34 protein-coding genes are annotated in these 41396 nt (G+C 73.5%); 23 read left to right on the top strand and 11 right to left on the bottom strand.

Features of this window, described 5'->3' with window-relative positions:
- Positions 1–461 (bottom strand): glycosyltransferase family 2 protein (locus LCD35_RS23180; RefSeq protein WP_225044843.1); only part of this gene is annotated, 461 nt, incomplete at its 3' end.
- A gap of 135 nt (positions 462–596) precedes the next feature.
- Between LCD35_RS23180 and LCD35_RS23175 the strand changes: the two genes are divergently transcribed.
- From LCD35_RS23175 to LCD35_RS23165, 3 genes are read left to right on the top strand one after another with little or no spacing between them, the layout of a single operon-like run.
- The gene (locus LCD35_RS23175) at positions 597–1697 is read left to right on the top strand and encodes a glycosyltransferase family 1 protein (RefSeq protein WP_225044842.1); all 1101 of its coding nucleotides are present in this window, start codon (positions 597–599) and stop codon (positions 1695–1697) included.
- A gap of 49 nt (positions 1698–1746) precedes the next feature.
- Positions 1747–2898, top strand: coding sequence for a glycosyltransferase family 1 protein (locus tag LCD35_RS23170; RefSeq protein ID WP_224959291.1), 1152 nt, complete (start codon positions 1747–1749; stop codon positions 2896–2898).
- Between the two features lie 53 nt (positions 2899–2951).
- On the top strand, positions 2952–3827 hold the full coding sequence (locus LCD35_RS23165; RefSeq protein ID WP_224959290.1) for a glycosyltransferase family 2 protein: 876 nt from the start codon (positions 2952–2954) through the stop codon (positions 3825–3827).
- Positions 3828–3871: 44 nt separating this feature from the next.
- On the opposite strand, the gene LCD35_RS23160 is transcribed toward LCD35_RS23165, so the two are convergent.
- Entirely contained in the window at positions 3872–4441 is a 570-nt protein-coding gene (locus LCD35_RS23160; protein ID WP_224959289.1) for a hypothetical protein, read from the bottom strand.
- Positions 4442–5184: 743 nt separating this feature from the next.
- On the opposite strand from LCD35_RS23160, the gene LCD35_RS23155 reads away from it, so the two are divergent.
- Together LCD35_RS23155 and LCD35_RS23150 are read left to right on the top strand one after the other, a co-directional pair.
- Positions 5185–6291 (top strand): sugar phosphate nucleotidyltransferase, encoded by a 1107-nt coding sequence (locus LCD35_RS23155; RefSeq protein ID WP_225044841.1) that lies wholly within the window; start codon positions 5185–5187, stop codon positions 6289–6291.
- Between the two features lie 4 nt (positions 6292–6295).
- Entirely contained in the window at positions 6296–7198 is a 903-nt protein-coding gene (locus LCD35_RS23150; protein ID WP_225044840.1) for a DNA-3-methyladenine glycosylase, read from the top strand.
- Here the strand turns inward: LCD35_RS23150 and LCD35_RS23145 are convergent.
- The 4 genes from LCD35_RS23145 to LCD35_RS23130 all read right to left on the bottom strand — a co-directional run bounded on the left by LCD35_RS23145 (position 7183) and on the right by LCD35_RS23130 (position 10961).
- Complete coding sequence (locus LCD35_RS23145; protein ID WP_225044839.1) at positions 7183–7740, bottom strand: NUDIX hydrolase; 558 nt, start codon at positions 7738–7740, stop codon at positions 7183–7185. The genes LCD35_RS23150 and LCD35_RS23145 overlap by 16 nt on opposite strands.
- A gap of 53 nt (positions 7741–7793) precedes the next feature.
- Complete coding sequence (locus tag LCD35_RS23140; RefSeq protein ID WP_224967525.1) at positions 7794–9137, bottom strand: coenzyme F420-0:L-glutamate ligase; 1344 nt, start codon at positions 9135–9137, stop codon at positions 7794–7796.
- Positions 9134–10141, bottom strand: a complete 1008-nt coding sequence (gene cofD, locus LCD35_RS23135) for a 2-phospho-L-lactate transferase (RefSeq protein ID WP_224967523.1) — start codon at positions 10139–10141, stop codon at positions 9134–9136. The genes LCD35_RS23140 and cofD overlap by 4 nt, the downstream gene beginning before the upstream one ends.
- 76 nt (positions 10142–10217) lie before the next feature.
- Entirely contained in the window at positions 10218–10961 is a 744-nt protein-coding gene (locus LCD35_RS23130; RefSeq protein ID WP_224959281.1) for a site-2 protease family protein, read from the bottom strand.
- A 565-nt stretch (positions 10962–11526) separates the two neighbouring features.
- Between LCD35_RS23130 and LCD35_RS23125 the strand changes: the two genes are divergently transcribed.
- Both LCD35_RS23125 and LCD35_RS23120 read left to right on the top strand, forming a co-directional pair.
- Positions 11527–11859, top strand: a complete 333-nt coding sequence (locus tag LCD35_RS23125) for a WhiB family transcriptional regulator (RefSeq protein ID WP_224959299.1) — start codon at positions 11527–11529, stop codon at positions 11857–11859.
- A gap of 206 nt (positions 11860–12065) precedes the next feature.
- Positions 12066–15824: a glycosyltransferase family 2 protein gene (locus LCD35_RS23120; protein WP_225044838.1), complete on the top strand. Its 3759-nt coding sequence runs from the start codon at positions 12066–12068 to the stop codon at positions 15822–15824.
- A 29-nt stretch (positions 15825–15853) separates the two neighbouring features.
- Here the strand turns inward: LCD35_RS23120 and LCD35_RS23115 are convergent, their stop codons facing one another.
- Positions 15854–16327, bottom strand: a complete 474-nt coding sequence (locus tag LCD35_RS23115; RefSeq protein WP_184482313.1) for a metallopeptidase family protein — start codon at positions 16325–16327, stop codon at positions 15854–15856.
- A 244-nt stretch (positions 16328–16571) separates the two neighbouring features.
- On the opposite strand from LCD35_RS23115, the gene LCD35_RS23110 reads away from it, so the two are divergent.
- The 9 genes from LCD35_RS23110 (at position 16572) to LCD35_RS23070 (ending at position 24929) form a co-directional block, all read left to right on the top strand.
- On the top strand, positions 16572–16931 hold the full coding sequence (locus LCD35_RS23110; RefSeq protein ID WP_224959277.1) for a DUF3499 domain-containing protein: 360 nt from the start codon (positions 16572–16574) through the stop codon (positions 16929–16931).
- A gap of 115 nt (positions 16932–17046) precedes the next feature.
- Entirely contained in the window at positions 17047–18396 is a 1350-nt protein-coding gene (locus LCD35_RS23105) for a phosphomannomutase/phosphoglucomutase (protein ID WP_224959275.1), read from the top strand.
- A 52-nt stretch (positions 18397–18448) separates the two neighbouring features.
- Positions 18449–18664: a Trm112 family protein gene (locus tag LCD35_RS23100; RefSeq protein ID WP_224959273.1), complete on the top strand. Its 216-nt coding sequence runs from the start codon at positions 18449–18451 to the stop codon at positions 18662–18664.
- Between the two features lie 6 nt (positions 18665–18670).
- Positions 18671–19744: a hypothetical protein gene (locus tag LCD35_RS23095; protein ID WP_224977586.1), complete on the top strand. Its 1074-nt coding sequence runs from the start codon at positions 18671–18673 to the stop codon at positions 19742–19744.
- A gap of 151 nt (positions 19745–19895) precedes the next feature.
- Positions 19896–21134 (top strand): mannose-6-phosphate isomerase, class I, encoded by a 1239-nt coding sequence (gene manA, locus LCD35_RS23090; protein WP_224959270.1) that lies wholly within the window; start codon positions 19896–19898, stop codon positions 21132–21134.
- 91 nt (positions 21135–21225) lie between these two features.
- Positions 21226–22206 carry a cation diffusion facilitator family transporter gene (locus tag LCD35_RS23085; RefSeq protein WP_224959269.1) on the top strand — a complete coding sequence of 327 codons (981 nt, stop codon included), beginning with the start codon at positions 21226–21228 and terminating at the stop codon, positions 22204–22206.
- Positions 22207–22487: 281 nt separating this feature from the next.
- Entirely contained in the window at positions 22488–23999 is a 1512-nt protein-coding gene (locus LCD35_RS23080) for an amino acid permease (RefSeq protein WP_224959268.1), read from the top strand.
- A 121-nt stretch (positions 24000–24120) separates the two neighbouring features.
- Positions 24121–24615 carry a hypothetical protein gene (locus tag LCD35_RS23075; RefSeq protein WP_224959267.1) on the top strand — a complete coding sequence of 165 codons (495 nt, stop codon included), beginning with the start codon at positions 24121–24123 and terminating at the stop codon, positions 24613–24615.
- Entirely contained in the window at positions 24612–24929 is a 318-nt protein-coding gene (locus LCD35_RS23070; RefSeq protein WP_224959266.1) for a transcriptional regulator, read from the top strand. The genes LCD35_RS23075 and LCD35_RS23070 overlap by 4 nt, the downstream gene beginning before the upstream one ends.
- Before the next feature lie 272 nt (positions 24930–25201).
- Here the strand turns inward: LCD35_RS23070 and LCD35_RS23065 are convergent, their stop codons facing one another.
- From LCD35_RS23065 to LCD35_RS23055, 3 genes are all read right to left on the bottom strand, one after another.
- A complete protein-coding gene (locus tag LCD35_RS23065) occupies positions 25202–27865 on the bottom strand; it encodes a hypothetical protein (protein WP_224959265.1) in 2664 nt (887 codons plus the stop codon).
- Between the two features lie 305 nt (positions 27866–28170).
- Entirely contained in the window at positions 28171–28983 is an 813-nt protein-coding gene (locus LCD35_RS23060) for a hypothetical protein (protein ID WP_224959263.1), read from the bottom strand.
- A 121-nt stretch (positions 28984–29104) separates the two neighbouring features.
- Complete coding sequence (locus LCD35_RS23055; protein ID WP_224959262.1) at positions 29105–29767, bottom strand: Crp/Fnr family transcriptional regulator; 663 nt, start codon at positions 29765–29767, stop codon at positions 29105–29107.
- 99 nt (positions 29768–29866) lie between these two features.
- Here LCD35_RS23055 and LCD35_RS23050 point away from each other — a divergent pair, with 99 nt between their 5' ends.
- The 7 genes from LCD35_RS23050 to secA all read left to right on the top strand — a co-directional run bounded on the left by LCD35_RS23050 (position 29867) and on the right by secA (position 40222).
- Positions 29867–30505 (top strand): dTMP kinase, encoded by a 639-nt coding sequence (locus LCD35_RS23050; protein WP_224959261.1) that lies wholly within the window; start codon positions 29867–29869, stop codon positions 30503–30505.
- Between the two features lie 152 nt (positions 30506–30657).
- Positions 30658–31335 (top strand): MtrAB system response regulator MtrA, encoded by a 678-nt coding sequence (mtrA, locus tag LCD35_RS23045; protein ID WP_224959260.1) that lies wholly within the window; start codon positions 30658–30660, stop codon positions 31333–31335.
- A gap of 16 nt (positions 31336–31351) precedes the next feature.
- Positions 31352–33190, top strand: a complete 1839-nt coding sequence (mtrB, locus tag LCD35_RS23040) for an MtrAB system histidine kinase MtrB (RefSeq protein WP_255615415.1) — start codon at positions 31352–31354, stop codon at positions 33188–33190.
- Positions 33187–34902: an LpqB family beta-propeller domain-containing protein gene (locus LCD35_RS23035; protein WP_224977587.1), complete on the top strand. Its 1716-nt coding sequence runs from the start codon at positions 33187–33189 to the stop codon at positions 34900–34902. Before mtrB ends, LCD35_RS23035 begins: the two co-directional genes overlap by 4 nt.
- A 236-nt stretch (positions 34903–35138) precedes the next feature.
- The gene (locus tag LCD35_RS23030) at positions 35139–35936 is read left to right on the top strand and encodes a ComF family protein (protein ID WP_224977588.1); all 798 of its coding nucleotides are present in this window, start codon (positions 35139–35141) and stop codon (positions 35934–35936) included.
- 456 nt (positions 35937–36392) lie between these two features.
- The gene (gene hpf / locus LCD35_RS23025) at positions 36393–37097 is read left to right on the top strand and encodes a ribosome hibernation-promoting factor, HPF/YfiA family (protein WP_224959257.1); all 705 of its coding nucleotides are present in this window, start codon (positions 36393–36395) and stop codon (positions 37095–37097) included.
- A gap of 215 nt (positions 37098–37312) precedes the next feature.
- Complete coding sequence (secA, locus tag LCD35_RS23020; protein ID WP_224967516.1) at positions 37313–40222, top strand: preprotein translocase subunit SecA; 2910 nt, start codon at positions 37313–37315, stop codon at positions 40220–40222.
- Between the two features lie 77 nt (positions 40223–40299).
- Here secA and LCD35_RS23015 read toward each other — a convergent pair whose 3' ends face one another.
- Positions 40300–40839, bottom strand: a complete 540-nt coding sequence (locus LCD35_RS23015) for an Rv3235 family protein (RefSeq protein ID WP_224959255.1) — start codon at positions 40837–40839, stop codon at positions 40300–40302.
- Between the last annotated feature and the right edge of the window lie 557 nt (positions 40840–41396).

Here is a 41396-nt window from a genome sequence, read left to right as displayed (position 1 = left end):
GTGCAGTCCGCCGGACCGCCCCCACCGACCGGAGGAACCCCACCGACCGAATCGACCCCGTGCCCATCACCGCTCAACCGCACTCCGGCGGACTGCACCGCCCCGTCCGGGGTGCGCAGCACGGAGGCCGCCGCCCACGCCCCGCGGTCCGCGTCGAGCGCGTCCTCCAGCGCGGCGAGCCAGCCCGGTTCGGGTGCGGCGTCGTCGTTGAGCCAGGCCACGAACGGGGTGCCGATCCGCGGCAGCGCCGCCGCGATGCCGCCCGCGTAGCCGAGGTTGCGCCGCAGCCGCAGCACCTCCGGCCGGGACGGGTGCCGGGCGATCAGCTCGGCGGTGCCGTCGTCGGAGGCGTTGTCCACCACCAGCGTCCGATGTGGACGGTTCAGTGCGGCGACCGCGTCCAGGCAGGCGGTCAGGTGCCGCCGCCCGCGCCAGGTCACGACCACGACCGTGCTCCGCACACCGCCTCCGTTCCGCGTCCGGCCCCGAACCCTAGGTGACGGCACCGCGCTTCCCGGCGGTACCGGTGAATTCGCAGCGTAGGGTTCTGCTCGGCGTGCAGGTGGCCGCCGCCCGCGAACCGGAGAGGTGATGAGGTGCCCGAGTTGGTCGTGATCGCCGAGCAGCTGGTCGCCCCGGTGCCGGGCGGAACGGGCCGCTACACCCGCGAACTGCTCGCCGCGCTCGCCGCCACCGCCCCCGCGGGCTGGGAGGTGCGCAGCGCGATCAGCCGCGGCGCCGATCCCGCCCGCGCCGCGGTGGACGGGGTGCGCCCCCCGGCGGTGCTGCCGCTGCCGCGCCGCGCCCTCACCGCGGCCTGGGAGCGCGGCCTGCCGCCGTGGCCGGGCGGCGACTCGGTGCACGCCATGACCCCGCTGGCCCCGGCTCGCAAGCGCGGCCGCGGCCTGGTGGTGACGGTGCACGACACCGTGCCCTGGACCCACCCGGAGACGCTCACCCCGCGCGGCGTCGCCTGGCACCGCCGCGCCATCGCCCGCGCCGCCCGCGACGCCGACGCGATCGTGGTGCCCACCGAGGCCGTCGCCGCCGACCTCGCCACCCGCGTCGCGCTGCGCGTCGACGTGCGGGTGATCGGCGAAGGGGTGCCCGGAGCGCTGCTGGCCGAGCCCGACCCGGACCGGGCGCGCACCGCCGCCGCGAGCCTCCCGTCCCGGTACCTGCTGACCGTCGGCACCTTCGAACCCCGCAAGGGCCACGCGCACCTGATCGAGGCGCTGGCCCGGCCGGAGGCACCTGACCTGCCGCTGCTGCTGGTCGGTGCGCCGGGCTGGGGCGGGGTCGACCCGGTGCGCTTGGCCGAACGGCACGGCCTGCCCGCCGGGCGGGTGCGGGTGCTGCGCGACATCGGCGACGCCGAGCTCGCCGTGCTGCTGCGGCGGGCGACGGCCCTGGTGGCGCCGAGCCTCGCCGAGGGCTTCGGTCTGCCGGTGCTGGAGGCGATGGCGCTGGGCACCCCCGTGGTGCACTCCGACGCTCCCGCCCTGCTGGAGGTCGCCGGGTCGGCCGGGCTCACCGCGCGCCGCGCCGACCCGCGCGCGCTGGCCCGCGCGCTGCGCATCGTCGTCGACGACCCGGACCAGCGCGCCCGGATGTCGGCGGCCGGTCCGCGCCGCGCCGAGCTGTTCGGCTGGCGGCGCGCGGCCGAGCAGGTGTGGCGGGCGCACCTCGAGGCGTGATTTGCGGAACCCCCCACGATCCGCACCGGCACCCCCGTACGCTGCACGCGTGCACAGAGGCGAGCCGCAGCTCCTCGTCGACGCCACCGCCGTCCCCGCGGACCGCGGTGGCGTCGGTCGCTACGTGGATTCCTTGTTGGCCGCGCTCGACCAGGACGGCGCGCAGCTGAGCGTCGCCTGCCAGCCGCGGGACGCCGCGCTGTACGGCAGGCTCGCCCCGAACAGCCGGATCATCCCCGCGGCGGAGGCCGTCGCGACCCGCACCGCCCGCCTCACCTGGGAGCAGACGACGCTGCCCCGGCTGGTGCGCAGGCTCGGCGCGCAGGTGCTGCACTCGCCGCACTACACGACGCCGCTGGCGAACCCGGCGGCGTCGGTGGTCACGCTGCACGACGCCACGTTCTTCACCGACCCGGCGCTGCACTCACCGGTGAAGGCCCGCTTCTTCCGCTCCTGGACGAAGGCCGCGCTGCGCCGCGCCACCCTGTGCGTGGTGCCGAGCGAAGCCACCGCCGACGAGCTCGCCCGCAGCGCCGGGGCCGACCGCTCGGCGATGCACGTGATGTACCACGGCGTCGACCCCGAGCACTTCCACCCGCCGTCGCCCCCGGAGATCGCGGCCGTGCGGGACCGGCTGGGCCTGCACGACCAGCCGTACGTGGCGTTCCTCGGCGCCCTCGAACCGCGCAAGAACGTGCCCGCGCTGATCAAGGGCTTCACGATGGCCGGCCGCGGCCGCTCCGACGACCCGGCGCTGGTGCTGGCCGGTCAGCCCGGCTGGGACACCAGGGTCGAGCGGGCGCTGGAGGCGGTGCCGCACCGCGTGCGGGTGATCCGCGCCGGCTACGTGCCGTTCGCCGAGTTACCCGGTTTCCTCGGTGGCGCGCACGTCGTCGCGTACCCGAGCATCGGCGAGGGCTTCGGGCTGCCCGTGCTGGAGGCGATGGCCTGCGGCGCGGCGGTGCTCACCACCGGACGGCTCAGCCTGCCCGAGGTCGGCGGAGACGCCGTCGCCTACTGCGGGGTGCGGCCCGCCGAGATCGCCACCGGGCTCACCGGGCTGCTCGACGACCCGGCCCGCCGCGCCGCGCTGTCGGCCGCCGCGCAGCGCCGCGCCAAGGAGTTCACCTGGGCCGCGTGCGCGGCGCAGCACCGCGAGGCCTACTCCCGTGCGCACCACCTGCACCGCCGCAGCCGCTGACGGGGCCTCACCGCCCCGCGGCCGCCGAGCACCGTTCGGCAGAATGTCCGGGCGTGACCGCCTCTTCCCGCAGCCATGGCGACGAGCTCGCCATCGTCATCGTGACCTACTCGCCCGGCGAGACCCTCGACCGCAACCTCGACTCGATCCGCGCTGCCACCGAACGCCCGGTGCGGGTGGTCCTGGCCGACAACGGGTCGACGGACGGGGAACCGGAACGCGCCGCCGAGACCCGCTCCGAGGTCGAATTCCTGCCGACCGGGGCGAACCTCGGCTACGGCGGGGGAGCGAACCGCGGGGTGGCGGCGCTCGGCGAGGAGTACGGCTGGGTGGTGATCAGCAACGCCGACGTCGAATGGGCGCCGGGTGCGCTGGACGAACTGCTGGCCGCGGCCGAGCGCTGGCCGCGCGGTGGTGCCTTCGGCCCGCTGATCAACGAGCCCGACGGCACCGTCTACCCGTCCGCGCGGCTGCTGCCCTCGCTGGGACGGGGAGCGGGGCACGCGGTGCTCGGCCGGATCTGGCCGGGCAACCCGTGGACCCGCGCCTACCGGCAGTCCGAGGCGGTCGTCGAAGAGCGCACCGCGGGCTGGCTGTCCGGCTCCTGCCTGCTGCTGCGCCGCGAGGCGTTCGACGGCATCGACGGCTTCGACCCGCGCTACTTCATGTACTTCGAAGACGTGGACCTGGGGGACCGGCTCGCCCGCAAGGGCTGGCTGAACGTGTTCGTGCCCAGCGCGCGGATCACGCACATCGGCGGGCACGCCACCTCCAGCGCACCGGCGAAGATGCTGGTGGAGCACCACCGCAGCGCCTACCGATACCTCGCGGACCGGCACCGGGGCGCGGTGTGGGCGCCGCTGCGGCTGGCGCTGCGGGCCGCGCTGGCGGTGCGGGCACGGCTGGAAGTGCGGGCGCGCGGGAAGTAGCCGGGCGGGGGGGGGGGAGCTCCGCGCCGCCCGTCGAGCCGCGGCTAGTACTGCTGGCGGGCCGCGCGGGAGCCGAGCGGGCCGAACTGGCCCTCGGTGCGCTGCGCTTGGTACGGGTTCGGCGGCAGCTGCTGGCCGAAGTCCTCCTCGGGCCAGCCGTACGGGTCGTTCCGGCCGCTCTGCTGCTGGCCCTGCTGCCCGCCCTGCTGTTGCTGCTGGCCGCTCTGCTGCTGGCCCTGCTGCTGTCCGCCCTGCTGCGGGGGCTGCTGCCCCGACTGCTGCCCGGACTGCGGCCTGCCCTGCTGGTCACCGCCCTGCTGCGGCCGGTTCTGCGGCTGCCCAGACTGCTGCCCCGACTGCTGCTGAGCGCCCTGCCGGGCCTGCCCCTGCTGCCCGGTCTGCTGCGGCCGCTGCTCGGCGCGCTGCTGCTGCGGCCGGGCCGCCTGCTGCTGGGATCCGTGCTGCTGCGGGGGCTGCTGCTGCGACGTGGGCTGCGGGATCGCCGTCGTCGCGTCCGCGTCGACCTGCGCGTGGTCGGCGGCGGCGATCACGGTGCGCGGGATCCGCACGGTCGTCGAGGCGTCCATCGGCGAGGTGGCGCTGTCCGGTGTCACGACGAACGCGCCCCGTGCCCGCGCACGAGCAAGTGTTTCGTCGGCTCGGTCCCGCGGGTCCATAGCGGTGCCTCTCCATGCTTTCGCCGTCGGGTTCTCGGCCGCGTCGCGACCGTCGCGCTACCGCGGTGCGCCGTCGAGGAGCTCGTCGCGCCGCGGTCCCTTCATGTTGTCGCCGTCCCGCGGCAAGGTATGCGTGCCCTGTCCGCGTCCCGGCACGGGGTTCGACTTCGGTCCGCGCCGTGGCGCGGGGTTCGGTCCTGTTCCGCTGCTTCGCACTGTATCCGCCGTTGCCGTTCCGGGGCGGGTATCGGCGGTGGTCGGGCGCCCGGTGTCGTCGCGGCGCGACGATCGTCGTGCCACCACCGGGAGCGCTTCCGCGACGCCGAGGTGGGGCGGAGCCGCGGTCGTTCGGTCGAGTTCGGGGGCGGCCGTCCGGACCCGGGACCTCGCCGCGCCGTCGCGGCGGCCGTCCCGCGCGTGCCACCGGGAGGATGGGGGGTGTGCTGCGGTGCCGGGGCGCCGTGCCCGCGGAACGGACCGGTAGTGACCGATTCCACTGAGCCGGAACCCGGTCTCCATTATGCCGCCGTCGTTGTCACAGTATTCCCCCCAACGGGTTTTCGTCAGGATCTACCGGACGCGCTCGGCACCGGCGCGGGGAAGCCCCCGCCGCCGATGACCGCGGCCGCGTGCCGGTACCGGATGCCGGGACGAGCCCGGCGCGAGGAAGGAGGTCCGGTATGACCGCCGGTCCCGATGGTTCGCCCGGCCCGCTGCACGACGCGGAGGCGGTGGTGCTCGTCGGCGGCAAGGGCATGCGCCTGCGCCCCCTGACGCTGTCCGCGCCGAAGCCGATGCTGCCCACCGCCGGAGTGCCGTTCCTGAGCCACCTGCTCGCGCGGATCCGGGCGGCCGGCATCCGGCACGTCGTGCTCGGCACCTCCTACAAGGCCGAGGTGTTCGCCGAGCACTTCGGCGACGGCTCCGAGTTCGGCCTGGAGCTGGAGTACGTCGTCGAGGACGAGCCGCTGGACACCGCGGGCGCCATCCGCAACGTGGCGCACCTGCTGCGGGAGAAGGACGTGCTGGTGTTCAACGGCGACATCCTCTCCGGCCTCGACCTGCGCTCCCTCGTCGAGACCCACCGCGCCGGCGCGGCCGAGGTGACGCTGCACCTGGTGAAGGTGGCGGACCCGCGCCAGTTCGGCTGCGTGCCCACCGACGGCGACGGCCGGGTCACCGCGTTCCTGGAGAAGACCGAGGATCCGCCGGTCGACCAGATCAACGCCGGTTGCTACGTGTTCCGCCGCCCCGTGATCGAGGACATCCCGGCCGGTCGCCGGGTGTCGGTGGAGCGCGAGACCTTCCCGGGGCTGCTGGCCGCCGGTGCTCGGTTGCAGGGGCACGTGGACTCCTCGTACTGGCTGGACATGGGTACGCCCGCCGCCTACGTCCGCGGGTCGGCGGACCTGGTGCGCGGCGAGCTGCCCTCCGCGGCGCTGCCCGGCACCCCGGGCGAGGCCTTGCTGCTGCCCGGCGCGGACGTCGCCGCGGGCGCCGTGGTCGACGGCGGCAGCACCATCGGCGCGGGCGCGGTCGTCGCGGAACGCGCCCGGATCACCGGCTCGATGGTGTTCGACGGCGCGCGGATCGGGGCCGAGACCGAGGTGGACGGTTGCGTGATCGGCGCCGGGGCCCGCATCGGTGCGGGCGTGGCGCTGCGCGGCGCGGTGATCGGCGACGGCGCGGTGATCGGCGACGAGTGCGAGCTGCTGGACGGCGCCCGGGTGTGGCCCGGTGTGGAGATCCCCGCCGGTGGCGTGCGGTTCTCGGCGGACCGGAGATGACCTGATGCGCACCACCTGGCAGCCGCCCGGCCCGCTGGACCTCCCGCAGGTGCTGGCCCCGCTGCGCCGCGGCAGCGGTGATCCCGCCAGCGCGGTCCAGGAGTCCGGTGCGTGGTGGCTGGCGTCGACCACCGCGCACGGCCCCGGGACGCTGCGGCTCGCCGCCGACCCGGCGGGCGCGGTCGTCGCCGAAGCGTGGGGCGACGGCGCGGAACCGCTGCTGGCCCAGGTGCCGGAGCTGCTCGGCGCGGCCGACGACGACGGCGGGTTCGTGCCCGTGCACGACGCGGTCCGGCGCGGCGCGCGGGCCGCCCGCGGCCTCCGGCTCTGCGCGACCGGGCGGGTGTGGGACGTGCTGGTCGCCGCGGTGCTGGAGCAGAAGGTCACCAACCGGGAGGCGTGGCGGTCCTGGCGCGAGCTGTGCCGCCGGTTCGGCACTCCCGCGCCCGGTCCGGCGCCGCGCGGGCTGTGCGCGCCGCCGAGCCCCCGGCAGCTGCGGGAGATCCGGGACTGGGAATGGCACCGGGCGGGCGTGGACGGTGCCCGGCGGCGCACCCTGATCGCCGCGGCCGGCGTGGCGCACCGCCTGGAGCGGGCCGTGGAGCTGGGCGGGGAGCCGGGCCGCGCGCTGCTCCAGCACGTCCCCGGCATCGGGCCGTGGACGGCGGCGGAGGTCGCGCAGCGCGCCTGGGGCGACCCGGACGCGGTCAGCGTCGGCGACTACCACCTGTCGACGATCGTCGGGATCGGGCTCGAAGGACGGCCGATGGACGACGCGGAGATGCTCGACGCGCTCGCCCCGTACGCGGGCCAGCGGCACCGGGCGGTGCGCTACCTCGGCGCGGCCGGGGTCCGGCGCCCCCGGTTCGGGCCGCGGCTACCGCCCCGCGACTACCGCGTGCTCTGAACCGGGTGCGGGCGGGCCGCGGCCAGCAGCGGGCCCAGGTCGGACTCCGCGGGCAGCGCGTCGATCGGCCACCAGCGCAGGTCCAGCGACTCGTCGCTGCGCACCGGCTCGGCGCCCGCGGGCGCGCGCACCAGGTACCGCACGTCGAAGTGCCGCGTCGGCACGCCCAGCGAGCAGGTGATCGGGTGCACGTCCAGGTGCACCGGTTCCGCGGACACCGCCAGCCCGTCGATCCCGGACTCCTCGGTGGCCTCCCGCAGCGCGGCGCCCGCCAGCGAGGTGTCCTCCGGTTCGCAATGCCCGCCGAGCTGCAGCCACTTCCCGACCCGCGGGTGCAAGGTGAGCAGCACGTGCTCCCCGGCCGCGTCCAGCAGCACCGCCGACGCCGTCACGTGCCCCGGCGCGCAGGCGCGCAGGCACGCGTCCTCGCGCGCGTCGAGCAGCGCCAGGAACGCGTGCCGCAGCGCCTCCTGCCCGCAGTCGGACGGCCGCCATCCGCGCAGCACCTGTTCCGCGTCCGCGTGCAACACCTCGGCCCCCACGACCGAACCTCCTCGCGCTCGCACCCGCTCACTCGGCGGGACCTGCGGTGATGTCAGAGTTCCAGCAGCCCGTCGTCCAGCTCGCGCGGCGGCCGCGGGCCGCCGACCGGCTCGGCCGGGTGCCCGACGGCCACCGCGCCCAGCGGTTCCCACGACTCCGGCAGCTCCAGCGCCGACCGCACCACGTCGGGGCAGAACATCGTCGAGGACACCCAGCAGGAGGCGAGCTCCTCCGCGGCCAGCGACACCAGCAGCCCCTGCACGGCGGCACCGCCCGCGACGGTGAACATCTCCCGCTCCGCGGCGGTGCGCCGCGCGTCCGGGTAGTCGTGCGCGCCGTCCCGGACCAGGAACGGCAGCACCAGTTCCGGTGCCGCGTACAGCAGGTCGCCGCGGCCCACCCGGCGCTGCGCGGAAGCCTCCTCGCGGCCGTCGCCGCGCAGGTCCGCCAGCCACGCCGTGCGCATCGCGTCCAGCAGCTTCGCCCGCAGCGGCCGGTCCCGCAGCCACACGAACCGCACCGGGCGGGTGTGGTGCGGGGCGGGTGCGGTCAGCGCGGCGGCCACGGCGCGGCGCACCGGTTCCTCGGCCACCGGTTCCGCGCTGAACGAGCGCACCGAGCGGCGCAGCAGCACCGCTTCCCGGCGGCCCTGCGCGATGGCCTCGTCGGTGCCGAGCCGGAACAGGTCGTGCTCCACCGGCCGCGCCAGGTCCCGCGCCGAGGAACCGTCGTCCTCGGTGCTCAGCCCGCGCAGCACCGCCACCGGCACGCCGCCGAGCTTGCCCTTCACCAGGTCCGCGGCGGCGGCGACCTCGTCGGCGATGGCGACCTCGGTGACGGCCAGCTCGTTGCCCTGCGCGTCGATGCTGCCCGCGTACCGGTGCAGCACCCGCAGCCCGGCCGCGCCGATCGCCGCGTCGGTCTGCCCGTTGCGCCAGGTCCGCCCCATCGTGTCGGTGATCACCACGCCGACCTGCACGCCCAGCCGGTCGGCCAGGCCGGCGCGCAGCCTGCGCGCCGAGGCGTCCGGGTCCTCCGGCAGCAGCGCGATCCGGTCCAGCGCCACGTTCGAGGCGTCCACCCCGGAGGCGGCCTGCACGATGCCCAGCTTGTTCCGCGTGATCAGCGTGTTCCGGAACCGCGCCAGCACCTCGGTCGCCTCGGAGCGCACCAGCTCGCGGCGCAGCCGCTCCCGCTCCTCCGGGTCGCGCGGGGTGCGCACCACCCGGCCCTCGACCTTCGAGACGACCTTGCTGGTGACCACCACGACGTCCCCGTCGGACAACCACGGCGCGCTCGCCGCGATGGAGGCCGCCACGTCGTCGCCGGGCCCGAACTCGGGCAGCCCGGTCACCGCGAACAGCTGGAGCCCGGCGGTCGCCGCGTGATCCCTCATGACCCCTCCGGAACCGAGAGCCCGGCCGCGTCGAACGCGGCCCGCGCCATCTCCGCCGTCGCGTCCACGTCGGACATCAGCAGCGGCACGTCGCGCACCGCCACGCCGGGCACGTCGGCGGTGTCGCCGGTGTGCACCAGCCACGCGTCGAGCACGCCGTCGGCGGACTCCGCGCGGGAACCGTAGAGCCTGCCGACCGCCTCGGCGGAGGTCTCCACGCCGATCGCGGTCAGGCAGGCGTCGGCCATGCCGCGCAGCGGGCGGCCGCCGATGATCGGGGACACGCCCACCACGGGCGCCGCCGTCGAGCGCAGCGCCTCCCGGAAACCGGGCACCGCGAGCAGCGTCCCCACGCTCACCACCGGGTTCGACGGCGCGACCAGCACCACGTCGGCCCCGGAGATCGCCTCGGCGACCCCCGGTGCGAGCGAAGCCTCCTCGGCGCCGACCGGCACGATGGCGCCCGCGGCGGGTTCGGCGCGATGGCGCACCCACCACTCCTGGAAGTGCACCGCGGTCGGCTCGCCGGTGGCCGGGTCCTCGATCGCCACGTGCGTTTCGACCCGGTCGTCGCTGACCGGCAGCAGCCGCACCCCGGGCCGCCAGCGGTCGCACAGCGCCTCGGTCACCGCGGACAGCGGGTAGCCGGCGCGCAGCATCCGGGACCGCACCAGGTGGGTGGCGATGTCCCGGTCGCCCAGCCCGAACCAGCTCGGTTCGGCGCCGTAGGCGGCCAGCTCCTCCTTCACCGACCACGTCTCGCCGACGCGGCCCCACCCCTTCTCGGTGTCGATGCCGTCGCCGAGGGTGTACATGCAGGTGTCCAGGTCCGGGCAGACCCGCAGCCCGTGCATCCACACGTCGTCGCCGATGTTGACCACGGCGGTCACCTCGTGCGGGGACCCGCCGTCGCCTTCGCCGAGCGCGGGCATGCCCAGCGCCGCCTTGACCCCCAGCAGGAACCGCGCCCCGCCGACTCCACCGACCAGTGCTACGACCTTCACCCCGCGATCCTCGCACGCGGGCGGGGGCGTCCGAGGCCGGACCGGTGTCCGCTGCGTCACCGGCGGGGCCCGCGGATCAGAACTCCCAGAAGCGGAACGACTCCTGGCCCAGCAGTGCCAGCACCGGTTCGCCACCGACGAGGCCGAAGACGAGGTAGGCCAGCGAGAAGAACGCCCGGCCCACGAACGGCACCGCGAACAGCAGCAGGAACAGCACCAGCGGCGCCCACGGCCGCGCCTTCTCGCCGAGCTCCCGCGCCCGGTACGACAGCCACGGCTCGATCGCGCCGTACCCGTCCAGGCCCGGGATCGGCAGGATGTTCAGCACGAACGCGATCACCTGCAGGAACGCCAGGTAGGACAGCCCGGTGGACAGCCCCTGCGGCATCGGCACCAGCTGCACCGCGGCCGTGATCAGCATCCCGAGCACCAGGTTCGTCAGCGGGCCGGCCAGCGAGACCATCGACTCGACGCGCCGGTTCCGCAGCGCGTGGTGGTTGATCCACACCGCCCCGCCGGGCAGCGGGATGCCACCGGCGATCACGAAGAGCAACGGCAGCACGATGCTGAGTACCGGATCGGTGTAACGGCGGGGGTCCAGCGTCAGGTAGCCCTTCGCCGGGACCGAGAGGTCGCCGCCCCGGTACGCGGTGATCGCGTGGCCGAATTCGTGCAGGCACAGCGACGTGGCCCACCCGCCGAGGACGATCAGCACGATGCCGGTGGTCCGGGCGAACGACTGGTCCACGGTGGCCAGGACACCACCGAGCACCGTCGCGCCGAGCAGGGCCAGGAACAGGGGGCTCACTCGCGTGTTCACCCCACCAGTGTCCCCGGTCGGCCCCGGCCGCCGGGTGCCGACGGGTGAAAAGTCGCGATCCGCGCTGCGCGGCGCCGCCTGGCGTATCGGCCCGCCGACAAAAGAGTGCCGGAGTTGCGTCATGCAGCGGGAGCGGTGGGGTCCCTCAACGGGTTGGCTCCGCTTGACCGAGTGGAGCTACACCGGTGTAATCACAGCGGTGTCATTCTCCGCTGAAATGATTGCTCGGCGGCGGGTTCGCCGGGCGGTCCACCGCAGAGCGGTCGGCCGCCGGCGGTGAATCCCGGCGAATCGTCCGGTTCGGTTTTCCACCTCGTGGATTTTCCGCCTGCCGGATTTCGAGCGGAGGCCGGGGAAAGGGAGCCCCGGCAGGTGGCCATGGTCGAACGGGCGGGTCCGGTGAGAGGGCCGGTGCGCTGCCCGGGCGGCGACGCGGGGCGCGGTGCGCCTCACGTCCGGAGTGCATCCCGAACGGTCCTGGGGAGGGCCGCAGGGAACGGGAGCGATCGGGGGAGGACCAATGTGGGAGACAGGTCAAGCCCACCTGATGGAACAGGGCCGCTTGATGGAACAGAGTCATCCGCTGCTTCAGGGGAACCTGGTGCAATGGGGGGATCGGCAGGAATCCGAGACCACGGATGCCGATGTGCTCGCTCAGCTCTTCGAACTGGGTGAGCCGGAACAGGAGTGGCAGGAGCGCGCATTGTGCGCGCAAACCGATCCGGAGGCCTTCTTCCCGGAGAAGGGCGGCTCCACTCGCGAGGCCAAACGCATCTGCGCGGGCTGCGAGGTCCGATCCGAATGCCTGGAGTACGCGCTGGAGCACGACGAGCGCTTCGGCATCTGGGGCGGGCTGTCCGAGCGGGAGCGCCGCCGCCTCAAACGACGCGCGGTGTGAAGCCGGGCCCGCGCCCGCAGGTCCGGAGGGGCCGGCGGCGCGCCGGGCCCGGCTCCGCACCGGAGGCATCCGTCCCGGACCGGCCCGCGCTGATCACCTGAGACACCTGCGCGGACGCCCGTCCCGGTTCGGAGACAGGCTCTGAGGTTTCCGGCTCCCGTCCACTACCGTCGTGCGGTGATCGCACCACGGCAGGGGAGGACACTGTGGCCGGGACCGCGCCGCGCCTGAACACCGCGCCCGCACTGGCGGTGCTGGTGTGCCACGACGGCGACCGCCGGTTGCCGGAGGTGCTGGCCGCGCTGCGCGAGCTCACCGTCCGGCCGCGGCACCTGCTCGCGGTGGACACCGGTTCCACCGACGGCACCGCGGACCTGCTGGCGGGCGCCTCCGACCTGGTGGACGGGGTGCTCGACCTGCCGCCGGAGACCGGGTTCGGCGCCGCGGTCGCGGCGGCCACCGAGCACGCCGTCGCCCGCTGGGGCGATCCGGGCCGCTGGTTGTGGCTGCTGCACGACGACTCCGCGCCCGAGCCGGACTGCCTGCGCCGGTTGCTGGACGTCGCCGAGCTCGATTCGGCCGCGGCCGTGCTGGGGCCGCTCGGCCTGGACTGGGACGATCCGCGGCTCGTGGTGGACGCCGGGTTGTCCACCGACGCCTCCGGGCACCGGCAGACCGGCATCGGGGCCGCCGAGGTCGATCCGGAGCTCGCCTGGGCGGAGGCCGATGCGGGCGGGGATGCCGCCGCGGACCCGGGTCGGGACGGTGCGGGACGGGACGATCCGGAACGGTCCACGCCCGAGCGTGCCGAGAACGAGCGTGCCGGGGCCGAACGGGCCGGGGCCGAGACCGGGACCGAACCGGCCGGGACCGAACGCTCGGCGACCGAGCACCTCGCGACCGAGCGAGCCCGGACCGAGGAACCCCGGACCGAGGAACCCGCGACCGAGCGAGCCACGACCGAACGATCCGGGATCGAACCCGCGGAGGCAGGGGCTGCGGAGGAGGCGGCCGAAGCGACCGGGACCGGAACGACCGGAGCGCAGCGCGGGACGGGCTCGACCGGGACCGAACCCGCCGCCGCGGAAGCCGGGGACGAACCCGCCGCGGCCGCGAGCACCGCACCCCGGGCCGCCGGGTCCACATCGGACGACCGGCGCTCGGCCCCCACCGACGTCCGCGTCGTCTCCGAAGTCCTGGCCGTCTCCACCGCCGGCGCCCTGGTCCGCCGAGGGGTCTTCGAGCGGCTCGGCGGCTTCGACCCGGCCCTGCCGCTGGGCTTCGACGACATCGACTTCGGCTGGCGCACCAACTCCGACGGGCACCTGGTGCTGTGCGTGCCGAGCGCCCGGATGCGCCACGCGGGCGCGCTGCGCACCGGCGACCGGGCACCCGACGCGACCGGGCGGGGGTTGCGGGCCGCCGAGCGCGTCGGCGGGGTGCGCACCTTCCTGGCCAACGCGCCGCTCCGGTCGTTCCTGCTCGGCGTGCCGCGGCTCGCGCTGCTGGTGCTGCTGCGCGCCGCCGGGTTCGGGCTGCTGTGGCGGCGGCGGGACGCGGCCGCCGAACTCGCCGCGTTCACCGCGCTGGTCACCGGCCGGATGGGGCTGCGCTCGGCGCGCGCCGAGCGGCGCGCCACCACCGCGGAACCGTCCGGGGTGCGCGGCCTGCTCACCAGCCGGGTGACGCGGTTGCGCAACGGGTTCCGGGCCGCGTTCGCCGGGCTGGTGCGGGAGCGGGTGCGCCGCGAGGTGGTGCTCGGCCGCACCCCCGCCGCGCTCGGGCCCGCGCGGGTGACACCGGTGGCCGCCGCGCCGCGTTCCGTCGGCCCCGCCGCGCTCCCCGCCGGGGCGCTCGGCACCCGCAGGCGCAGCGTCGGCGGCCTGCGCCGCCCCTCCGGCCCCGTGGTGGTGCCGGTGGCGGCCGCGCCCGCGGAGGAGGAGCAGCGGCGGCCCTCCCCGGTGCCGCGCGACGCGAGCTTCGCACCGGAACCGGATCGCAGGCTGCTGCTGGTGCAGGTGGACCGGCGCCGGGTGCTGCGGGAACTGGTGCTGGCGCCGCCGGTGGTGCTCGCGGTGGTGCTCACCGCGATCGCGCTGGTCACGCACGGCCTGGTCGCCGAGCACGCCCGGTTCGGCGCCGAGCTGCAGGGCGGCCGGCTGTTCGCGGCCGTCGACCTCGGTTCGACCTGGCGGGAGTACCTGGCTTCCTGGCACCCGGTCAACGGTGGCACCGGCTCGCCCGCACCGGCCTCGCTGCTGGTGCTGGCGCTGCTGGGCACGGTGCTGGCGCCGCTCGGCGGGCCGCAGGCGGTGGTGGCGCTGCTGCTGCTGTTCGGCGTGCCGCTGGCCGGGCTCACCGCGTACGCCGCGACCCGCACGCTGCCGATGCGCGGGAGGCACCGGGCGCTGGCCGCGGGCGCCTACGCGCTGCTGCCGCTGGCCACGTCCGCCGCCGGGCAGGGCCGGCTCGACGTGGTGGTCGCGCACGTCCTGGTCCCGCCGCTGCTGGCGGGCATCGCCTCCGTGATCGGGCTGACCAGGCTGGCGATGCTCGCCCAGTCCCGGCACTGGCTGGGCACGGCCTGCGCGACGGCGCTCGGCCTGGCCGTGCTGGGCGCGTTCGCCCCGCTGGTGCTGGCGCTGCTGGTGGTGCTGGCGCTGCTCGGGTTCGTGGCGGTGCCCGGCGAGGCGCGTCGCGCGCGGCGCCGGATGGCCGGGCTGCCCGCGCTGGTGCTGCTGCCGATCGTCTGCCTGCTGCCGTGGCCGGTCGTGCTGGTGCGGCACCCGGAGCTGCTGCTGCACGGGCTCGGCGCGCGGGTCACCGAGCTGCCCGCCGGGTGGTGGCCGCTGCTGCTGAGCGCCGACGGGGATCCGGCGACCTGGGCCGGCGGGCTGCTCGTGCTGGTGGCGCTGCTGGCCGCGGTGCTCGCCCCGCGCCCGGCGATGATCCCGGGCGCGGTGACCGCGGTCGCCGGGTGGGCGGTGGCCTTCGCCGTGGACCGGATCGCGATGACCCCGGTGGCGGGCGGACCGGCCAGCACCGGCGGAACCGGAGCTCCGCTGGTGGTGGCCGCGGCCGGGTTGCTGTGGACGGCGCTGTCCGCGGGACCGCTGCCGGTGCGGGTGCCGAGCAGGGTCCTCGCGGCCGCGTTGACCGGGACGCTGCTGCTCGCCGGGGTGAGCGCGGTGCTCGCCGGGCGCGGGCCGCTGCGGGTGGCACCGACCGGCGGGACCCCGGCGCTGGCCGCCGAGCTCGACGGGCCCGGCGGCATGCTGCTCGTCGAGCGCGGCCCGGCCCCGGCCCGGCTGGTCGAGGGCCGCGCGCCGCACTTCGGCGATGACGACCTGGTACCGGTGCCGGAAGCGGTGCGCTGGTTGCGGGAGGTCGAGGCGGACCTGCTCTCCGGCGACCCGCAGCGGGTGCGGACCGCGCTGGCCACCGCAGCGGCCCGCGGCACCGGTCACGTGGCGGTGCCGGACGCGGCGACCGCCGACCGGCTGCGGGCGGCGGCCGGTGACCTGGTGACCGATCACGGCGAGCTCGGCGACGGCACCCCGGTGCTGCGGGTGCTGCTGCCGTCCGGCCCGGTGCAGCTGCTCGGCCCCGACCTGGCTCGGCAGTCGCGGCTGGCGGGTACGCCGTCCCCGCAGGCCCGGCCGCTGGGCGTGCCCGCGACGCTGCCGGAGGTCGCGGTGCGCGTCTCGGACGGCGGGGTGGGCCGGGTGCTGCTGCTCGCCGCCGAGCACGAACCCGGCTGGCACGCGGTGATCGACGGACGGGAGGCGCCGCTGGCCGAGGGCTGGGGACACCAGGTCGCGGTGCCGGTGCCGGAATCGGCGAGCGAGGTCCGGGTCGGCTACGGCGACTCGTCCCGCACCGCGCTGCTCGTGGTGCAGGCCGCGGCCATCCTGTTCACCGCCATCGGCGCGCTGCCGTCCCGCCGCCGCTCCGACGAGTCCTGAACCGCCGGGCGGGGCCGGTCAGCAGGGCCTCACTGGCCTTCGATGACGTCCGGGTCGAGGCCGAGGTAGGTGGCGACCTGCTCGATGAGCACGTCGTGCAGCAGGTCGGCCATGTCCTGGCCGTCGCGGGCGCGGGCCTCCAGCGGCCTGCGGTAGAGCACGATGCGTGCGCGGGTCGGCAACCCGCGGCGGTCCACCCCGGCGGGGACGAGCCGCGCCAGCGGCACGTTCGCGTCCACCACCACGTCGTCGTCCCAGACGACCTTCTCGGGGGCGGTGACCTGGACCTCGGGCACCTCGTCGACGGCCACGTCGAGCTCGGTCAGCTCGGCGTGCCAGCGCTGCTCGATCGGCTCCAGGGCTTCCAGCACGATCGCGTCGAACCGCTGCGAACGGCTGCGCGCGACCGGGACCGACGACGGGTACAGGGGGCCGCGCAGGCCGCGCCCTCGACGATCCCGCCGGGCTAGCGTCCGGCGCCGATATCCACGTGCGGTCACCACGGGCTGAGGGTACGCCCTCAGGACCGCCGCGGGGATGCCCGTTCGGGTCGCCTCTCGGCACCGGAGGTGAGCACGCGACGTCACCGGACTGCCCGACACCCGTTCAGCGCAGCGCGAACAAGGTCCGCCACCTGCGCGAACCCGCCGGTGAGCGGCGTGCGCGCCGGAAGATCGGGATCGGGGCGCGAGGACGTTTCCGCGTGCCTCCGGCGCGGGCTGGACGGGGGGCGCTATCGTGCCAGTCGTGCGGAGCGTGAGGCGGTGCTCGCGGACCGGGTGTACCAACCCGGCCGTTGCGACGCTTACGTATGCCTATGCGGACTCGACCGCGGTGGTCGGACCGCTCGCCACGTATGCGGAGCCCCACAGCTACGACCTGTGCGAGGAGCACGCGTTGCGGCTGACGGTGCCGAAGGGCTGGGAGGTCGTCCGGTACGAGGGCGAGTTCTCGCTGCCGGAAGGTTCCGCGGACGACCTGACCGCGCTGGCCGAGGCGGTCCGCGAAGCGGGGCGCTCGGACCGGCCGGTGGATCCGCCGGACTTCTCCGTGGGCGGCGGCAGGCGAGGTCACCTGCGGGCGCTGCCCGACCCCCGCGACGATTAGGGGATCCCGAACGTGACGTGCCGCTCGTGGCCGTCGGGAGCTCTCCGCAAGATCACCGATCGCCGGTAGGCTCGGACCGCAGCGAGGTTGGCCGGACTACGTAGGGATGTGCAGCGTGCGGGACCTGTCGGAGATCGTCAAGGCGTACGACATCCGCGGGGTGGTGGATGAGCAGCTCGACGCCGACGTCGTTCGGGAGATCGGTGCCGCGTTCACCAGGCTCGTCGGCGGTCCGGCCGTCGTCGTCGGGCACGACATGCGGGACTCCTCGCCGGGGTTGGCCGCCGCGTTCGCCGAGGGCGTCACCGGGCAGGGCGTCGACGTGATCTCCATCGGCTTGGCCAGCACCGACATGCTCTACTTCGCCTCCGGCACGCTGGAGCTGCCGGGCGCCATGTTCACCGCCAGCCACAACCCGGCCCGCTACAACGGCATCAAGCTGTGCCGGGCGGGCGCCGCACCGGTCGGCCAGGACAGCGGGCTGTCGGAGATCCAGGAGCTCGTCTCGCACGGCGTTCCCGAGTTCCTGGGCGCGAAGGGCAGCGCCTCCGAGCGGGACATGCTCGCCGAGTACGCGGAGTTCCTGCGCGGCCTGGTGGACCTGAGCGGGATCCGGCCGCTGAAGGTCGTCGTCGACGCCGGGAACGGCATGGCCGGGCACACGGTGCCGAAGGTGTTCGACGGCCTGCCCGTCGAGGTGGTGCCGATGTACTTCGAGCTGGACGGCGACTTCCCGAACCACGAGGCGAACCCGCTGGACCCGGCGAACCTGGTGGACCTGCAGGCGAAGGTGCGCGAGGTCGGCGCCGACGCCGGGCTGGCCTTCGACGGCGACGCGGACCGCTGCTTCGTGGTGGACGAGAACGCCGACCCGGTGGCGCCGAGCGCGATCACCGCGCTGGTCGCGGTGCGCGAGCTGGCGAAGGAACCGGGCGCGACCGTCATCCACAACCTGATCACCTCGCACGCGGTGCCGGAGATCGTCGCCGAGCGGGGCGGCAAGCCGGTGCGCACCCGCGTGGGGCACTCGTTCATCAAGCAGACCATGGCCGAGACCGGCGCCATCTTCGGCGGCGAGCACTCGGCGCACTACTACTTCCGGGACTTCTGGAAGGCCGACTCCGGCATGCTGGCCGCGCTGCACGTGCTGGCCGCGCTGGGCGGTCAGGACGGCGCGCTGTCCGGGCTGATGGCCGAGTACTCCCGCTACGCCGCCTCCGGCGAGATCAACTCGACGGTGGACGACCAGGCCGGGCGGATGCGCGCCGTGGCCGAAACCTACCGGGAACGTTCCGGTGCTCGAATCGACGAGCTCGACGGGCTTACCGTGGAGCTGGCGGACGGCTCCTGGTTCAACATCCGGCCTTCGAACACCGAGCCGCTGCTGCGGTTGAACGTGGAGGCGCCGGACGCCGCCGCGGTCGCCGCGCTGCGCGACGAGGTGCTCGCCGTGGTGCGGGGCTGACCGAGTGATACCGCCCGCTGGGCGTGGACCGGGTGTGGACTCAGGAGGGAACGTGGCCGTGGCCCTGGAACCGACATTGCTGGAGATCCTCGCCTGCCCGGCACCGGACCACGGCGCGCTGCGCGCCGAGGGCGGCACCGCGCAGGACGAGTACTTGACGTGCACTTCGTGCGGCCGCGGCTACCCGGTGCGGGACGGCATCCCGGTGCTGCTGGTCGACGAGGCCGTCGGCGGCCCCGAGGATCCTGGCTCGACCGGGGAGAGGTGACCTCCGGTGCTCGACGACAGCCTCTTCGACGATCCCGACCGGCTCACCGAGGCCGACTCGCGCGGGCTGTTGCGATCCGCGGCGCTCGCGGGTGCGCAGGTGCGGGCGGCCGCGGAGACCGTGCAGGAGATCGGTTTCGACGACCTCGCCGACGGCAGGCCGCGCTCGCTGGTGCTGATCTCCCGGCCCGGCCTCGGCCCGTCCGCGTGCGGGGTGCTGGCCGCGCTGGCCGGCCCGTCCTGCCCGGTACCGGTGATCGTGGCCGAGTCGGTCCCGGTGTGGGTGGGACCGCTGGACGTGGTGTTCGCGCACACCCCGGACCCGGGTGATCCGACGCTGGCCGAAGGGGTGGCGACCGCGACCCGGCGGGGCGCCTCGGTGGTGCTGGCCGCCCCGGCCGACGGACCGGTGGCCGCGTCCGGCGCGGGCCGGGCGAAGGTGGTGCCGCCGCGGATCCCGGTGCCGGACGAGCTGACGTTCGCGCACGTGTTCACGGTGGGCCTCAGCGTGCTCGTCGCGCTCGGCCTGCTGCGCTGCGACACCGATCAGCTGGCCGACGAGCTGGACCGGGAGGCGGAACGCGCCCACCCCGGGCAGGAACCGCTGATGAACCCGGCGAAGTCGCTGGCGCTGCGGCTCGCCGACCACGAGGCGCTGCTGTGGGGCGTGGACCTGACCGCCACCGCCGTCGCCGGGCACGGCTCCTACGCGTTGGGCGTGCACGCGGGCCTCGCCTGCGACGTGGCGAGCCACGCGCAGGCCACCACCCGGCACGCGCTGTACCGCTCGGTGCGCGACACCGGCTCGGACCTGTTCGCCGACCCGGACGAGGACGGCGGCGCGACTCCCCGGGTCTTCCTGATCAGCACCCGGCACGACGAGCGCTCGGAGGCGGACGAACGCGCCGCGACCCGATCGCTGCCGGGCGCGGACCTGGTCGCCCCCGGCGAGTCGGCGCGGGCCGACGCGGTGCTGCGGGCCGCGGTGCTCGCGTTGCGGTTCGATCTCGCCGCGGTCTACCTGGGCCTCGCGGCGGGCACGCTCGGAGGTCCGGGCAGGCAGGCACTGGCCGTGCACTGACCGGACGGGGCGAACCCTGGGTGATTGCCGGGGACGTCCCTGGTGCACTGGTGGCGGAGAGGCGATGTCCTGGTTCCAGGGTCGGCGCCCTACGGTGCTGGTCCGAGGATGCGTGCGCGCCTGACCAGCGGTGAAGAGAGCGAGAAGGACTGTGGAGTTACTGCGGAACGCGGTGCGCCCCTACGCGTGGGGCTCGCGTACCGCCATCGCCGATCTGCTCGGCCGGCCCGTTCCCACTCCGCACCCCGAGGCAGAACTGTGGATGGGCGCGCACCCGGGCGACCCGTCGAAGCTGGTGCGCCCGGACGGCAGCGAGGAATCGCTGCTGGACCTGCTCGACGCGGACCCGGCGCACCACCTCGGCGAGGTGTGCACCGACCGGTGGGGCAGCAGGCTGCCGTTCCTGCTCAAGGTGCTCGCCGCGAACGAGCCGCTGAGCCTGCAGGCGCACCCGTCCGCGGAACAGGCCGCGGAAGGCTTCGAACGGGAGGAGCGCGCGGGCATCCCGCGCAACGCGCCGAACCGGAACTACCCGGATCCCACGGCGAAGCCGGAGCTGGTCTGCGCGCTCACCGAGTTCCACGCGCTCGCCGGTTTCCGGGAGGCGCACCGCACGGTGCGGTTGCTGGGCGAGCTGGACGTGCCGACGCTGCGCCCGCACACCGCGCTGCTGGCGGCGCAGCCGGACGCCGACGGGCTGCGCGCGCTGTTCACCACGTGGATCACGCTGCCCGAGCACTACCTGCGGGGGCTGCTGCCGGAACTGCTCGACGCCTGCGTGCGGCACGTGCGCGAGCACGGCGAGTTCGCGCTGGAGTGCCGCACGGTGCTGGAGCTGGGGGAGGCGTACCCGAACGACGCGGGCGTGCTGGCGAGCCTGCTGCTGAACCGGCTGGTGCTGCAGCCGGGCGAGGCGATCTACCTGCCCGCCGGCAACCTGCACGCCTACCTGCAGGGCACCGGAGTGGAGATCCTGGCGAACTCGGACAACATCCTGCGCTGCGGGCTCACCCCGAAGCACGTGGACGTGCCGGAGCTGCTGCGGGTGCTGGACTTCACCTGCGGGGACATGCGGGTGCACAAGGGCGAGTCGCTGGACGGGAACCTCACCGTCTACCAGACGCCCGCCGAGGAGTTCCGGCTGTCCAGGGTGGACTGGTCCCCGGCGAACTCGACCGCGGTGCGGCTGGACTCGGACGGTCCGCAGATCCTGCTGTGCACGAAGGGCGCGTTGCGGCTGACCGCGCAGCGCCCCGGCGCGGAACCGGCCGAGCTGGAGCTGGGGAAGGGCCAGTCGGTGTGGCTGGCGGCCTCGGACCCGGCGGTGCTGGCGAGCCCGGTGTGCCCGGACGGGACGGCGCAGGTGTTCCGCGCGGCCGCGGGCACCTAGCGGGCGCGAATCCGCTCATACCTGCTCTGTCCGGGTGATCGTGGCGGTAGATTCCCCGCGGAACGCAAGGAACCGAACTCGGGAGCGATACGTGTCAGCAGGTGGCGGAACCAAAGCGATCCTGGCGGCGCTGGCCGCGAACGCGGGCATCGCCGTGGCCAAGTTCGGCGGATTCCTGTTCACCGGGTCCTCCTCGATGCTGGCGGAGTCGGTGCACTCGGTGGCCGACACCTCGAACCAGGGCCTGCTGCTGCTCGGGCAGAAGACCTCGGTGCGCAGGCCCACCGCGGAGCACCCGTTCGGCTACGGGCGGGACCGCTACTTCTACTCGTTCGTCGTGGCGCTGCTGCTGTTCAGCCTCGGTTCGGTGTTCGCGCTGTACGAGGGCGTGCACAAGATCCAGCACCCGGAGCCGTTGACCTCGCCGCTCGTGGCGGTGGTGATCCTGCTGGTGGCGATCGCGCTGGAGTCCTACAGCTTCACCACCGCGATCAAGGAGTCCCGCGCCATCAAGGGCGAGCTGAGCTGGTGGCAGTTCATCCGGCAGGCCAAGACCCCGGAGCTGCCGGTGGTGCTGCTGGAGGACGCGGGCGCGCTGCTCGGCCTGGCGTTCGCGCTCGGCGGCGTGGGGCTGGCGGTGCTGACCGGGAACCCGGTGTTCGACGGCGTCGGCACGGTCTGCATCGGCCTGCTGCTCGGCGTGATCGCGGTGATCCTGATCGTCGAGACGAAGAGCCTGCTGATCGGGGAGGGCGCGAGCCGGTCGGTGCTGGACGAGGTCGTCGGCGAGCTGCGCGGTGGCCGGGTGCGGCGCGTCATCCACATCCGCACCCAGTACCTCGGCCCGGACGAGCTGCTCGTCGCCGCGAAGATCGCCCTGGTGCCGTCGCTGGACGTGGCGGAGGTCGCAGCGGAGATCGACGCCGCCGAGGCGCGGGTGCGGGCGAAGGTTCCCGCGGTGCGGCTGATCTACCTCGAACCGGATCTGGACCGCGGAGCGGTCTCGGAACCGGCGGTGGATCCGGGTTCCGCGACGGACTCGGAACCGTCGATCGAGCCGCCTCGGGACTGATTCGCCGCAGATCTTTCTCCGTTCGCGGGGGCTTTCCCGATGATCTGCGGATAACCGGGAAATCGTGCCACCGGGCGCCGGTCTACCTGCAATGACACCGCTGCTGTGTGCGGACTGTGATCGCTTGGAGGCATTTGGCGGATCAACTTGTCCTCCGGGTGGACGGGGCGGTCACAGAGCATTAACGAATCGCGACCCCCACACTGTTTCCTAGCTAATCCGGTGCAACACTCCCCCGCTAGGGTGCGTTCCACCATTCGGGTTGGAAGAGGAGGGCGACAGTGCCAGGGACCGGGCTGTGGCGAACGAAGACGGTCGAGCAATCGATCAAAGACACCGATGAGCCGGACACGAAGCTCCGAAAGAACCTCGGTGCCTGGGACCTGATGGTCTTCGGCGTCTCGGTCGTCATCGGTGCGGGGATCTTCACGCTCGCCGCCTCCACAGCGGGGGACGTGACCGGCCCATCGGTATCGCTGTCCTTCGTCTTCGCGGCGATCGCCTGCGGGCTCGCCGCGGTCTGCTACGCGGAGTTCGCCTCGACCGTGCCGGTCGCGGGCAGCGCGTACACGTATTCGTACGCGACGTTCGGCGAGTTCATCGCCTGGATCATCGGCTGGGACCTGATCCTGGAGTTCGCGGTCGCCGCCGCGGCCGTCAGCAAGGGCTGGTCCAGCTACCTGCAGCAGGTGCTGCAGCTCATCGGGATCAACGGGGTCCCGACGAAGTTCGAGCTCGGGCCGCTGCAGTTCGACTGGGGCGCTTTGCTGCTGATCGCCGGGCTCACCGCGGTGCTCGCGCTGGGCACCAAGCTGTCGGCGCGGGTCAGCCTCGTGATCAGCGCCCTCAAGGTGTTCGTGGTGCTGCTGGTCGTCGTGGTCGGGCTGTCCTACATCAACCCGTCCAACTACACGCCGTTCATCCCGCCGGCCGAGTCCGGCGCGGAGGACGCCTCCAAGCTGGACCAGTCGCTGCTGTCGCTGCTGCTGGGCGGTGAGACGAGCAGCTTCGGCGTCTTCGGCCTGCTCGCCGGTGCCTCGCTGGTGTTCTTCGCGTTCATCGGCTTCGACGTCGTCGCCACCACCGCGGAGGAGACCCGCAACCCGCAGCGCGACGCGCCGCGCGGCATCTTCGGCTCGCTGGCCATCGTCACCGTGCTGTACGTGGCCGTCGCCGTCGTGGTGACCGGCATGGTCAACTTCAAGGACCTGGCCACCGTGAACGGTGAGAAGGCCACGCTGGCGACCGCCTTCCAGCTCAACGGCGTCACCTGGGCCGCCGGGGTCATCACGGTCGGCGCGCTCGCCGGCCTCACCACCGTCGTCATGGTCATGTTCCTCGGCCAGGTGCGGATCCTGTTCGCCATGTCCCGCGACGGGCTGCTGCCGCGCGGGCTGGCCAAGACCCACGAGGAGCACGGCACCCCGGTGCGGGCGACGCTGCTCGTCGGCGGCATCGTGGCGCTGGCCGCGGCGTTCTTCCCGGCGGACAAGCTGGAGGAGATGGTCAACGTCGGCACGCTGTTCGCGTTCATCCTGGTGTCCGCCGGCGTGATCATCCTGCGCCGCTCGCGGCCGGACCTGCCGCGCGGTTTCCGGGCGCCGCTGGTGCCGCTGGTCCCGATCCTGGCGATCATCGCCTGCCTGTGGCTGATGCTGAACCTGACCGCGCTGACCTGGGTGCGGTTCATCGTCTGGATGATCGCGGGCGTGGTGGTGTACTTCCTGTACAGCCGCAAGCACTCGCGGCTCGGCCAGCAGCAGCGGGAGGTCGCCGCGGGCGGCTCCGTCTGATCCGCCGTTCGCGCGCAGCGGGGCCGTTCCCCTCCGGGGGAGGGGCCCCGCTTCGTTGCGCACCCCGGCCGCGCGGAGTGCACGCTTGGCATCTACTTGCCGATGTGCGTACACTTTCCATATGGAAAATGAATCGAACGCCTCCGGACGCGACCAGCTCGGCCAGCTCGACCAGGTCGCCGACGCGCGCCGCCGCATCGCCACCCACGTCGGGTTCCCCACCGCCTACTGGGTGGTCTACGGCGTCCTGCTCGTCGTGCTGGCCGGACTGCCGATCTGGATGGACCTGCTGGGCGCGGACTACAGCGCCTACCTGTCGTGGGGATTCGCGGTGATCGCCATCGGCTCGGCCTTCTTCACCGCCGCCCGGCGCCGCCGCTCCGGCGTCTACCTGCCCAAGCGCATCGGCTCCTACCCCGGCGCCCGGCCGTTCTGGCTGGCCGCGCTCGGCATCACCGCGGTCGGCTTCGGCGCCATCGCAGTGCTGGTCAGGTACCAGCAGCAGGGGATCGCGCTGCTGGTGCTGCCCGTCGTGGCCGTCGCGGTGTTTGCGGCGCAGGTGAAGACCCGGGCGGCGATGCGGCGCGACCTCGAAGAAGGCCGGGTCCGGCCGTGACGGGTGCGCACCACGAAGGCGACGGGCGCCAACCCCTCTTCGAGACCGGGCCCAGGCTGGCGCTGTGCGCTCTGCTGCAAGGCGCCGAGTGGGTCGACTTCGCGACCGCCCGGGACATGCTGGGCGTCAGCGACTCCGTCCTGTCCAAGCACAGCCGGGCGCTCGAAGAAGCCGGCCACCTCGAAGTGCGCAAGGGCTCGGTCGGGCGCAGGCCGCGGACCTGGTTCCGGCTCACCCCGGAAGGCAGGACCGCGATCAGCAACCACCTGAACTGGCTCTCCGGCCTCCGGGCGGCTTTGGACGGGGAGTGGTGAGGTGGTCCTGCTGCGAGGGGGACGGGTGACGGAACGTCACCACCTGCCTTCGAACCCTGCCCCGCGGGTCGTGTCCCGCGTCCTGTCAGCGGCGAAGCCGCTGGGCCGCCGACCACCGAAGCAGCCCGACCACCGGCGGGTTCTCAGCGGTTCCCCCGCGAGGACGGCGAGTTCGCTGTGCATGGACGTACATGAGAAATCGATCCCGCAGCGAGGGAACCGCTGAGGTTCCGCTACCCCAGTGCTACGCAGCAGAAGTAGAGCGACAGAGCTCAGCGGTCCGCGGCTCGGAGGGCGTTGCCTCGTTCCCAGGGAGCTGCTCGGCCGCGCGGGTCGGTGAGTTCGGGGAGCGCGGAGCGGGAGGGCTTCTCCTCGTCCGCGGAGGTCTCGGCAGCCCCGGTCTCGCCGGTGCCTGCCACCTCGTCCGGTTCCCAGCCCAGCAGGTCCGACACGGAAGCCGACTCGTCCTCGCCGAGCTCGGCGTCGGCGCCGTCGGCGGTGCGCTCCGGCCCGGTGCGCTTTGGCTCGGGGCGCCGCGGCTCGGCGAGCGCGCCCAGCGGATCCGCGGTCTGCTGCGCCACCGCGGTCGGCGTGCGCAGCGGCAACGTGGCACCCCGCACCGGGATCTCCAAACCGGCCGCCATCGCGACCGCGCGGTCCCACTCCGGGTCCCCGCTGTAGTCCGTGTGCCCCAGCACGCCCGGCACCCAGCGGCGGAACGAGAACGGCCCGCGCTGCGGATCCGGCAGCCAGTGGTCCCCGCCGAGCACCAGCGCACCCGTCGGCCCCCGCGTCGCAGGCGGCAGCGGACCCTGCGTCCCGTCCGGCCGCAACCCGACGCCGATCAGCATCCCGTCGAAGACCTGCCGGTTCCAGGTGGTCACCGCGCCGCCCAGCGGATCGGTGCCCCGGCACAGCGACCGCCAGCGCCCGTTCAACGATCCGGCCAGATCCCGCAGCGACCCGTGCGGCACCACCCCCGGGAACGCCCGCGGATAGGCCCACTGCAGCTGGGAACCCGCGGTGACCAGCCCGACCCGTTCCCGGTCGGCCTCCGGCAGCGTCTCCAGCAGCCGCGCGGTCGCCACCGCCGCCAGCAGGCTGCCCTGGCTGTGGCCGACGAGCACCACCCGGGTGTCCGGCTCGGCGAGGTGCTCGGCCGCGCGCGCCGCCAGCTCCGGCACCACCTTCAGCGCGTAGCACGGCGGCACCACCGGGTGCGCCTCGCGCGGCCAGAACAAGGTGAGGTCGCACAGGATTCCCAGGTACCGCCCCGCGGTCCGCTCCTTCGCCGCCAGCTGCACCATCCGCAGCAGCCCCGCCGCGAGCAGACCCAGCGCCAGCACGCCCAGCGCCCGCAGCCAGTCCGCCCACTCGGTGCGCGGGAAACCCCACGCCCGCAGGGCCACCGCCAGCAGCGTGCTCGCGGTCAGCACCGCGGCGACCAGCAGCAGCACGTGGTGCGAGTAGCGGCGCTGCACGTCCGCGGTCCGCCACGAACCCGCCGCGTTGCGCTGGTCCTGCTGCCTGCCCGCGTGCAGCAGCGCCACCTGCTCGGGCACGTCCTCGACCCCGCTCGGCAACCAGCGGCGGACCAGCATCCAGCACCCCAGCGCCAGGCCGCCGACCAGCAGCAGCACCGCCGCGCTGCCCCAGAACAGCGCCACGTCGTCGTAGGCGTCCGGCAACCGCAGCCGCTCCGGACCGCCCAGCGCCTGCCGGAGGCTCAGCGCGAGACCCGCGCCGAAACCGGCGCCCAGCATGCACGCCAGCATCAGCACCGGCGCCGCCATCCAGCCGCCCGCCCACGGGCGCAGCTCCCGCGGCACCGAAGCCCAGCCGGGCCGGGCCAGCAGCGCCGCCGGAACCAGCAGCGCCGCCACCGCCGAGCAGGTCAGCAGCAGTCCCACCGTGATCGCGTCCACGGTCGCCCCGGAACCCGGCAGCGGCGCGTTCAACGGCCCCGGCAGCACCGCCACCGCGAACAGCAGCACCGCGGCGGTCGCGACCACGACGCGGCGCGCGGTGCGGCTGAGCAGCCCGCGCACCACCGCGGCCACCGGGCCGGAACCCATCCCGCTCGGATCGTCCAGCAGCAGCGTGCCGCCCACCGACAGCACCAGCAGCAGTTCGGCGAGGATCCAGCGCGGATCGGGGTTCGGCGTCAGCGGCCCGCCCAGCGCGAGCACCGAGATCACGGCCAGCGCCCCCACCACGTGCAGCGCCCGCAGCGCAGGCGTGTCCGGGTCGGCGACGACGTTCGCGCCCGGCAGCAGCGGGGCCCGCGCCGAGTGCTTGGCGGACTCGGTGCGCCCGCCGAACGTCCGCCACGAACCGGAGACCTGCCACGACACGCTGGAGAGCCGGTGCATCAGCAGCACGACCAGGCCGAGCAGCAGCATCGCCGGTACCGCACGTACCGCCGGCACGAGGCGCAACGACTCCGGCACCTCGTCCAGGCACGGCGAACCGGGGCGCAGGCACTGCGCGGCGAGCAGGTCCAGCAGCACCACGGCCAGCTGCGCGACGAACAGCATCGTCAGCAGCAGCGCGCCCACCCGCAGCAGCGCCCGCAGCAGGCGGGACAGCAGGGCACCGACGCGGTCGCCGGACCGGGGCGGCGGCAGCATCCAGTGCGCCACGTTGCTCAGCGCGAACGGGAACATCAGCGCCCAGCTGGCCTTCGCCCAGCCGCCGGAGGTCATGCCGCCCCACACGTAGCCCTCGACGATCCGGGGCACGGTGCGATCGCCCGCGGTGAGCATCGGGCCGGGCACGGGACGGCGCAGCCGGTCGGCGGGGCGCACGATGCGCCCCACCCCGTCGCCCGCCACGTCGACCGAGGCCACGGAGTCGGTGAGCGCGTCCCCGGTGGTCCCGAGGATGCCGTGCACCCGCAGCTCGACCACGCGGGTGTCGGGCCCCGGTATCTGCACTTGTGCCTCCTGGCCATCGGGTGTTGATCACTTGCCCGTGATTGTCCACCGCAGATCGACTCGTGGCGAGCCCTCGGCCACTCGATTGTGACGGCCTTCGCCCGCGCCTGTCCCGGGTTCGCCGTTGCTCGATCGAAATGCCAGGTCAGCGGATCGAGAAGGGCTTGCGCGCGCACGCAACCGGGCACGTCCGGGTGAGGTGCAGGCGTGTCGCGGGGCAGCGGCCGCGGTGCACCCACCCCCAGCGGGTGCACGGCGGCCGCCGGATGGCGGAACCGACCCCTCCGCGATTCCTCCAGCCGCGATCAGGCCCCGCCGCTCAGGCCGTTGATGTCCCTGGCCTGCCCGATCTGCAGCACCGAGCCGTTGGTGGTGCCCGAGAAGTTGTTGTGCACGACCACCCCGCGCTGCGGCTCCGGCTCCACCGCGCGCCGCTGGTCCTGCTCCAGCCGTTCCCGGTCGACCCGCGCGGCGTCGACGCCGTCGAGCAGTTCCGGGTTCACCGAGTGCTTCGGGGTGTAGAGGTAGGCGTGGTCCTCGAAGTTCTTCACCTTGACCGCGTTCGCGGCGAACTGGGAGGCGCGCTTCTTGACGTAGCCGCCGCGGACGACGTCGGTGAACACCCGCTGGGACAGGATCGCGGCCACGTAGGTGACGTCCGCGTCGGAGGCGGTGAGGATGCGGCGCACCGGTTCCGCGTCGAGCAGCCGGTGGGTCTCGTTCATCGAGGTGGACAGCCCGCTCTCCGGCACCGGCCCGAGGTGGACGCTGGCGCGCAACCGCAGCTTGAGCGCGCGGTCCCGGGCGCGGACGACCTCGTCGTGCTCGTCGAGCACCTCGTTCAGCTCGTCCAGGAACGGGTCCACCAGGAACGGGGTGTCCATCGCGTCGACGCCGAAGTAGTAGCCGTCGCCGGTGGAACTGGCGAACACCTTCGTCTGCCACAGCCGGGAGAGCCCGCACTGCTCCAGTGCCCGCTCCAGCAGCTGCGGGACGTCCCGGCTGAGCCGCTCCTGGTGCGCGCTCGGGCTGAGGCTGAAGTCCTTGGTGTCCACGGCGAACACCGCGCGGTACGGCGGGAGCTGGCTGCTGCGCCGGGCGTTCGGACTGGGTGGCATGTCTCGTCCTTCCTGGAGCGGGAGCACCCGCGGGCCGGTGCTCGCCTGGGACCAGCATCGGGCGGGGGCGCGCGAACCGGCGTCCGATTTCGGACACCGCGGTGAGTGGTCGCGATCACATCTATCGGGATCGGTGGATCTCGTCCAGCAACGCCGCCGGATCGAGCACGTGCACCCCGCCCTGCTCGGTCCGCAGCAGGCCCAGCGCGCGGAAGTCGGCGAGGCTCGCCGCCACCGAACTCCGCGCCAGTCCCAGCAGGTCCGCCAGATCGCGTTGCGGCAGCGGCACGAAGTCGTCCTGCCCGGCGCTGGCCGTCAACCGGCACAGCAGCCACGCCACCTTCGACCGGGCCGACGAGCGGGACAGCTCCGAGATCATGCTGCCGTTCGACCGCAGCTTCATGCTCAAGTAGCCGGTCAGCTGGGTGCCCAGCCCGCGGCGGCGGACGAACGCGGTGAACTCGGGACCGCGCAGCCGCTGCCCGCGGCACTCCACCACCGCGAACGCGCTCGCCGACCGCGGTCGCTCGTCGATGGCGGCCTGCTCTCCGATGGTGTCGCCCGCGGCGCGCAGCGCCAGCAGCGACCGGCCGTGGTCCGCCCGCGCGCCGACCACCTTGCACAGCCCCGAGGTCAGCACGAACACGTGATCGCCGCCCTCGCCCTCGTTGAGCAGCGCCGCACCCGGCGCGCAGCGGAACGGCCCGCCGATGCGCAGCAGCTCGGCCCAGTCCGCGGCGGACAGGTGGTCGCGGAAGCTGCGGTAGTCCTCGTCGAGCGCCACGGTGATCGATTCTGGAGCACCGGATCCGAGGTGGACGATTTTCGCGCCAGGTCAACCCTAATGGCGGTCCGCGGCCCTCGGCTGCGTATCGTCCCCGCCGTGGGGCGGCTGATCGTGATCGAAGGACTGGACGGGGCGGGCAAGCGCACGCTCGTCGACGGGCTCACCGCCCGGCTGCGGGAACGCGGCCGCAGCGTCGCGCACGCCGCCTTCCCCCGCTACACCGCCGACGTGCACGCCGAACTCGTCGCCGAAGCGCTGCACGGCGAGCACGGCGACCTCGGCGCCTCCGTGCACGGGATGGCCGTGCTGTACGCGCTGGACCGGCGCGGCGCCGCCGACGACCTGCGCGCCGACCTCGCCGCGCACGACGTGGTGCTGCTGGACCGCTACGTCGCCTCCAACGCCGCCTACGGCGCCGCCCGGCTGGGCCAGGACGTGGACGGCGACTTCGTGCGCTGGGTGCGGGAGCTGGAGGTGGAGCGCTTCGGGTTGCCGCGCCCCGACCTGCAACTGCTGCTGCAGGTGCCCGCCGACGTCGCCGCCGGGCGCGCCGAGCACCGCGAACGCACCGAGACCCGCCGCCGCGACCGGTTCGAGTCCGACTCCTCGCTGCAGCGGCGCTGCGCCGAGCTCTACGCGCGGCTCGCCGAGACCGGCTGGTGGTCGCCGTGGCTGGTCGTCGACGGCTCCGCGCGGCCCGACCACGAGGCGCTGGCCGCTCGCGTCCTCGGCTGACCGGCCACCGAGCTCCGCGGTGCCGTCGCCCGCGGCCGACTCCCCCGTTCGGCGGTACACCGCGCTCCGCGTTCGGTGCAGGCGCGACGACCTGCGGTGACGATCGGCGGGTGCTGCACGCCCCGGGAGTGAGAAGTGCAACCATGTGGGGCATGAAGGCGCGCGTGCTCGTGGTGGACGACGATCCGGCCCTGGCCGAAATGCTGACCATCGTCCTGCGGGGCGAGGGGTTCGAGACAGCCGTGGTCAGCGACGGCACCAAGGCGATGCCCGCGCTGCGCGAACTGAAACCCGACCTGGTGCTGCTCGACCTCATGCTGCCCGGCATGAACGGCATCGACGTGTGCAAGGCGATCCGCACCGAATCCGTGGTGCCCATCGTCATGCTCACCGCGAAGAGCGACACCGTGGACGTGGTGCTCGGGCTCGAATCCGGCGCCGACGACTACGTCGTCAAGCCCTTCAAGCCGAAGGAGCTCGTCGCGCGGCTGCGCGCCCGGCTGCGCCGCACCGACGCCGAACCCGCCGAGGTCCTCGCCATCGGCGACCTCAGCATCGACGTCCCCGGCCACGAGGTCACCCGCGACGGCGTGCCCATCGCGCTCACGCCCCTGGAGTTCGACCTGCTCGTGGCGCTGGCCCGCAAACCGCGCCAGGTGTTCACCCGCGAAGTGCTGCTCGAACAGGTCTGGGGCTACCGGCACGCCGCCGACACCCGCCTGGTCAACGTCCACGTGCAACGGCTGCGGTCCAAGGTCGAGCGCGACCCGGAACGGCCCGAGGTGGTGCTGACGGTCCGCGGCGTCGGGTACAAGGCCGGCCCCCCGTGATCCGGAGACCGGCGCGTTGAGCGGATGGGCGAGCCGGGGCGGCGTGCTGCACCGGTGGGGGGCGCGCGCCCGCGTCGAGGTCCGCGAGCGCTGGCAGCGCTTCGAACGCGTGTGGCGGCGGTCCATGCAGCTGCGCGTCGTCGTCAGCACGCTCGCGCTGTCGTCCGTGGTCATCTGCGTGCTCGGGATGGTGCTGCAGACGCAGATCACCTACCAGCTGATGACCGCGAAGGAAGACGCCGCGATCTCGCAGGTCCGCTACAGCCTGCCCGTGCTGGAACGCGAGCTGACCGCGGTCGACCCGAACTCCGACGACGTCTCCCAGCAGCTCGAACAAGCGCTCAACCGGCTCACCACGCCCAACTCGGGACGTCCCAGCACCGAAGCCTCCGCGGGCGCCTTCGACCCGGTGCTCGTCGACGGCTCCGACGCCGAATCCGAGGCGCAGCCCTCCGCCGGTCCCATCGACGACGTGCCCGAGGAACTGCGCCGGTTCGTCGAGCAGGGCGAGCTCGCCAAGCAGATCACCACCGTGCAGCGCGGACCCGAGCCGGTCACGATGCTCGTCGTCGGCACCCCCGTGGACAGCTCGACCCGGTCCTTGCAGGCCTACCTGTTGTTCCCGCTGACGTCCGAGAAGGACACCCTCAACGTCGTGCAGAGCACGCTGCTCGTCGGCGGTCTCGTGCTCGTGGTGCTGCTCGGCGCCATCACCAACCTCGTCACCCGCCAAGTGGTGCGCCCCGTGCGGCAGGCCGCGGAGAACGCCGCGCGGCTCGCCGACGGCGACCTCGACCAGCGGATGCGGGTGATCGGCGAGGACGACGTGGCCCGGCTGGCCGAATCCTTCAACGAGATGGCCGACAGCCTCAAGCAGCAGATCAAGCAGCTGGAGGAGTTCGGCCAGCTGCAGCGCCGCTTCACCTCCGACGTCTCGCACGAACTGCGCACCCCGCTGACCACCGTCCGGATGGCCGCCGACGTGCTGCACGCCTCCCGCGAGCAGTTCCCGCCCGGGCTGGCCCGCTCCACCGAACTCCTCGTCGACGAGCTCGACCGGTTCGAATCGCTGCTCGCCGACCTGCTGGAGATCTCCCGGCTCGACGCGGGCGTCGCCGAACTCTCCGCGGAACCGCTCGACCTGCCCGCCATCGTGCAGCGCGCCGTCGACTCGGTGCGCGGCATCGCCGAGACCAGCGGCGTCCCGCTGCGCGTCGAAGTGCCCGCCGTCGACCTCGACCTCGTCGCGGACGCGCGCCGCGTCGAGCGGATCGTGCGCAACCTCATCGCCAACGCCATCGACCACGCCGAAGGCGGACCCGTCGAAGTGCGCTTCGGCGCCGGCCAGGACGCCGTCGCCGTCAGCATCCGCGACTACGGCGTCGGCCTGCGGCCCGGCGAAGCGGAACTCGTGTTCACCCGGTTCTGGCGCGCCGACCCGTCCCGCAACCGGCGCACCGGCGGCACCGGGCTCGGCCTGTCCATCAGCTCCGAGGACGCCCGGCTGCACGGCGGCGTGCTCGACGCGTGGGGCGAGCCGGGCTCCGGATCCTGCTTCCGGCTCACCCTGCCGCGCGAACCCGGCCGCGAGTTCGGCGAAAGCCCGCTGGCCCTGCCGTCGGGACGACGCATCGCCGCACCCGGCGCGCTGCTCGCCCGCACCGTCGACGCGCACGCCGACGGCGAACCCGACGGCGAACCTGCCGTCCGCGACACCGGCCCGGCACGGTTGTCCGAACCGGCCCCGGCCGAGCCCCCGCCGCACGCCCGGCCGGCCCGGGCACGGCTCGAACCGGGACGTTCCGACCGGGCCGGGGAACAGGTCGCCGAACGAGGTGGGGAGGACCCGAGATGATCAGCCGCCGGCTCGTCGCGCTCGCCGTGGCGGTGCTCCCGCTCGCCGCCTGCGCCTCCATCCCGGAACGCTCCGACCCGATGGCCGTGCCGCTGACCGACCACGGCGTCTCCCGCACCACCACGCCGGAACCGCCGCGCGCCACCGATCCCGTCGACATCGTGCGCAGCTTCGTCGACTCCGGCTCCACCCGGGAGACCGGCTACGCGTTCGCCCGCACCCACCTCATCCCCGAAGCCGAGCGGCGCTGGGAACCGGCGAGCTCGGTGCTCATCGTCGACAACATCGACACCATTCCGGTGCCCCCCGCCCCGGGCCAGCCCGACGGGGAACGCCTCGTCAGCCTGCAAGCGGACCGGGTCGGGCGGCTGCGCGCCGATTCCTCCTTCGTGCCCGAGACCGGGCCGTACGAAGTGCGCGTCCCCGTGCAGCGGGGCCGGGACGGCCGGTGGCTGATCGCCGTGCCGCCGTCCGACATGGTCATCAGCCGCACCTCGTTCGAGAACGACTTCATGCCGGTGCCGATCTACTTCGCCGACCACGACGGCGCCGGCGTCGTCCCCGACCTGCGGTGGATCGGATCGCAACCCGACAGCACGCTGCCGCGGCGCGTCGTCGAGCTGCTCATCGGCGGCCCGTCCGAGGGCTTCGAGAAGGCGATGGGCAGCAAGCTGCCGCCGAACGCGAGCCTCAAGACCAACGCCACCGAAGCCGACGACGGTGCGCTCGTGGTCAACCTCGGCGAACTCGGCGAACCCGACCTCGAAGCCCGCCGGATGATCGCCGCCCAGGTGGTGCTGTCGCTGCAGAGCGTCAGCAAGGCGCGCGTCCGGCTCCAGGAGGACGGGGTCGAGCTGCTGCCCGGCGAGCGGGACCTGCAACCCGCCGACGTCGCCTCCTACGAGAGCGACAACGCGTTGCGCCCCGGCACGCCCGGCCTCGTCGTGATCGGTGAACGGTTGCACGCGCTCGACGAGGACACCCGGCCCGTGCCCGGCCCCGCGGGGTCCGGCGCGCTGGAAGTCCTGCAAGGCGCGCAATCCATCGACGGCACCCGGCTCGCGGCGGCCACCCGCAACCCGTCCGGCCAGGTCGACCTGCGGATCGGCGCGTACGGCTCCGCCGACCTGCCCGCGGTCCCGCTCACCGGCAGCTTCATGTCCCGCCCCACCTGGCGCGACGACAACGAGGTGTGGACCGTGGTCAACGGGCGCGGGGTGTTCCGCGCGATCGAGGAGAACGGCAGCTGGACCGTCCGGCCGGTCGACGTCGCCGAGTTCGCAGGCGGACGGGAGATCAAGGAGCTGCGGCTCTCGCACGACGGGACCCGGGCCGTCGGCGTCGTCGACGGGACCATCGTCGTCGCCGGGGTCGTCGACGAGGACGGCCGCGTCGCGCTGCGGCACCCCGTGGTGCTCGGCGCCGACCGCGGCTTCGACGTCACCCACGTCGACTGGCTCACCGACCGGTCGCTCGTCGCCACCACCGACGGGTCCTCCCCGGTCATGGAGGTGTCCGTCGACGGGTTCAAGTGGACCGGGTACGCCTCCGCGAACCTCACCCAGCCGATCAACGCCGTCACCGTCGGTCCCGGCAAGCGGGTCGTCGTCGCCGACCAGAGCTGGCTGTGGGAGGCGGGGGAGCCGAAGGCGGTGTGGAGCGTGCTGCCCGGCCAGATCGGCGGGAACTCGATCCCGTTCTTCCCCGGCTGATCCTGGCCCTGCCGCGTCGACGGGCGGGTGGCGGAGCCTCGGCGGGTTCCCCGCCGCGGGAACGGTCGTCACCGGTGGCTGCGCCGCAGGAGGCGACGCCGTCCCCGCGAGGACACCGCTGGACCCGCGGGGGTCCTGCTGATCCGGTGGTCGGCTGTGGGATCGACCGCCCCGGTTCGGCGGTGCCGCCGACTCGCTCCGGTGTGTCGGATGGGGAGATCGCGCAGGATCGGGGCGTGCGTGGATCGGGTGAGCAGTGGGGGAGAGCGGGCGGGGCCGTCGCGGTCGCGATCGGCGGACTGGTGGACCGGGTGCTGCCGCTGCGGTGCGCGGGGTGCGCGCGGCCCGGCACCGGGTGGTGCACCGGCTGCGGGCGGGAACTCGGCGGGCTGCGCAAGGTGGTCCGCGAGCTGCCCGCGCCGCCCGGCGCTCGTGCCCCGATGCCGCCGGTGTTCGCGCTCGGCCGGTACCGCGGCGCGGCGCGGCGCGCCATCATCGCCTACAAGGTCGCCGGCCGCCGCGACCTGGCCGAACCCTTCGGTCGCGCGCTCGCCGACGGGCTCGGCGGAATCACCGGGTGGGCACCGGAGCTCGTGCCCGCCGCCCGGGCGGCGCATGCGTCCGCCGGGCCGTCCGGTCCGGACCGAGCGGTCGAGGCCCCGCGCTGGAACCTGGTGCCCGCCCCGTCGCGCCCGATCACCTCGCGCCGCCGGGGCGGCGCGCACATGAGCCGGGTGGCGCGCCGGGCCGCCGCCGCGCTCGCCGACCGCGGCACGGACGCGACCGTCGCCGACTGCCTGACCACCGGACCGGGCGCCCGTGACTCGGCGGGCCGCACCGCGCAGCAGCGGCTGCACGATCTGGCGGGCCGCTCGGCGGTGCTGCCGGACCGCGCGCCCCCGCCGGGAGAACCGGTGCTGCTGGTCGACGACGTGCTCACCACCGGCGCCACGGTCGCGAGCTCGGTGGGTGCGCTGGCGGTCCACGGCGTGCCGGTCACCGCCGTCCTGGTGCTGACCGCGACCGGCGGTTGACCCGTTCGTGCGGACCGGCATCCGGGTGGAACTCCGCCCGGCCCTTCGTTCGTTCAGTGGGTATGAGCAGTCGACAGGATCCGGCGCCGGGCGCCGCGCCCGGCGGGGACCGGGCATCGCGCCCGTTGCGGCACGTAGCCGCAAGTCGATCTAGCTTCCCCCGAACGAGTGAGACGAGTGGGATGGGACACGCCGACGAAACGCGTTGGGCAAGCCTCGCGCGTCGCCCGCTCAGCCCCGCACATCACGCTCGGTGGCGGCTTGACGTCGCCCGTCTCGGGGGCTGTTTCCCGTTGGCGAAGTTAGCTAACGTGCCTGCATTCAGTCGTACCCGGGCTTTCGGGAAGGAGTGAGAACCCCATGTCCCTGGCGCCGGAAGCGAGCTGAGAACACCGCTGCACCGGCGCCTCCGTGCGGACACGTCCACGGGATGTACGCGAGGAACGGAGGTCGTGAATGGACATCGTCGTCAAGGGTCGCAACGTTGAGGTTCCCGAGCACTACCGGGAGCACATCGCTGAGAAGCTGACCCGGCTGGAGCGCTACGACAGGAAGACCATTCGGGCGGACGTGGAGCTGTTCCACGAACGCAACCCGCGACAGGCGAAGAGCTGCCAGCGCGTCGAGATCACCCTGAAGAGCCGCGGTCCCGCAGTGCGGGCCGAAGCGTGCGCAGGTGACTTCTACGCCGCGCTCGACTCGGCGACGAGCAAGCTGGAGAACCGGCTCCGCCGCATGCACGACCGCAGAAAGGTCCACTACGGCCGGCACAAGTCCACCTCCGTCGCCGAGGCCACCTCGGCGAACACCTCCCAGACCGTCGCGGCGGCGGGTTCCAGCGCCGTCGGATTGCTCGAAGCCCCCGCGGAGGAAGCAGTGGAAGCCGACGTCGACATCGACCTCCCCGCAGGAACCGGCGCGACCGGGACCGGCCGCGGTGTCCCCCAGCCGCGCGGCAGCTCCGACGACGGCTACGAACCGGGCCGGATCGTCCGGGAGAAGGAGCACACCGCCACACCCATGACCGTCGACCAAGCCCTCTACGAGATGGAACTGGTCGGCCACGACTTCTACCTGTTCTCCGACGCCGACACCGGCTGCGCGAGCGTGGTGTACCGGCGCCGAGGATTCGACTACGGGGTGATCCGGCTGGCAGGCTGACCCGATGATCGACCGGGCGTCCGGCGAGTCTGCGCCAGCGCCCGACCCCGCCGACCGTCCCCCGCGTACCGTGTGCGCGGGGGACGGTCGCCGTCCGGGGCCCGGTACCGACCGATCGCTCCTCGGGAATCGCCCACCGGGTGACCCGGCTCTAATACGATGACCACAAGGCGTCCTTGACGGGCGCATCACGATCAGCTAGTGAGGTCGACCGGATGGTCCTGTCCCGACTGCTCCGCGCCGGCGAGGGCAAGACGCTCAAGCGCCTCCGCGCCATCGCGAAGCACATCAACGAGCTCGAAGACGAAGTGCTCGCGCTCTCCGACGCAGAACTGCGGGCCAAGACCGACGAGTTCAAGCGCCGCTACAACGACGGCGAGACCCTGGACGAACTGCTTCCCGAGGCGTTCACGGTGGCACGCGAAGGTGCGCACCGCACTCTCGGCCAGCGGCACTACGACGTCCAGCTCATGGGTGGCGCGGCCCTGCACCTCGGCCAGATCGCCGAGATGCGCACCGGTGAGGGCAAGACCCTGACCTGCGTCCTGCCCGCCTACCTGAACGCCATCGCGGGCAAGGGCGTCCACGTCGTCACGGTCAACGACTACCTGGCCAAGCGCGACTCCGACTGGATGGGCCGCGTGCACCGCTTCCTGGGGCTCGACGTCGGTGCGATCACCGCCGACATGACCCCGGAGCAGCGCCGTGCCGCCTACGAAGCGGACATCACCTACGGCACGAACAACGAGTTCGGCTTCGACTACCTGCGCGACAACATGGCGTGGAGCCTGTCCGACTGCGTGCAGCGCGGGCACTTCTTCTCCATCGTCGACGAGGTCGACTCGATCCTCATCGACGAGGCCCGCACGCCGCTGATCATCTCCGGCCCCGCCGACCAGTCCTCGCGCTGGTACCAGGAGTTCGCGCGGCTCGCGCCGATGCTGCACAAGGACGTCCACTACGAGGTCGACGAGCGCAAGCGCACCGTCGGCGTCACCGAGGACGGCGTCACGATCATCGAGGACCAGCTCGGGATCGAGAACCTCTACGAGGCCGCGAACACCCCGCTGGTCGGCTACCTGAACAACGCGCTCAAGGCCAAGGAGCTCTACAAGCGCGACAAGGACTACATCGTCCGCGACGGCGAAGTCACCATCGTCGACGAGTTCACCGGCCGAATCCTGCACGGTCGCCGCTACAACGAGGGCATGCACCAGGCGATCGAGGCCAAGGAAGGCGTCGAGATCAAGGCCGAGAACCAGACGCTGGCCACGATCACGCTGCAGAACTACTTCCGCCTCTACGAGAAGCTGGCCGGCATGACCGGTACGGCCCAGACGGAGGCCGCGGAGTTCCAGGGCACCTACAAGCTCGGCGTCGTCAGCATCCCGACGAACGAGCCGATGGCCCGCAAGGACCAGCCCGACCTGGTCTACAAGAGCGAGGCCGCCAAGTTCGAGGCCGTCGCCGAGGACATCGAGGAGAAGCACCGCACCGGGCAGCCGGTGCTGGTCGGCACCACCAGCGTCGAGCGCTCCGAGCACCTGGCGAAGCTGCTGACGAAGAAGGGCGTGCCGCACAGCGTGCTCAACGCCAAGCACCACGAGTCGGAGGCGGGCATCGTCGCCGAGGCGGGGCGCAAGGGCGCGGTCACGGTCGCCACCAACATGGCTGGCCGCGGTACCGACATCGTGCTCGGCGGCAACGTCGACCACATCGCCGACGCCGAGCTGCGGCGCCACGGCCTCGACCCGGTGCAGCACCGCGAGCAGTACGAGGCGGAGTGGCCGGGCGTCGTCGAGAAGGTCAAGGCCCAGGTGAAGGCGGAGGCCGAAGAGGTCCGCGCCGCGGGCGGCCTGTACGTGCTGGGCACCGAGCGGCACGAGTCGCGCCGCATCGACAACCAGCTGCGCGGTCGTTCCGGCCGCCAGGGCGACCCCGGTGAGTCCCGCTTCTACCTGTCGCTCGGTGACGAGCTGATGCGCCGGTTCAACGCGGCCATGGTCGAGACGGTGATGACCCGGCTGAAGGTGCCGGACGACGTGCCGATCGAGAACGGCATGGTCACCAAGGCCATCCGCAGCGCTCAGACCCAGGTCGAGCAGCAGAACATGGAGATCCGCAAGAACGTCCTCAAGTACGACGAGGTCATGAACCAGCAGCGCACGGTGATCTACGCCGAGCGCCGCCGGGTCCTGGAGGGCGAGGACCTGCGCGAGCAGGTCCGCCACATGATCAAGGACGTGACCGCGGCCTACGTCGGCGGCGCCACCGCCGAGGGCTACGCCGAGGACTGGGACTTCGACAAGCTCTGGACGGCGCTGAAGGCGCTGTACCCGGTCCAGCTGGACTGGGAAGAGCTGGTCGAGTCCGAGGAGGACGTCAGCAAGGAGCTGCTCCAGGAAGCCGTCCTCAACGACGCCTGGGACGCCTACGACCGCCGCGAGGCCGAGGTCGACGGCAAGGTCGGCACGGGCGCCATGCGTGAGCTGGAGCGCCGGGTGGTGCTGAGCGTGCTGGACCGCAAGTGGCGCGAGCACCTCTACGAGATGGACTACCTGAAGGAAGGCATCGGACTGCGTGCCATGGCGCAGCGCGACCCGCTGGTGGAGTACCGGCGGGAAGGCTTCGACATGTTCCACGCGATGCTGGAGGCGTTGAAGGAGGAGTCGATCAGCTTCTTGTTCAACGTGCAGGTGGAGGCGGCCGAGCCGGAGCCCGCTCCGGAGCAGCCGTCGGTGCCGGTGTCGGTGAGCCGTTCCGACGGGTCCGACTTCCCGACCGACGTGCAGCCGGCCGTCGCGCGCGAACCGCGGGGCGCCGCCGCTGCGCAGCCGACCGGCGAGGCCGCGCAGCCGCGGTCCAAGCGCGCCAGGGCGGCCGGACCGGCGATGAGCCAGCTCGGCGGTGGCACGGTCGGTGGCGACGGCACGCAGAACGCGTTCGGCGGGCAGGGCTTCGGCGCTCCGCCGCAGCGTCCGCGGCTGAACTACTCCGGCCCCAGCGAGTCGGGCGAGGTGCGCACCAACACCGAGCGCGGCACCGGTGAGGACGCCAACGGCGGTACCCGGCGCGAGCGCCGTGCCGCGGCCCGGGAAGAGGCCAAGAAGAACAAGCGGAACTGACCTTCCGCCCGAAGCACCACCGCGGGGGGGCGCACTCCCCGTCGAGTGCGGGCCCCCGTCGTGTCGGGGCCCGGCTTTCAGACGGCGGCCAGGAAGGTGCACAGCCATCCCGCCTCACCCCGCTCCCAGCGCAGCACGACCGCGCGGGTCCGCTTCGGAGAGGAGATGACCGCGCAGCCCTCGACCAGGTCCGCGCCCACCGGACGCGCGTGCAGGGAGTGCAGCCGGGCCCGCGGCTCGTGCAGGACCTGCCGCAGCGCGTTCGACTTGAGCAGGGCGTGCACGGCGGGGGAGATCCGGGACTTGATCTGGCTGAGCGGCCGACGACCGAGCAGCACGTCCACCACCGGTTCGCCGAGCCTGGCCGCGAGCGCGCCGGAGCTGCGGTCGGCCGGTGCACCGGCCGGGTTGGCGAACAGGGTGCGCCGTGGAACGGCCGGCGCTCGTTCCGGGGCCGTGCGTTCCGGGACCGTGCGTTCTCGGGCCGGGCGGACCGGAGCCGGGATGACCGCGGAAGCGTGGACCGGGTGACCGGGAACCGCGTGCACCGGTTCTCGGCGGACCGGGTTCCCGGTGGAGCGAGCAGTGGGCGGCAGCGGTGTGGCGGGGGCGGGCATGGCACCTCCAGGGCGGTTCGCGGCGACCGGAGTCGGCCGGTCTCGTGGGGTAGAGGGCCGAGACCCCGGATCGCGGTCGTCTCCCGGCGAGATCGCCCCGAAGGTGTGAGCCGAGGCCCGAGCCGGCGCAACCCGGCGTTCATCCGCCGTGACCTGCGATTTCCCCTTAAGAGGGGGGTGGTGTTCAGGGCCCTGTGGGCGTCCTGTAGATTTCTTTCTGCCAGCACGGAACGGGCCGAAAACGAATCGGGCCGGGTGCGGCGGGGTCGCGAAACGGGCTTCCAGGTGACTGGTAGAGTGAGTGACCTGATGGATCAACTCTAAACGGCAGGCCGGTGGCGGATGTTTCGCCTGTGGGTGTGGCGGGATGCGGGAACGCGGAACTGACCCCCCTGAAACGGCCGGAAATCGGGCCTGCTAGAGTTTGGAACATCGCAAGAACGAAAGACGGAATGAACTGACTCCCCGGAGTTCGCGGCCCTGAATGCAGGGGTTGTGGGTGATGGTGTGGGTGTGTTCTTTGAGAACTCAACAGCGTGCCGATGATGGTGAGTGGT

The organism is Saccharopolyspora sp. 6V, from assembly GCF_020176785.1.
GTDB classification, from domain to species: domain Bacteria; phylum Actinomycetota; class Actinomycetes; order Mycobacteriales; family Pseudonocardiaceae; genus Saccharopolyspora_C; species Saccharopolyspora_C gregorii.
Note: the sequence above shows the minus strand (reverse complement) of the source record. Positions and strands in the feature narration are given on the sequence as shown.

What these genes read in the sequence shown, in the direction of transcription:
- LCD35_RS23155 (WP_225044841.1), top strand. Translation starts at nt 5,185, where the DNA reads ATGACCGCCGGTCCCGATGGTTCGCCCGGCCCGCTGCACGACGCGGAG.
- LCD35_RS23150 (WP_225044840.1), top strand. Translation starts at nt 6,296, where the DNA reads ATGCGCACCACCTGGCAGCCGCCCGGCCCGCTGGACCTCCCGCAGGTG.
- LCD35_RS23140 (WP_224967525.1), bottom strand. Translation starts at nt 9,137, where the DNA reads ATGAGGGATCACGCGGCGACCGCCGGGCTCCAGCTGTTCGCGGTGACC.
- LCD35_RS23125 (WP_224959299.1), top strand. Translation starts at nt 11,527, where the DNA reads ATGGAACAGAGTCATCCGCTGCTTCAGGGGAACCTGGTGCAATGGGGG.
- LCD35_RS23075 (WP_224959267.1), top strand. Translation starts at nt 24,121, where the DNA reads ATGGAAAATGAATCGAACGCCTCCGGACGCGACCAGCTCGGCCAGCTC.
- LCD35_RS23060 (WP_224959263.1), bottom strand. Translation starts at nt 28,983, where the DNA reads ATGCCACCCAGTCCGAACGCCCGGCGCAGCAGCCAGCTCCCGCCGTAC.
- mtrA (WP_224959260.1), top strand. Translation starts at nt 30,658, where the DNA reads ATGAAGGCGCGCGTGCTCGTGGTGGACGACGATCCGGCCCTGGCCGAA.
- LCD35_RS23035 (WP_224977587.1), top strand. Translation starts at nt 33,187, where the DNA reads ATGATCAGCCGCCGGCTCGTCGCGCTCGCCGTGGCGGTGCTCCCGCTC.
- hpf (WP_224959257.1), top strand. Translation starts at nt 36,393, where the DNA reads ATGGACATCGTCGTCAAGGGTCGCAACGTTGAGGTTCCCGAGCACTAC.
- secA (WP_224967516.1), top strand. Translation starts at nt 37,313, where the DNA reads ATGGTCCTGTCCCGACTGCTCCGCGCCGGCGAGGGCAAGACGCTCAAG.
- LCD35_RS23015 (WP_224959255.1), bottom strand. Translation starts at nt 40,839, where the DNA reads ATGCCCGCCCCCGCCACACCGCTGCCGCCCACTGCTCGCTCCACCGGG.